Below are 54786 nucleotides of genomic sequence, written 5' to 3'. Positions count from 1 at the left end.
CGACGGGCCGCGGGCTTCTCGGATTGACCGGCGATCCTTCGGCGCCGACGCGCGCTACACTCACCGCAATGTCGAATCGCCGCCCTTCATGCTGACCGCCCTGTCCATCCGCGACATCGTGCTGGTCGATGCCTTGGACCTCGAGGTCGACGGCGGCCTGACCGTGCTGACCGGCGAGACCGGGGCCGGCAAGTCGATCATCCTCGACGCCCTCGGCCTGGCCCTGGGCGCCCGCGCCGACGCCGGCCTGGTGCGCAGCGGCGCCAAACAGGCCTCGGCCACCGCCGTCTTCACCGCCCCCGACGACCCCGCCCTGATCGCCCTGATCGGCGAGCGGGGTTTCGAGGTGGCGCCGGGCGAGGAGCTGATCCTGCGCCGCACCCTGGCCGCCGACGGCCGCAGCCGGGCGTTCGTCAACGACCAGCCGGCGGGGGTGACGGCCCTGCGCGAGATCGGCCAGGCCCTGGTCGAGGTGCATGGCCAGCATGAGACCGTCGGCCTGCTGGACTGGAAGACCCACCGCGCCCTGCTCGACGCCTACGGCGGCCTGCAGCCCCAGCTGGACGGCGTGGCCGGCGCGGCCGAGCGGCTGAAGACGGCCGAGCGGGCCGTCGCCGACCTGAAAGCCGCCGCCGCCGACGCCGCGGCCCACGCCGAGGAACTGACCCACAATCTGGCCGAACTCGACGCGCTGGACCCCCGCGCCGACGAGGAGACCGAGCTGGCGGGCGAACGCGCCATCCTCGGCGCGGCCGAGAAGGCCATCGCCGATCTGGCCGACGCGAAATCGTCGCTCGGCGGCGACAAGCTGTCCCAGAAACTGTCGGCGGCCCTGCGCGCGGTCGAGCATGCGCGCCAGCGGGCGGGGCAGGCGGGCACGGATCCCGAACACCCGCTGCTGCAGAAACTGACCGCCGCCGCCGAGGCCATCGACCGCACCATGGTCGAGGCGGAAGAGGCCATCGCCTGCGTCGACGCCGCCGCCAACGCCTTCGACTTCGAGCCCGGCCGGCTCGACAAGGCGGAAGAACGGCTGTTCGCCCTGCGCGCCGCCGCCCGCAAGCTGAATACGTCGGTCGACAGCCTTCCGGTCCTGCGCGTCCGCTTCCGCGAGCAGTTGCGGCTGATCGAGGACGGGGCCGAGGCCATCAGCGTCGCCGAACGCGCCGCCTCGGCCGCGCGCGAAGCCTATGACGTCGCCGCCATGCTGCTGACCTCGGCGCGCGAGGCCGCCGCCGAGCGGCTGACGGCGTCGGTCATGACCGAGCTGGGACCGCTGAAACTGGACCGCGCCCGCTTCCGCGTCGCCTTCGAGCCGGTGACCGAGGGCCGTCGCGGGCCGCTGGGCGTCGAGACCGTTCGCTTCGAGATCGCCACCAACGCCGGGACCGCCTTCGGCCCGCTGGACGCCATCGCCTCGGGCGGCGAACTGGCCCGCTTCGCCCTCGCCATGAAGGCGGCCCTGGCCGGCCGCGAGGACCAGCGCCAGCCGGTGATGATCTTCGACGAGGTCGACCAGGGCGTCGGCGGGGCCGTGGCCTCCGCCGTCGGCGCGCGTCTGCAACGGCTGTCGAACGGGGCCCAGGTTCTGGTCGTGACCCACAGCCCCCAGGTCGCGGCGCGGGGCCACGCCCACTGGAAGGTGCGCAAGGCCGACGCCGCCGGGATGACCACGACGACGGTGGATGCGCTGGACGACGGGGCGCGTCAGGAAGAGATCGCGCGGATGCTGTCGGGGGCCGTCGTCACCGACGAGGCGCGGGCGGCGGCGCGGTCGCTGATCGGGTGAGGGGCCGTCCTTCTTGACGAGGAGCGCCGCGCGATTAGTCCGGAGTGTTGAGGATCAGAGTGCCGACGCCGTTGCCTTGGGGATGGTAGCTTAAAATCGACTTGTCGCTCTCGTCGGCGCGGTCTCTGACCCACTGTACTTCGCTGGCCACCAAGGATTCGGTCGCCTCCGAGGCTCTGATGGCGGTACCTCGCAGAAGTTTTGGGGACACGGTTGTGAAATCACAGGATTGCTCTTGGCGAACAGACGACGTGACTGCGCGCTCGATTACGGAGACGATGAAGTAGTCCCCAACCTGGGACACCCATGGGAAGAGGATATGGGTCGCTCGTTCCATCCCGACCATCAACTCGGTCTCGTTGACGATGCGAATCGCCATCGCATCCGGCTTCAGTAGCGAAGCGAACCGGCTGTGCTTATCGAGCCCGCTGAAGAAGGTTTCCATCGATACTCTCAGGTCGGCAGGGCGACGCTCGGGTGAAACGGCCCGCGAGAGGGCGCGGATGGCTTCGACGGCCTCTGGCCATTTATCGTCGTCGGGGCGCTCGCCTTTGAAGACCATGTTCGAGGCTGGCAGGGAGCCCCGCTCCGTCCAGACTTCAAGGTCGAGCGTCGAGCCGTCCATCCAGGAGCGGAAGACGGCGTCACGCTCCAGATCGTCGAGCGATCGGGGCGCGGAGAGCGGGGCTGACCAGTCACCGCGGACTTCACCCGCACCGGAAACGACCAACTCCAGCGGTCCGGCGGCTACCCTAATCCGTCGGCTGGTGACCGGAAGCCAATCCATCGCAGTCGTGAACAGCCCGCCCGGCCAGTGAAGTTCTTCCCCTGTATCCCGGCGCCGGAGCGTGAGAACACAACGGGTGGACGGCTTGATATCCACGGACAAGCGGCCAGGTCCAGTCTTTCTGGTGGGGCCGTCGATCCCAAATCGTACCTCGGTGGTGGCAAAGGATTGAATCGGCAGATCGGACCGAAGCCCGAGCATCAAGTCCTCAAGGTCGGTTTCGCCATGGCCGTCGGCCAACACCAACTGCCCGCGCCCCCAGCCCGCCTCGTAACCGAGACTGTCGGCCAAGGTTTTCTTCTTTTGTGCGTAGTTCGATCCTTCCCGACCGATCACATCAAGGATTGCCTCCGCCAGCTGCTCATCCACCCGTTCCATTGCTTTGAAGATAATGGGTAGGTTCGTCCGGTGGAGGGGACGACCCTCACTCGCCGTCTCTCGGGCCGCCCGGAGTGCCTGCGCCATGTCCGTTGCCCAGATGTGACGGAGATAGAGTGCTTCGGGCTTCTTGGGTCCAGTGGGATAGGTCGCAAGTACGACGAAGCAGGGCGTCGTATCATTGGCGAACTTCAATGCATTCGAGAGTTTCACGCGGGTGGAAGTGCGCCGGGACTGGGTGGACTTCACTTGGATCAGGCAGCGAGTCAGGGGCGGATCGAGATCCGGGAAGGCCGTGTCGATTCTCGGGGGAAACTCGACCAACAAATCCCAGCCGTGATCATCTTCGGTGACATCCTGCACGCTCGCACCCAGCGCGCGGCAGAGCCTAGCGACCTCGCCTTGGGCGTTTCGGTCCGGGCGCGGACGGAGACTCATGACCGTGGGTTCGGACGCGGGAATCGTTGGTGCATGGGACCAGCCTAGACCTGACGGCCGTGCCTAAGAAGTAGCGCCCGGGCTCAACCGCTGCAGCGCGCGGTAACTTGAGGGAGTCAGGACCCGGTGAACGTCTGCGACGGATGGAGACTCTCGCCCCCTCCGACCCGCCCTTTTGGGGACAATAATCCGCTACTCCCGACCCTCCGACGCGCGCCGTCGTCGCTCCGGATTCGCCCTGCGACCGTTTCTGACGCGGGCCTGTGCATAATAGCCAAATGCCCGCCGGGCCTGGTCTTTGACACTGTCGAACCCGTCGCCGCCACCGCCCAGGGGCCGACGAACCGTCCTCAGCGGGCAATGCCTGTTCCGCAGGAAATGCCGTCCCACATTTTTTCGCGGGACTACGAGACTCTCTGCCCTCGAACGGCGCCCGCTGCTGCGCGTCCTTCTCCCCTTGCGGGAGAAGGTGGCCCGCGAAGCGGGTCGGATGAGGGGTCTCCCGGATCTGCGCTCATCGGCGGCTCGTTCACGGCATGGAGCGGCGTGACCCCTCATCCGTCAGCCTTCGGCCGCCACCTTCTCCCGCAAGGGGAGAAGGAAGAAATTAGCCCCGCAGCACCTTCAGCAACTGCGGATGCAGCTCCGAGTTCGTCGCCAGGATCTGCCCGCCCGTCTCCGGACGGCCTTCGCCGTCGATGGTGGTGACCACCCCGCCCGCCTCGGTGACGAACAGGATGCCCGCCGCCACGTCCCAGGGCTGGAGGTTGCGCTCGTAATAGGCGTCGTACCGCCCCGCCGCGACCCAGGCGAAGTCCAGCGCCGCCGAGCCGAGGCGGCGGATGCCGGCGACCCGCTGGCCGATGGCGTGAATGTCCTTGATGGCCTGGGCGTGGCCGGTCTTGCCGATGAAGGGCAGGCCGGTGGCGATCAGGCTTTCCGACAGGTCGCGGCGGCCGGCGACCCGGATGCGCTGGTCGTTCAGATAGCAGCCCTTGCCCTTCTCGGCCCAGAACAGCTCGTTCATGACGGGGTTGTAGGTCACCCCGGCCACGATCTCCGACGTCCCGTCCGGCGCGGTGCGCTGCAGGCCCACCGTGATGGCGAAATGCGGCATGGCGTGCATGAAGTTGGTGGTGCCGTCGATCGGGTCGACGATCCACAGGTGGGACTTGTCGGTCCCCTCCATCATGCCGCGCTCCTCGCCCAGGAAGCCGTAGCCGGGGCGGGCCTTCATCAGCAGTTCGTACAGGGTGTCCTCGGCCTTGATGTCGGCGGCGGTGACGAAGTCGCCCGGACCCTTGCGGGACACCTGCAGCTGGGCGACCTCGCCGAAGTCGCGCAGCATGGGCCGCGCGGTCTTGCGGACCGCGTCGATCATCACGGAAACGAGGGCTGAGGCGAGGGCCATGGGGGAAGCTCCTGGTCCGAAGGTCCTCAAAAGGCGGAAGCGCCCGGACAGTCGGAGAAGTTCAAGGGGGTAGGGCTTAGGGCTTAGGGCCTAGCAGTGAGGCGACTAAGCCCTAAGCCCTACTCACTAAGACCTCTATTCAGCGCGCCGGACGTATTCGCCGGTCGTGGTGTCGACGATGATGCGCTCGCCGACGCCCATGTAGGGCGGGATCATGATGCGGACGCCGTTGTTGGCGATGGCGGGCTTGTAGGACGACGAGGCGGTCTGGCCCTTCACCGTGGGCTCGGTCTCGACGACTTCCAGGGTGACCTGGTCGGGCAGGGTCAGGCCGATCGGACGGTCCTCGTGCATTTCGATGACGACCTTCATGCCGTCCTGGAGATAGGCGACGCGGTCCTCGCCGACCCAGTCCTTCTGCAGCTCGGTCTGCTCGTAGGTGGCGTCGTCCATGAACACCAGGGCGTCGCCCTGCTCGTACAGGAACGAGAAGTCCTTCTGCTCCAGCGTGACGCGCTCGACCTTGTCTTCCGAGCGGAAGCGTTCGTTGAGCTTGTTGCCCGTTTCGAGGTTCTTGGCCTCGACGTTAGCGAAGGCGCCGCCCTTGCCCGGCTTGACGTGGCTGGCCTTGGTCACGACCCACAGGCCCTTGTTGTGCTCAAGGACCATGCCGGGCTTGATGGTGTTGCCGTTGATTTTCATGGGGTCTCGGAAGGATGGAGGGCGCCGCATCGGATGCCGACGCGCGCGAGAACGGGCGCAGTCCCTAGAGGAAGCCGCGTCATCCGGCAAGGCGCGGGCTCGGGCGCGGGTCTGTCAGTGCACCGTCGGCCGGTGCTCCGCCCTGTCCTGGACTATGTTGGCCAGGTGCACCGAGCCGCCGGTCGGGGCGGCCAGCTTGCCGGCCCGGGCGTCCAGCTTGCGCGCCTCGTGGGCGAAGGCGGCGGCCAGCCCCGCCGAGGACATGGCGGCGGCGATCTGCAGGCTGCGGCTGGCGGGGCGCATGGCGATCCAGACGGCGTTCAGCGCCTGGGCCGCGGCCCACAGGCCCATGGCCGTGGTGCGCTCGCGTTGCGGCGGGGCGTTCCACACCCTGACCGCCGACAGGGTGGTGACCGAGAACACGGCCGGCAGGATCAGGCTCAGCGGCCCGCGCGGCCGCTCGGTGATCGGCGCGTCGTCGTCGGCCAGCATCCGCGGGCGGGGACGGATGGCGCCGCGGGCGAAGATCGTCGCCGCCAGGGCGAAGCCGACGGTCACGGCGACGCCCAGGACGACATGGCCGGGATGGCGGCCGTCGGCGTTGAGGAAATCGGTCGCCGCATCGCGCGCATCGTCGAGGGCGTCTTCGATCGTGGTCATTGCGGCTCCCTCCAGTAGCGGGAGCGGAATGAACGGGCCCGCCGGTCAGTTCCCCGTCGCGCTCCTGTCCGGGGCGATCTCGGTCATGGCGGACTGGAGATAGTTTTGCTCGCCCAGCTGCTCGATCAGCTTGTGCTGGGCCTCGAGGAAGTCGATGTGCTCCTCGGTGTCGTTCAGGATGCGCATCAGCAGGTCGCGGCTGACGTAGTCCCGGGCCGCCTCGCACTGGGCGACGCCCGCCAGCAGCGTATCCCGTCCCCCCAGCTCCAGCTGCAGGTCGGCGCCCAGGCATTCGAAGGCGTTCTCGCCGATCTTGAGCTTGTGCAGATCCTGCAGATTGGGCAGGCCGTCGAGGAACAGCACCCGCTTGATCAGCATGTCGGCGTGTTTCATCTCGCCGATCGATTCGTCGTAGATGATCTGGCCGAGATGCTTCAGGCCCCAGGCCTCGAACATCCGGGCATGCAGGAAATACTGGTTCACCGCCGTCAGTTCGTTGGTGAGCACCGCGTTGAGCGTGCGGATGATCGCGGGATCGCCCTTCATGGTTCAGCTCCTGCCGACGACCGGCGATGAGTCGCCGTTCCGGACAGTGCTCATAACACGGCGGGGGGGCTTGTGTTCATTTACGAACACCTATCGCGGACATTGAAATTGCGAGTAAAAATCGCCCGCAACTGGAGCGATGATTATTCGGCGGCCATGGCGAAGGTTTCGCGGCTGTCCTGGATCATCTCGCGCATTTCGCAAACGCACCGGGCGCACTGGACGGCGCACTGGTTGCGGGCGAAGACGTCGCGCGGTCGCGTCGCGCCCGCCTCGATGGCGGCGGCGACGTCACGCTTGCGAAGGCCATTGCAGTTGCAGACGTACACGAAGGCGGACCCGACTGGTTGCGAATGGTTCGCTATAGCAGAGCGGCCGTGGCGAATGCAAGTCGTTCGCATTCCGTATCATTCCGGTGTTGACGGCGGACGCCGGGCGCCCCAGGCCCGCCGGATGGCCAGAGAACCCGTCATCACCCCGCGCCCCCCCTGCCGGCTGTATCTGATCACCCCACCGACGATTTCCGATCCGGCGGCCTTCGCCCGCGATCTGGAGGCGGCGCTCGACGCTGGCGACGTGGCGGCGCTGCAGATCCGGCTCAAGGGCGCCGACGACGCGACGGTCCTGGCGACGGTCGCGGCGCTGAGGCCCGTGGCGCAGGCCCGGGGCGTGGCGGTCATTCTCAACGACCGGCCTGATCTGGCGGCCCCGTCGGGCTGCGACGGCGTGCATCTGGGGCAGTCCGACGCGTCCGTCGCCGAAGCGCGGAGCCTGATGGGCCGGGACGCCATGATCGGCGTCACCTGCCACGACAGCCGCGAACTGGCCATGGAAGCGGCCGAGGCCGGAGCCGACTATGTCGCCTTCGGCGCCTTCTTCCCGACCGCGACCAAGGCGACGGCCCACCGGCCCGATCCGGAGATCCTGACCATCTGGCAAGAGACGGTCGAAATCCCCTGCGTCGCCATCGGCGGGATCACGGCCGCGACGGCGGGCGGCCTCGCCCGCGCCGGAGCCGATTTCGTGGCCGTCAGCGCCGCCGTCTGGAATCATCCCGGCGGGCCGGGCGCGGCCGTGCGGGAACTGGCGGCCGCGCTCGCTCCCACGGCGTGACCTTCAGGGGATATTAGGAAGCGCGGGACTAGGTAACCGGAAGACAAACGCCCGTCCGGACCCGAAGATGACCATGAGCCGCGCGCTCGATCCCCTGGAGCCGACTTCTGGCGCTCTCAAGCCATCGAAGGCGGTCGCCAGGAAGTTGACGTCGGCCGGGCCGGCGCTGACGGGGCTCGGCCAGCCCATCGCGCCGGTCTTCGCCGCCATGGCGGTCATGGTGCTGGTGGTGCTGGCCATCACCTACGCCCGGTCCGCGGACGCCGTGGCCGCCCTGTGGGGAGCAGGCGGCCTGGCCGTCGCGGTCTGGCTCAGGACCTCTCGCGGCGCCCTCTACGATCTGTCTTTCGGCGGCCTGATCGCCACGGGTTTCGCGGCCGGCAATCTGCTGGCCGGGAATTCGCTCGAGCTGACGGCGATGTTCACCGTCGCCAACATGCTGGACGTGTTCGTCGCGGTCTTGCTGGCGCGACGGTTCGCGCCGACCCTGAACCTCGCCTCGGTCCAGGGCGCCTGCCGTTTTCTGTTGAGCGCGGCCGTCATCGCTCCCATTCCGGCCGCCGCCTTCGCTGGCGGAATGCTGTGGTGGATGAACGGAGCGGACTTTCTCGACACGGCCCGGACCTGGTGGTTCGGCCACACGCTCAGCGTGGCCGTGATCGGCAGTTTCGGCCTGGCGGTGACGCGGCGCGAAGTCGCGCGCCTTCGCGCCCCGGCCAGGACGGCCGAAGCCGTGGTCCTGCTCGGCGGACTGACCGCCTTGTCGGTCCTGGTCTTCACCCGGACCGCCATTCCGGCGGGGTTCCTCATCATCCCGGTCCTGCTGTTGATCGCCGTGCGGCTGCGCATGATCGGCGTCACGGCCGCGCTCGTGATCGTCACGATCCTCGCCGTGGGCGGAAGCATGGGCGGCTATGGCCCCTACGGCATGTTCGAAGGCCCGGACCGGGCCATGATGGCCCAGCTTCTGGTCCTGTTCGGCTACCTGCCCATGCTGCTGGTCGCCGCCCTCCTGGAGGAACGCGACCGGCTGTCGGACCGGGCCAAGGCGGGCCAGGTTCGCGCCGAGCGAGCCTCTGAGGCCAAGTCCCGCCTGCTCGCCAACGTCGCCCACGAGATCAAGAGCCCGGTCGGAGGCGTGATCGGCATCGGCGAACTGTGGAAGGCCGGGCAGCTTGGGCCGGTCTCGTCGACCCAGGCCGAAATGGCCGACATGCTGGTCAAGACCGCGCGTCAGGTCGAGGCGCTGGCGCATGACCTGCTGGACGTGGCCCGGGCCGAGTCCGGCGCGGTCAAGGTCGAGTTGCGCCCCACCGACGTCCCCGGCGTGCTGGAAGACGTCCGCCGGACCACCGCCCTTCGTCCCGACGCCCAGGGCATGCGGCTGGATGTGGTCGCCGAGGGCGACGGCCTGGTAGCATTGGCCGACTCCCAGCGCCTGACCCAGGTCATCGCCAACCTGGCTTCCAACGCCGTCAAATACGGCGGCGAAGGCGGGGTGGTCCTCTTCCGCGCGAGCAAGATTTACGACGGCGTGCGGATCGAGGTGATCGATCGGGGCGCGGGCCTGTCGCCCGAAAAGCAGACCCAGCTGTTCGAGCCCTTCAACCGGCTTGGCCTCGAGCGCTCGACCGTCGAGGGCCATGGCATCGGCCTGGCCCTGGCCAAGCGCCTGGTCGAGCTTCAGGGCGGCTCCATCGGCGTGATCTCCACGCCGGGCGAGGGCGCGACCTTCTGGATCGAACTGCCGGCGGCCTGATCGCGGCGTTCCGCCGCGCGGCGGATGGCGCATCGACACTCAACGAACCCGGGCGCATGTTTCAGCCGCCGGGATCAGTGAGGATGGAACGCCGTGGAATTCGACGCGCTTCTGCTGTCGCGACTGCAGTTCGCCTTCACCATCGCCTTTCACATCCTGTTTCCCGCCTTCACCATTGGCCTGGCGGCCTTTCTGGCCGTGCTCGAGGGCCTGTGGCTCTGGACCCGTCGCGACGCCTTCAAGGTGCTGTACCTGTTCTGGGTCAAGATCTTCGCCCTCAGCTTCGGCATGGGCGTCGTCTCCGGCGTGGTGCTCAGTTACCAGTTCGGCACCAACTGGTCGGAATTCATCCGCCTGACCGGGGGCGTCATCGGTCCGTTGCTGGCCTATGAGGTGCTGACCGCCTTCTTTCTCGAGGCGTCCTTCCTGGGCGTCATGCTGTTCGGCTGGAAAAAGGTCGGGCCGCGCCTGCATTTCCTCGCCACCGTGCTGGTGGCGGTCGGCACCACGGTGTCGGCCTTCTGGATCCTGTCGGCCAACAGCTGGATGCAGACGCCGCAAGGCTTCGAGATCATGGCCGACGGTACGCTCCGGGCGACCGACTACATGGCGGTCATCTTCAATCCCAGCCTGCCGACCCGGCTGGCGCACATGCTGCTGGCGGCCTTCCTGACGACCGGCCTGGTGGTCGGGGCGGCCTCGGCCTACCGGGTGCTGAAGGAACGGGCGAAGGGCGCCGTCGAGGGCTGGACCGAGAGCCGGATCGCCCTGGTCATGGCGGTGAGTCTGGTCGCCGTGCTCTCGCCCCTGCAACTCGTCGCCGGGCATCTGTCCGGCGAAGCGACCCATAAATACCAGCCTGCCAAGACCGCGGCGATCGAGGGCTATTGGGAAACCCGGGCTGACCAGCCTCTGCACCTGTTCGGCATCCCCGATCGGAAGGCGCAGAGAAACCATCTCCAGGTTTCCATTCCCGGGTTCGGCAACGTCGTTCAGAATCTGCCCCGGGACGAGGTCATCCAGGGTCTCGACGCCTGGCCCCGCGAAGACCAGCCGCCGCCCTTCATCCCCTTTTTCGGCTTCCGCATCATGGTCGGGCTGGGCCTGCTGATGATCGTCCTCGGGACGTCGGGCGCGGTCCTTGTCTGGCGGCGCAAACTGTTCGAGACGCCGTGGTTCCTCCGGTTCTGCGTGGTCATGGGGCCGTCCGGCTTTATCGCCGTGCTCGCCGGCTGGATGGTCACGGAGGTCGGACGCCAGCCGTGGGTGGTGCAGGGGGTGCTGAGGACGCGCGACGCGGTTTCTCCGGTCACCGCGAGCGAGGTGGCGACCAGCCTGATCGCCTATGTCGTGGTCTATGCCATCGTCTTCACGGCGGGGGCCCTGTTCATCCTGCGCCTCATGGCCGAGGGGCCCGCCGCCGCCGCGGCCGAGCCCGCGCCGCGTCAGGACCGGGCGCCCGGATCGCCACTAGCCAAGGCGCCCCGGGACACGACGCCGGAGGAGGGCGCGTGATGCTGGACCTGCCGCTGATCTGGGCCGGGCTGATCGCTACGGCCGTCCTGCTCTACGTCATGCTCGACGGTTTCGATCTGGGCGTCGGCATCCTGTTCCCCTTCGCCCGGTCGAAGGATGAGCGGGACGTGATGATGAACACCATCGCCCCCGTCTGGGACGGTAACGAAACCTGGCTGGTGCTGGGCGGCGGCGGCCTGCTGGCGGCGTTTCCGCTGGCCTATTCGGTGCTGATGCCGGCGCTCTATCTGCCGGTGCTGCTGATGCTGGCCGGGCTGATCCTGCGCGGTGTGGCGTTCGAGTTCCGCTTCCGCGCGCGCGACCGCGGCCGCAAATTCTGGACCCAGATGTTCGCCGGCGGCTCGATCCTGACGGCCGTGGCCCAGGGACTGATCCTCGGCGGCTTCATCCAGGGCGTGACCGTCGAGGACGGGCGTTTCGCCGGAGGGCCGTTCGACTGGCTGACGCCCTATACCCTGCTGGTCGCGGCGGGCATCGTGGCCGGATACGCCCTGCTGGGCGGGACGTGGTTGATGATGAAGACCCGCGACAACCTGCATGGGGACGCAAGGCGCTGGACGCTGGTCAGCGCGGCGGCCGTCGGAGCCCTGCTCGCCGGGGTCAGTCTGGCGACCCTGTTCGTTCATCCGCGCATCGCCCTGCGCTGGGGTTTCGACCTGTCGGACAGCTTCGTCCCGCACTGGCCGACGCTGGCGCCGCTTCTGGCCATTCCGGCGCTCGGCCTGGCCGGCCTTTGGCTGGTCGTCGGCATGGCCCGCCGGGGCTCGCACCGCTGGCCGTTCGCGGGAGCGCTTCTGCTGTTTCTGTCCGGCTATCTCGGGCTGGCGGCTAGCTTCATGCCCTATATCGTGCCCTACGCCATCGACTTCCGCCAAGCCGCCGCGCCGGACAACGCCCTTGGGCTGATGCTGGCCGGGACCGCCGTCATCCTGCCGGCGATCCTGGGTTATACGGCCTGGGTCTACTGGGTCTTCCGGGGCAAGATCGACGCGGAGGCGGGCTATCATCATTGAGCCGGTCCCGCCGCCCGGACCTGAAGAGCCTCGCGGTCCGCTCTGGAAGCGGCTGGCCTGGTTCGCGGGGTTGGCCGTCGCCGCGTCGGGGGTGACGGCGGCGGTCGCCTATGTCCTCAGGGCCTTGCCGTTCGCTGGCTGAAGGGGGAAAGTTCGGCCCATGAAAACCGCTGCCCCCTCCGCCCCCGCCGCCCTTGTGGCCCTGCTGCTCGCCGGAGCGGCCCAAGCCCAGAGCACCTCGCCCCAGACCCCGCCGGCCGCGCCCGCCTCGCCGGGCAGCGCCGTGACCTTCGACCTGAACAGCGGTCCGCCGGTTCCGGCATCCTATCTGGCGCCCGCGCCCGTTCCGGTCGAGGCCCCCCGACCCTCCGTCCCGACCGCGCCTCCGTCGGAGACGGTTCGCCCGGCGTCGACTGTCGCGCCAGCCCCGGTCCCGACGCCGGCTCCCGCCCCCCGAGCCGCCGCGCCGGCTCCCAGCTCCACCGCCCCGGCTCCGGTTGCACCGTCGGCCGCCCCGCCGTCCCGAGCCGTTCCGGCCGCGGCCGATCTCGCGCCCTTGCCGCGACCGAACCCGGTCGCCCCGCCTGCCGCGGCTCCCTCGCGCCCGACGGCGCCACCGGCCGCGGTTCCCGCCGTCGCCCGGCCCGTCGAGACGCCGGTCCCGGCTCCCGCTCCGGCCGCCGAAGCCGCGCCCCCGCCGGCCGCCCCGGGCGTCACCGTCCTCGACAGCGCCGCCCGCGCGGCCCTGCCGTTCACCGCCGACCTGCCGTCGGGCTTCGAGATTGTGACCGGTCGCCCCGGCCCCGACTTCCGCATCTATACGATCCGGGGCGGCGGCCGGTCGTTCGTCATGATCTATGCCGGACCGGCGTCGCAGTTTCCGATCTACAGCGGCCAGATGGTCGAGGCCGGCGGACGCGCCTCCGTCGTGTCCACCGAGGACGGCGTGCGCCACGCCATGGAGCACCTCTTCCAACGGCCCGACGCGCCGCGCGAGATCCACGTCTGGACCATGAGCCTGGACGGCGCCGACCGCGCCCTGGCCGAGCGAATCGCCCAGTCGGTGGACGTCCGCTGACCGCGCTTCAGGCCCGGCGCACCGCGGTGTCGGGATCGCCCAGCCGCACGCCCCGACGGCCGGCGAACACCAGAACCTCCTGTCCCGGCGCTGCCGCCCACCGCCGCAACGTCGCCTGATAGGGTTCACGTCGCCAGTCGTGCGGGCGCGCCGCGTCGCACTCTACCACCAGCCGGGCGCCGCCCTGTTCGCTGTGCAGCACGAAGCCCGCCGTGGTCGGCTTCCAGCTGTCGTCCAGCGCCTCGGTCAGCAGCCACAGGCAATTGAACACGCGGCAGTCGTCCGGACGGTCGTCATAGATGGCGCAGCCGCCCGTCCTGCCGAAATGCCGGCACCATTTGCCCGCCGGCTTGTCCAGCGCGGTCACGCCCATCAGCTTGCAGCACAGGCCGCAGTCGCCGCAGCTTTTGCCGATGACGGTCAGGTCTCGGACCAGACGGCCAGTTCGTTTCCGGCGGGATCGCGGAAATGGAACCGCCGGCCGCCGGGGAAGGCGAAGATCGGCTTGACGATCACGCCTCCGGCCGCCTCGACCTTTGCGGCCACGGCCTCGAGATCGCGGGCGAACAGGACGGGCAGGGGCTTGTCCGACACGGCGTCGCCGTCGAAGCCGCCACCGAGCCCCTCGTCGAAGGCCGCGTAGGTCGGTCCATAATCCTGGAAGGCCCAGCCGAACGCCGCGCCGTAGAAGGCCTTCACCGCGCCGAGGTCGCCGCCCGGTAGTTCGAGATAATCCAGCTTTCCGTCTTCACGCATGGGTGATGCTCCGTACGGATCGCCATCCGCAAACGGACTTGCCATGCGGTCGGGTTCCGCGCAAATCTGCAAACGATTCGCAATGTCAGGAGGTGACGATGATCGTGCTGACCGCCGGTCCGGCGTCTCTGGTCCGTCTCATGCGCCGCGACGGGGCCTCGCGAGCGCTGGCAACGTCGCGGCCGGACGATCCCCACGATGAGGGCGGCCAGACCCCCGGCGGGTTCCAGCCGGCCCGGGATGTTTGGCCGTCGCGCTGAGGCCATGGCGTTCCCGGGGGCTGTCCCCGGGATGGGCGTGAGGATCAGGTGGAGCCGATCCAGCCATGGCGCGCCGCCCAGGCCAGGACCAGTCGCGGCCAGGCGGCGGCTGGCCGGCCTTGGATCAGGCGGACCCCGAAGCCATGGCCGCCCTCCTGGAACAGATGTGCCTCGGCCGGGATTCCGGCCGCGCGCAGGGTCGCCAGCAGCAGCAGGCTGTTTTCGACCGGGACCGCCCCGTCGTCGATCGCATGCAGCAGGAAGGTCGGCGGCCGGCCGGTCCAGTCCATCCGCTCCAGCGAATAACGGTCGATCGCCTGCGGCGTGGGCGCCGGCCCCAGCAATTCGTGCCGCGATCCGGCATGGACATGGGGATCCGCCATGGTCGCCACCGGGTACATCAGAACGCTCAGGTCGGGGCGGTGGGAGGCGGCATCGGCTTCGTCAACGGCGGCGTAGGTCGCATCGGATCGCGCCGTCAGCATCCCCGCCAGATGGCCGCCCGCCGACGCACCGAGCACGGCGACGCGCATGGGGTCCAGCCCGTCGGCCGTCGCCCGCGACCGGATCAGCCGCAGCGCGCGTTGGGCGTCCTGCAGCGGCGTATCGGGTCCCGCGGCCCAGCCATCGCCGGGCAGGCGGTAGCGCAGCACGAAACAGGTGATCCCCGCCGCAGTGAACACCCGGGCGCAGTCCATCCCCTCCTTGTCGACCACCGCCCATTTGTATCCGCCGCCGGGTATCAGCAGCAGGGAGGCGCCATTCGGTCGATCAGGCCTCAGCACGGTCAGGATCGGGTCGGTGGTGTAGCGGGCGAAGCGGTCATGGAAGGCGGGGTCGGTCGATCGCTCGACGACCTGCGGCGTGACCGTGACACCCTCCCCGCCGGGCGCCGGGCCGGGCCACAGCCGGATCGTCTCGGCCGGGTCGGGCGGCGCGATCTGAGACACCGGTGTCATGGCGATAGCAGGGCGGGTCGTCACGGCCAGGGCGGCGAGGCCCAGGGCGGTTCGGCGATTGAGGGTCATGGGGCTCTCCTGAGGCCGAGGCTAGGCCATGGAAGCGGATTTCGACAAGCCGCTTCCCGGCCGACGGGCCGTCGCCGGCTGAACGGCCTCAGGCCAGTTCGACCGCCACGGCCACGGCCTCGCCGCCGCCGATGCACAGGCTGGCCACGCCCCTGGTCCCGCCGCGCGCCTGGAGCGCGGCCAGCAGGGTGGTCAGGATGCGCGCGCCCGAGGCGCCGATAGGGTGGCCGAGGGCGGTGGCGCCGCCGTTGACGTTCAGCTTCGCCCGATCGATGCCCATGTCGCGCATGGCGATCATGGCCACCACGGCGAAGGCCTCGTTGATCTCCCACAGGTCGACGTCCTCGACCGACCAGCCGGCCTTCTTCAGCGCCTTCTGCATGGCGGGGACCGGGGCGGTGGTGAACAGACCCGGCTCATGGGCATGGGCCGCGTGGCTGACGATGCGGGCGATGACCGGCAGGCCCAGCGCACGCGCCACGCTCTCGCGCGTCATCACCAGGGCCGCGGCGCCGTCCGAGATCGAGCTGGCGTTGGCGGCGGTGATGGTGCCGTCCTTCGAGAAGGCGGGCTTCAGGTGCGGTATCTTTTCCGGCATGGCGCGGCCGGGCTGTTCGTCCTCGCTGACGGTCTCGACGCCCTTGCGCGAGGTGACCTCGACCGGCGTGATCTCGGCCTTGAAGGCGCCCGAGGCGATGGCCTCGCGGGCCCGGTTCAGGCTCTCGATGGCGTATTCATCCTGCGCCTCGCGGGTGAACTGATAGGTGCGGGCCGAGTCCTCGGCGAACGCCCCCATCAGCTTGCCGGGCGTATAGGCGTCCTCCAGCCCGTCCATGTACATGCTGTCGACGATGATATCGTGGCCGATGCGGGCCCCGCCGCGGTGCTTGGTCATCAGATAGGGAGCGCCGGACATCGACTCCATGCCGCCCGCCACGATGACATCGGCGCTGCCGGCGGCCAACGAGTCCGAGGCCATCATCACCGCCTGCAGGCCCGAGCCGCACATCTTGTTGACCGTCGTCGCCTCCACATGCTGGCCGAGCCCGGCGCCGATCGCCGCCTGGCGCGCCGGCGCTTGACCGAGGCCGGCCGGCAGGACGCAGCCCATGTAGATCTGCTCGATCTTCGCCGGAGGCACGCCCGCCCGCTCGACCGCGGCCCTGACCGCCGTCGCGCCCAGCTCGGTCGCCTTGACGCCGGACAGGGCGCCCTGGAAGCCGCCCATCGGCGTGCGGGCGAAGGAGACGATGACGACGGGATCGGACATGAAGCGGAATCCAGGGGAACAGGGACGGCGGCTAGATCGGCGCAAACCGGCCAAAGCGCAAGATCACGCGGCCGCGTCCCAGGCGGCGGTGACGGTCAGACGGAACACCCGGCGCCAGGCCTCGAGCTCGCGCCGGGTCCGTTCCGGATCCGGGCGGCGCCCCCGGTCGGCGCGCAGGGAACGGCCTGCCGTCCGCAGCAGCGGCAAGGCCTCGTCGGGCTTCCGGTCGGCGGCGAGGGCGGCGCCCAGATTGGCCTGGCTTCCTATGCGCGCCAGGTGGTCCGGCGGCAGGGCGACGTCGGCGATCCGCGCCGCCTCGCGCAGGGCTGCGATAGCGGCCGCGCGATCGCCGGCCTCGCCCTCGGCGACGCCGAGCAGGAACAGGGGCTGCAGCCGCGCCGGATGATCCGGTCCCAGCGCCCTGGCCTGCAGCCGCAATGCCTCGACCAGCAGAGGCCGGGCCTCGACCGCCGCGCCGGTGGCCAGCAGGGAGTCCGCCAGTCCGATCATGGCGCCGAGCGTCTCCGGATGCCCGGTCCCCAGGGCCGTCCGCGTCAGGTCGAAGGCCGCGCGGTCGAGGGGCAGGGCCTCCTCGTTCCGGTCCAGCGACTTGAGGATGTCGGCCAGATTGGCCAGGGCGGCGGCCCGCTCGACCGGGTCCGCGTCGGGCCCGAAGGTGTCCAGCGCCCGGCGCTGCATCATCGCCGCGGCCTCGAACCGGCCCTGCGCCGCCAGGGCATCGGCCAGCAGGCTCAGCGTCTGGGCTGTCAGCGGATGACTGCCGCCCAGCCCGGCCTCGCGCAACGCCAGCGCCTCGCGCAGCGCCGTCTCCGCCTCGTCCGGCCGATCCATCATCAGCCGGTTGGCGCCCAGATTGTTCAGGGTCGTGGCCAGATCCAGCGGATCGCCGCCGCGCCGCCGCGCCGCCAGCACCCGTTCGTACAGGAGATCCGCCTCCTCGAACCGCCCCAGCGCCTTCAGCGCCACGGCCCGGTTGCTCATCGAGACCAAGGTTGCGCCGGCCTCGCCCTCGATCGCGGTCCGGATCGCCACCGCCCGCTCCAGAACCGCCAACGCCTCGGCGTAGCGGCCCTGTTCATGCAGGTTCAGGCCCAGATTATTGAGCGCCAGGCCGATCATCGGGTGGCCGGGCTCATTGACCCGCTCCAGCCGCGACAGGGACAGGCGATAGGCGGCCTCGGCCTCCTGCGTCCGGCCGGCCTCGTGCAGGGCATCGGCCCAGAGAATGGTCAGGGTTCCGGCGTCCGGCGAGGTCGCGCCCCACAGGCGTTCGGCGTCCTCGGCCGCGCGGCGGAGCAGGGGTTCGGCCTCGTTGGCCCGCCCGGACCGCATCAGTTGCTGGCCCTGGTTGACGGCCTGCTGGATGGCGGCGGGATTCTGGACGGAGGGATTCCGGGCGCCGGGTTTCTGAGCGGTGGCGGCCGCGGGCCAGCCGGCCAGCAGCAAGCCCAGCACGGCCGTGATGATCAGCCCTCGTCCCATGGATGCACAATCGCTCCAACGGGCGTTTGCGGGAAGGCGCCGTTACCTGACGGCTAGGCCGGCGTCATCGGCCCGCGGCGGTAGCCTTCGCCGGCCCAGCTGCGCGAGGCGGCGGCGAGGCCGAACTCGGGCAAGCGGTCGCGGTGGGCGTGGAGCGGCGTGCGCATCAGGGTGCGGGCCAGCTTGTTCAGCGGACCGAGCGGCGTCTCCGCCTCCATCCGTTCCAGCCAGGCGGCCAGCTTCCGCCAGCGGGAGGCGTCGACATCGACCTGCACTGCGCCGGCGTTGGCGAAGGCGGGCGCCAGGCTCAGGTCGGCCATGGTCAGTCCGCCGAACAGGAAGCCCCTCTCCGGCATCTGACCTTCCAGATAGTCGAGGATCTGGGGCAGTTCGACGTCGCGGGCCTTCTCCACGATCTCCGGGTCGGCCTCGGTTCCGAAAAAGCGGGGCTTGAGCGCGATCTGGAAGAACAGCCGCCAGCCGAGCACGTCAAACAGACGGGTGTCGGCGAATTCCTCCAGCCAGCGGGCCTTGGCCCGCTCGGCGGGATCGGCGGGCCACAACGACGGCCCGGGCCGGGTCTCTTCGATGTACTGGACGATGACGCTGGAGTCGCACAGGGTCAGGTCGCCCTCGATCCAGACCGGCACGCGCCGCAGCGGGCTCAGTCGTTCGAAATCGTCATTGCCCATCATCGGCGAAATCGGGTCGAGCTCGACCTCGACGCCCTTCATTGCGCAGACGGCCAGCACCTTGCGCACATAGGGCGAGACGGGACTGCCGATGACGGTGACGGGCGCGGCCATGGATCAGGCGGCCTCTTCGTCGGTCCGTTCCCGGGGCATCATCTCGCCGACCGTCGGACGGTTTTCGGCCATGGTCAGCAGGATGTCGCGCGGCTTGACGATCTCGTTGCAGTGGCCGCAGGCGATGCGGGGGGCGAGGTCATGGCCGCAGGTCCTGTGGATCATGGCGATGCCCGAGTCGGCCTCGCCATAGACGTGTTTGGCGCCCCAGCCGTGCAGGGTCACCAGCACTCCGTACAGGTCCTTGCCCTTGGCGGTCAGGACGTATTCGTTGCGGGGCGGCCGTTCGGAATACAGCCGAGGCTCCAGCACGCCGTGCTGGACCAGGCTCTTGAGGCGGGCCGCCAGAACATTCCGGGCCACGCCCAGACGCTCCTGCCACTGCTCGAAACGGCTGACGCCGTTGAAGGCGTCGCGGATCACCAGCAGCGTCCACGGATCGCCAATCACCTCGAGCGTGGCGGCGATCGAACAGCTCTGTCGAGAATAGTCTGCGGTGCGTCCCATACGGACGAAAGTGACCTCGCGTCAGTCTTTTGGCAAGAGGGTTGCCAATCCGAACGGACTGGGTCAGTCTTGTTTGGCTACGGACACGCGGCGAGCCCGCTTGCGGCGTTTCCGGATCCCTCGACTCGGGCGGAGGTCTTCGGTCTTCCGCCCGTCTTTCGCTCACGATATGGCGGACGCATGACCCAGCAGACGCTCGCCGAGGCCCTCGCCCTGACCGACGACGGAGCCGGAGGCCTGACCGCCCGCCTGACCGGCGGCTTCTCGAATGCGCCCCAGTCGGCCCCCCAGGAGCGCGGCGCGCCCTTCGGCGGCCTGATGGCGGCGCTGGCGGCCGGAGCGATGCGACAGGGGCTGGGCGTCCAGACGCCGCTGCAGTCGCTGACCATCCAGTATCTGGCGGCGGCCCGGTTCGAGGATGTGGTCTTCACCCCGGAGATGAACCGGGGCGGCCGCAACGTCGCCTATGCCGCCGTCACGGGCGGTCAGGCCGGCCGCCCCGCGATCCAGGCGTTGGGAACATTCGGACGCGACGTCGATGGCCCGGTGATCACGCCGTTGAGCATCCGTCCGACGCCGGTGGACGAGCTGGAGGCCACGCCGATGGACCCCCGGTTCGGTCCCTGGTTCACCCGCCACATCGAGCACCGCTTCGTCGCCGGACCGAAATTGTTTGGCGCGAACGCCGGACAGACGCCGGAACTGGGCTGCTGGATGCGGACGGCGGACGGCGCGCCGCTGGACGAGGCGCGGCTGCTGTTTCTGCTGGATGGCCTGTACCCGACGTATTTCACGGCCTTGCCGGCCCCGCCGATCATTTCCGCCAGCGTCGATCTGAGGGCCGACCTGCTGACGGCGATCACGCCGGAGACCTCGCCGGACGGCTGGGCCCATTTCCTCTTCACCAGCCGCGACGTCGGCGGCGGCTGGGCGGTCGAGGACGGGGTGGCGCACGCACCGGACGGGCGGCCCCTGGCCCTGGTCCGGCAGCGCAGGAAGCTGATGCCGACGCGGACGCCGGGCGAGGCCTGAACCCGCCGGCGTCCGCGTGCGACCTCAATGCCGGACGTATTCGTCCAGGAACTTCAGATACGCTTCCTGGGCCGTGATGCGGTTGTCGCGGCGCTGGAAGCCGTGACCCTCGTCGGGGAACAGGACGTATTCCACGGGCACGTCATTGGCCCGCACGGCGGCGACCAGTTCGTCACTCTCGACCTGCAGCACGCGCGGATCGTTGGCGCCCTGCACCACCAGCATGGGTCGCCGGATGTTGGCGGCGTGGAACAGCGGCGAGATGCGGCGGTGGCGTTCGGCGTCGACAGCCGGATCGCCCATCTCGTCGAACAGGGCCTCGCGCTGGGCCCCCCACCAGGCGGGGATGGACTCAAGCGTCCGCACCCAGTTGGTCACGCCGAAGATGTTGACGCCCGCCTCGAAGGCCTCGGGGTGGAAGGCCAGGGCCGCGGCGGTCATGTAGCCGCCATAGGACCCGCCCATCACCGCGACCTGGTCGTCGGCGACCCAGTCCTGCGCCCTCAACCAGTTCCCGGCGTCGACGATGTCCTGCAGATCGGCCTCGCCGTGGGCGCGGTCGTCCATGTGGAAGAAGGTCTTGCCGTAGCCGGAGGAGCCGCGGTTGTTGGCCGCTAGCACCGCGTAGCCGTGGTTCACCAGATGCTGGATCATCGGCGAATAGCCACGGGTGCTCTGGCCGCCCGGGCCCCCGTGGACGAAGACGATGGCCGGGACGGGATGGGCCGCCGAGGCGCCGCGCGGCCGGTACAGCACGCCCGGTATCATCGTTCCGTCCGAGGCTGTGTAGCGCACGACGCTGGACTCGACCAGGTCCGCCTCGCTGATGACCGGATTCAGCGCGGTCAGCAGCCGTCGTGTTTCTCCGGTTGCGAGGTCCGCCGTATAGACGTCATTGGGCGAAGTGTCGGATGAGATCGTGAAGGCGATCAGGGTTTCGTCTGCGTTGAAGCGCACCTGGCCGATGTCGCCGCCCGGCAGACCGGTCAGGCGGGCGGGTTGGCCCGTGGCGGTGTCGAGCAGGGTCAGCTCGGTTGAGGCGTCGGCGTTCAGGGCCGAGACGCGATAGCGGCCCGATGGCGAATAGCTGACGAACTGGACGTCCCAGTCGGCCTGGATCAGGGGCGCCTTCTCGCCGGTCGTCAGGTCATGGGTCCAAGCCTGGTTGAACTCGCCGTGCTGGTCGGTGCCGTAGACCAGTTGTCGGCTGTCGGGTGTGAAGGCGTAGGTCCCGTAGGAGACGGCGCCCTCATGAGCGGTGATCAGGCGCGGTTCCTTGTCGCCCTGGAGATCGACCAGATAGACATCGCTGTCGGCGCTGGTGTTCGGCTTGTCGATGGCCAGCCAGCGGCCGTCGGGCGAGATGTCGGCGATGAACATGCCCGGGTTCTGGAACACCAGCCGGCTCTCGTAGGTGGCGGGATCGTAGGCATAGAGATCGAAGACTTCCGGATCGCGGAGGTTGGACGTGACGAAGAACGTGTCCCGCGCGGCGTTCCAGCCCAGCAGGTCGGCCTTGACGTTCTCCCCGGGCGTCACGTCGCGGATCGTTCCGTCAAGTTCGCGGACATAGACATGGGTCAGTTCGCTGCCGCCGCCCCCGCTGTCGGCGGCCAGCAGGACCCGGCCGTCAGTGGGGAAATAGCTGAGGCCGCGGGTCGCGACGGTGGTCGAAGCGCTGAGCTGGACGGGCGCGCCGCCGGAGACGGGCAGGGCCCAGGCGTTGAAAACGCCGGTCTCGTCGCTGCTGATCAGGATCGACTGGCCGTCGGCCGAGAAGCCCAGGCCGGCGGGACTCGACATGCCGTAGCTGCGGGTCTGGAAGAATTCGGCGGCGGTATAGGTCTTCGGCGCTTCGGGGGATTGCCTGGCATGGGCGGCGGGCTCGGCGCGGACCGTCGTTGCCGCCAGCGGCGCAGCCATGATGAGCGCCAAAACGGACGCACTGCAGACGGTGGTGAATTTCATCGGAAGCCCCTGTTGATCGATGGTGGTGATCACCTGAGGGGGCAGGACATCATTTCAGATGCGACCTGTCGCCGATTTAATCCCCGGGCCGTGCCTGCGTCAGCCCAGCGGATCGCCACGCAGGGCGATCAGGGGGATCACGATATCCTCTTCATCGTCCAGGTGCCGGGCCAACTGCGGCGCTGCGAGATCGAGCACATCGGCCAGTCCATGAACATGATCCCCGGCATCCGCGGCCCCGGCGACGACCACCTCGTGCAGGGTGCGGCCCGTCTCCACCATGGCCTGGATATGGGCGTGGATGGCGTCGTGGTCGCGGTCCAGCAAATCTATGCCCGCGGCGATGCGCGGCTCCAGCTGCCGCAGGGCGGGAAAATAGTGTCCCGCTCTCGATCCGGTGGTGGCCGTCGAGATGCTGCAGGAACTGCTGGAGGGCCGGTATCAGGACGCGATGCAGCGCGCGTGCGTCGATCGTTCCGGCGCGCCATCTGTCAATCATCGCGCCCATCTCCACCTGCTGCGCACGAAAGCCCCCATGCATGTGAAGCCAGCGCCGCGCGGTGGGATGCAGCCCGTCCATGCTCCATCGCTGACGGGGGAAGGACCGGCACAGGTACAGGAATTCCGCAGGCAGGCCGGGGCGCAAGGAGAGCGCCAGCGCATCGTCGGATTCGTCAGACAACGGCGGCGGTCGTCTTGATGAAGCCGCCGCCGAGCAGGCGGTCGGGATCCGCGGGGTCGTAGAGGGCGCAGGCCTGACCCGGGGCCACGCCCTCCTCGCCCGTCGCAAAGGTCACGGCGACAGCACCGTCGATCAGCGAAAGTCGGGCCGGAGAGGGCGGGCGTGTCGAGCGGACGCGCGCCAGAACGGGGGCGCCGGCTTCGGCCGCCGCCTCGATCGAGGGCTCGTCCCCCAGCCAGTTGGTCTCGTCCAGCGTCAGGGAGGCGGTCAGCAGGGCCTCGCGCGGGCCGACGATGACGTGACGTTTGACCGGGTCCAGCCGGGTCACGAACAGAGGCTCGCCGACGGCGACGTTCAGGCCGCGGCGCTGGCCGATGGTGTAATCGGTTATGCCCGAATGGCCGCCCAGAACGCGACCGTCCATGTGGACGATCTCGCCAGCCTCGCGGCCCTGCGGACGCAGCTTGTCGATCAGGGTGCGATAGTCGCCGTTGGGCACGAAACAGATGTCCTGGCTGTCCGGCTTGGCGGCGATGCGCAGGCCCAGTTGAGCGGCGACGCCGCGCACCTGCGGCTTCTCCAGATCGGCCAGCGGGAAGCGCAGATAGTCCAGTTGCTGCGCCGTGGTGGCGAACAGGAAGTAGGACTGGTCGCGCGAATGGTCGATCGCCTTGCGCATCTGGGCGCGGTCGTTGACCACAGAGCGCCGGACATAGTGGCCGGTCGCCATGGCTTCCGCACCGAGGTCGCGGGCGACGTCCAGCAGGTCGCGGAATTTGACCGTCTGGTTGCAGCGGATGCAGGGCACGGGCGTCTGGCCGGCCAGGTAGCTGTCGGCGAACTGGTCGATGACGGCGTCCCGGAAACGGCTTTCGTAGTCGAGGACATAGTGGGGGATGCCCAGCGTCTCGGCCGCCAGCCGGGCGTCGTGAATGTCCTGACCGGCGCAGCAGGCGCCCTTCTTCTTCAGCGCCGCGCCGTGGTCGTAGAGCTGGAGCGTGACGCCCACGACGTCATAGCCCGCCTTGTGCAGCAGGGCCGCGACGACGGTGGAGTCCACCCCGCCCGACATGGCCGCCACGACGCGCGACCCGACCGGCAGGCCGACCGCCGCGCGCGCGGACTCGATCGCCCGGTCCATGTCGGCCTTGCCGGTCATGGGGGCGATATTCGGCACGGGGCAAAGGGGCTCGGCGAGCGTCATGGCGGGCTATCTAGTGCGAAAGCGGCGCTAATTCGAGGCCGGAACGACAACGGCCGCCCTCGTTTCCGGGAGCGGCCGTCAGGCCGGGGAGATGTTGTGTTTACGGGCGGCCGTAGTGCTGGATGCGCGTCGTGCGCAGGCCCTGCATGCCCCATTTGTCGATCGCCTTTTGCCAAGCGAGGAATTCCTCGGCCGTCAGCCGGTAGCGCGCAAGCGCATCATCCAGGCTGATCAGTCCGCCGCGAACCGCGGCCACGACCTCCGCCTTGCGACGGATCACCCACCGGTCCGTATTGGCCGGGGGAAGGTCGTGCAGCGTCAGGGGAGTGCCCGTCGGCCCGACCACGTACTGTTCGCCTCGATTGTTAAGGCGTCGCTCTTGCAACATGGGCTTATGCCTCATTGACCACCACCACTATGAGTGAACCGTAGCGGTCGGCGGCTAAGGGCCGTTTAAGCGTCGTGGTGAAGGAAAGGCTAAAATGCCCTCCGTCCACGGTCTCAATATTCAACGAAGGATTCATTGAGGTTTACGCCTTGTTACTCAAGTATCAGCGTTTGATGCTGATGAGCTCGGCCAGCATTTCGTCCGCAGTGGTGATGATCTTGGAGGAAGCCGAATAGGCGCGCTGGGTGGTGATCAGGCCCGTGAACTCCGCCGACAGGTCGACGGTCGAGGCCTCAAGTTGGGAGGAACCGATCAAACCCGCCCCGCCGGTGCCGGCGGCCTTGAGATTGTAGGTGCCGGATCCCTGGCTGACCCGATAGGCGTTGCCGGAGGTCTGGGTCAGGCTGTCCGGGCTTGGGAAGGTGGCGAGGGCGATCTGGGCGATCTGCCGGGTCACGCCATTGTCGAAGATGGCGGTAACGAAGCCGCTGTCGTCGATCTTGACCTCGGAGAGGTTGCCGAAGGCAGTGCCGTTGGTCAGCACGGCCTGGACCACCGAGGCGCTGTCGTACTGGGTCAGGCCGCCGGTGGCCGCCGTGAGGTCGAAGGTCAGGGACTGGTCGTCGATGCCCAGATCCGGGGCCCAGTTGAACGCCCCGGCCGCGGGGGCGCCGCCGTCCGACGCGCCGAAATTCAGGGCCGCGGTCGTCGGATCCGGGAACAGGGCCTGGGCCCCGAGGGCCGTCATGGCGTCCACGTCGAGCCGCCCGTCCTGGGTGAAGGCCACGAGACCGGTCTTGAGCTGGCCGTTGGCCAAGCCGGCACCGGTGACGACGTCGGAAGCGGGGATGGCGCGGATCTCGGCGTACCACTGGTTCGGCACGGTGCTCTTGAGGAAGGAAATCGCCACGGTGCGCTGGCCGCCCTTGGAGTCCGACACCGGAATGGTCAGTTCGAAGTCCGGTTTGACGCCTGCGCCGGTTTCCGCGTCCCACATGGCCATGGAGTTGGTCGCGGGATCGTAGGCGTTGGCTCCGACCGGAACCGCGGCGGCGTCGGTCGCCTCGGCTGAAACCAGCTGGCTGGACTTGATGTTGGCGTTCAGCTGGATGCGGGTGGTGGCCTCAGCGGTGCCGCCGACCGAGCCGACGTTGATGGTGCGCAGGCGGTTCAGGTCGGACGGATCGGTGGCGATGTTGCCTTCCGCATCGACCGGCCAGCCCTGCAGGTAAAGGCCGGCGGTGTTCTTCAGATAGCCGAGGTTGTCGACGCTGAAGGCGCCGGCGCGGGTGAACAGGCGGCTGTCGGTGACCTGCAGGTTCTCGGGTTGTTCGGTCACGACGAAGAAGCCCTGACCCGCAATGCCCAGATCGGTGTTCGAGGTCGTGCGCTGCAACTGGCCGTTCTGGCTGGTGAAGTGGCGCGCGGTGGCGAGGACGCCGCCGGCGGAATAGCCGGCGCCCTGCGACTGACTGTTGATCACGGTCTGGAACTCGCCGGCGGTGCGTTTGTAGCCGATGGTGTTCACATTCGCGATGTTCTGCGAGATGGCCGCCAGGGCGGCCGAGTTGGCGGTCAGGCCGGAAACGCCGGCCAGAAGGGCGCTGTTGATGCTCATGGCGCGAAGCTCCTTACGAGAACAGGTTCATGGGGTTGAGGGAATCCAGCAGGGTCTGGTCGTCGTCTTTGGCGGCCGTGCTCGCCTCTTCCAGCGCGATCACGGTGGAGAGAGGCAGAATGGAGTTGCCGACGGTCAGGTAGGGCTCGCCGTCGTACATCTCGACGCCAGTAATGCGGCCGCGCGTCAGGACCTGGCTGTCGATCGCGCCGCCGGCGGCGTCCCTGGCCACGATCTTCAGCGTGTAGACCTGACCCTCCTGGCCATCGTTGCCGGAGCTGGCGTCGCCGTCCCAGGTGAAATCATGGACGCCCGTGGTCTTGTCGGGCGCGTCGCCGGACCAGACCACATTGCCAGAGCCGTCCAGGACCTGCAGCGTCGTCGAAGCGGCGTTCGACGCCAGTTCGTAGCTCCAGGTCGCCTCGCCGTCGGTGAATTTCGTGGCCGACCAGGCGGCGGTGGCGTCCCTGCCGATATAGGTGGCAGCTCCAGCCAGGCCGCCGCCGCCCTGGGCCTCCAGGAGACCCTTCAACAGGTCGTTGGTCAGCAGCTGCTGCTCCACGCCGGCCATCTGGGTCAGTTGGGCGGTGAACTGGTTCGAATCGACTGGCGACAGGGGATCCTGGTTCTTCAACTGCGAGGTCAGCAGGGCCAGGAAGGTCTCGAAGTTCGAGGCCAGCATGGTCGAGCCGGCGCCGATCCGGTTGGTCGCATTCGCGGCTGTGTTGGTGATGGAGTCGACCATCGGTTTCAGACCTTCATGTCCACGCCCGAGGGCGAGAGGGAGAGCGTCAGCCAGCGTGGAGGCTGGGCGACGTCGATTTCGGCGTTGAGGCGCGAGGCGGCGGCGAAGGCCCGCGACTGACCGCTGCGATGGTCGTGACCCCGGTCGAAGGCGCTGGAGCCGCTGTCGCGTTCGGCGAATTCGAAGGCGTCGTCGGCGAGATGGAAGCCGGCGTCCTCCAGCTGGCGACGGAGTTCGTCGGCCCGCCCCCTCAGGTCGGTGGCGGCCGCCGGATTGTCGAAGGCGAGGCGGGCGTTCAGCCGACCTTCCGTGTCGATGTCCAGGCGGATGTCCACGCGTCCAAGGTCGTCGGGCGTCAACGCCATTTCAAACCGCGTCGACCGGCCTTCGAGTTTGCGCAGGATCTGGGCGGCGATCTGGGCCGTGGCGTCGATCGTGGCCCGCGACAGCTGGGACAGGCCTGTGTCGCGCGGGGCGGCCGGCGTCTGCGCTTCGGCGGCGACGCTCTCGCCGGCGGGCGCCAGATCGGCGGGCGGAGCCCCGCTCTCGACGTCGGGCGCGGCGTCCGCGATCGAGGCGGCTGCCGAGTCCGGAGGCCTGGCCGTCTGATCGGGACCGGAGCGCGAGGCGGGCGTCGCCGCGGCGGGCGTCGTGGGGTCCGTCGCGCGTGCGACGGCTCCGGATGTCTCCGCAGGACCGTCCGTCGGCCGGGAGGTCCGTTCGGCGAGCGGGCGCAACGGCGGGGCGGTTGTCGGCGGCGCGGAGGTGGAGACGGGAGCCGCGCCGACCTTGGCCTCGGCTCCCGTCCCGGCCTGCGGCGACGGCCCGCTCGCCGGCGGCTGCAAGGGAGATTTGGCGTCCGCGGCCGGGAGCGGGGCCTCGGGCGCGACGGCCGTCCGCGACGAGGCTCCGTCCAAGGGCAGAGGCAGGGCTGCGGCCGCCGGCGCCGCGCCGGAATCGGCGACGACCCCGGTGGCGGCGCGAGACTGGGCGTCAGCCGCCGAGGGCCCGTCGGGAACGATCGCCGGTCCGGTGGGAGGGCGCGTGTCTGCCGCGCCATCGCACACGGCTCCGCTGCCGGGATTCGCGGCTGCGGGATGGGCCGACGGGAGCGGCGGGATGATGAGAGTCGCCGGAAAGCCCCCGGCGTCCCGTGCGTCGAGGTCGGCTCCGTCTCCGGTGGACCCGGCGGCCTCAGCCGGTGGATGGGAGCCCTCGTCTGTCAGAGTCGCCAGGGCGCTCTCGAATCCGGTCGCGGCTTCATCAGCCGGTGCTTGCGGAGATATGGAGTCCGTGCCTGTCAGGCCCGCCAGGATGCCCTGGAATCCGGACGCGGCCTCGCCCGACGACCCTTGCGGGGCGCGGGGGCCGACTGGCGCGATGACGGACAACAGGGTGAGGGCGGACATGGTCCCGGAAAGGCGGTTCGCCGAGGGGGCGAGGGTGACGGGGGCGCCTGCTGCGCCGGACATTCCGACGGTCCGGCGCAAGTCGCGGGCCAGACAGGCCGCGCGGCCTAAGCTACGGAATACCCGGTCGAAATCCGATAGAGAGGAGCGCCGCCCCGGGCGATGCTCAGTCGAAACTTGCCGTGTGGCGACGATTCTTGCCCGGCGCCGCATCGGCCCGACGGACCCGGTCTATCCCGTTGGCGCGCGTGGCCCGCCGTTTGCGCGCCCAGTCGATCATGACCCAGGTACGAAACGCGATCGTGCGTATTTTCAGTAACTTGCCAAAAGCGCCAGCGAGCGAAGCCGGGCAAAAAACGCGCGTCGGCTGGCAGGCCTTGCCGGGCGCCGCGTTGATGGAGGGCCCGCAATGTCGCTGAGCGCCATCATGAACACGGCCAGCTCCGGCCTGGCCACGGCGCAGACCCAGTTGCGCGTCGTCTCGGACAACGTTTCCAACGTCAATACGCCCGGCTACGTCCGCAAGATCGCCGAGCAGCGGACCATGACCAGCCAGGGCGTGGGTTCGGGCGTGGAAGTGGCCCGTATCCGCCTGGCCACCGACCGGTTCCTGCAGGCCGCCAGTCTGAACGCGGGGGCCGAGGCCGCGCGCCAGGGCGTGCGGCACGAACTCTACGACCGCATCCAGTCGCTGTTCGGGGATCCGGGCGGCGAAACGGGCTTTTTCTCGCAGGTCGACGGCGTCTTCTCGGCCTTCGCCGCCAGCGGCGAGGATCCGACCTCCTCGCCGCGGCGTCAGGACGCTCTGTTTCGGACCCAGGCGCTGTTCGACGAGGCCGGGCGCATCGCCAGGCAGATTCAGGCCGTGCGCGAGGACGCGGACAGCCGCATCCAGAGCGCGGTCGAGCGAACCAACAGCCTGCTGGAGCAGATCGAGGGCCTGAACCTCGAGATCGCCCGCGCCACCGCCGTGGACGGCGATGCGTCGGGCGCGGAGACGGCCCAGTCGGCCCTGATCGGTCAACTCGCGGAATTGATGGACGTCCGCGTCTCGGTTCGGCCGGTCGGGGGCGTGTCGATCCGCACCGGCGCGGGCACATTGCTGGCTGGCGAGGGCGCGGCCACGCTCAGCTACAACCGCGCCGGCACGATCACCGGCGAAACCGCCTTCAACGAAATATGGGTCACCGAGCCCGGGGGGCAGAAGCGTTCGCTGCTGGACAGCGTCGTCTCGGGCGAGATCAAGGGGCTGGTCGAACTGCGCGATGTCGAGGCGCCCGCCGCGGCCGAGCGGCTGGCCGAACTGGTCGCCCATGTCGCGGACGAGCTGAACCGCGCGCACAACGCCAATTCGGCGGTGCCGGCGCCGGCCAGCCTGACGGGCCGCAACGTCGGCCAGACCTTCGAGAGCGCCATCGCGGGCTTCTCGGGCCAGACCACGATCGCGATCACCAACGCCGCCGGGATCGTCCAGACCCGGGTGGATGTCGTCTTCTCGGGCGCGACCATGACGGTGAATGGCGTGGCGGCGACTCCGGCGAGCTTCCTGGGCGTGCTCAACACGCAACTCGGAGGGGCGGCGACGGCCAGTTTCGTCGATGGCCATCTGACCCTCGCGGCGAGCGGCTCGAACGGCGTCGCCATCGCCGACGACGCGGCCAGCCCGTCGGACAAGGCAGGCCGAGGCTTCTCGCACTATTTCGGCCTGAACGACCTGGTCTCGACCGATCGTCCCACCTTCTATGACAACGGCCTGACGGCGGCCTCGCCGCACGGGTTCACGGCCGGCGAAACCCTGACCTTCCGCTTCACCGGTGAAAACGGCTCACGCCTGCGCGATCTGCAGGTCGCCGTGCCGGCCGGCGGGTCCGTGGGCGACCTGATGGCGGCGCTGAATGACTCCGCCACCGGGATCGGGCGGTTCGGGGCCTTCTCGCTGGCCGCCGACGGGTCGCTCGCCTTCACGGGCTACGGCAATCCCGCCCCGACCCTGAGCGTACTGGAAGACCGGACGACCCAAGTCCCGTCCGGCGTTTCGGTGACCGAACTGTTCGGCATCGGCGGCGGCGTACGTTCATCCCGGGCCGACGGCTTCTCCCTGCGCGCCGACATCCGGCAGAGTCCGTCCCGGTTGGCCCTGGCCCAGTTGAACCTGTCGGCGGCGACCGGAACCCAGGCGCTCAGCACCGGCGACGGCCGCGGCGCCCTGTTGCTGGCTGACGCGGGCGAGCGTTCAGCGAATTTCCAGGCCGCGGGCGATTCCTCGGGCGGCTCGATCTCGGTGTCTCGGTACGCATCCGAGTTGGCCGGAGAAATCGGCGGCAAGGCGGCCGCCGCGAGGAACCAGAAAGAGACCGCGGACGCCCTCTATACCGAGGCGAGCGCGCGCCAGACCGCCCACGAGGGGGTCAATCTGGACGAGGAGCTGGTGCTGATGACCACCTATCAGCAGGCATTCAACGCTTCGGCCCGGCTGATCCAGGCGGCCAAGGACATGTACGATACGCTGATGGGGATGGTCTGATGACCCGCGTCGCCACCTTCGGGAACTACCAGTCGGCCCTGCTTGACCTGATGCGGGCCCAGACCCGGGCCGCCGACGCCCAGGAGCGGGTCTCGACCCAGAAAAACGCGACCGACCTGACCGGCTTCGGCCGCCAGTCGGAGACCCTGACAGCCTTGAAAGGCTCACAGAGCCGGATACAGGGTTTCATTGACACGGCTGACGCGGTGTCCGCCCGCCTGACCACGCAGGATCTGGCCATGAACCAGATCAACGACGGCATTTCGGGCGTTCGCGAGGCTCTCGCCGGCGCGATATCGACAGACTCCGGCGGCTCGCTGATGCTGGAGCTGGAGGGTCAGTTCCAGTCGATCCGCGGCGGCCTGAACATGCGCCACCACGGCGGCTATCTGTTCGCCGGCGCCTCGACCTCCACGGCGCCGCTCGACGCCGCCAACCTGTCGGAGGTGCTGGCGGCGCCCGACGTGGCTTCGCTGTTCAGCAACGACACTCTGAAGACGGCCAGCCGCGTCGCCGAAGGTACGACGCTGGAGACGGGGTTCCTCGCGGACGAACTGGGCACGGACGTCCTGGCCATCCTGCGCGAGATACAAGCCTATCACACCACGCCCGGATCCGGACCGTTGACCGGCAGGCTGACCGAGGATCAGAAGACCTTTCTCGCCGCGCGGCTGAGCGAACTCGAACAGGCCGGAACCGCAGTGGTCGACAAGATCGCCAAGACGGGCTCGCTGGCCAAACAGGTCGAGAGCGTGACCGCGGGGCACGAGGCCCAGAAGAGCGCGCTGGACGAACTGGTCGCGGGACGGACCGACGCCGATATGGCCGCGGCCATTACTGACCTGCAGCTGTCGCAGGTCGCCATCCAGGCTTCGGCGCAGGTGATCAGCCAATTGCGACAGGTCTCCCTGCTCAACTATCTGAGCTGACGTCGCCCCTCCGAAGCGCACATCCGTCCGCCCTGGTCTGAAAGCCCCCCGGAACCGTGGCTGAACGATTACGGTCGCGTCGCGTTGTCATCCCCGGCGCGAGCTTTGCCGTATGACGGCCATAGGCAAGGCGAACGGCGCAATCTAGGTAGGGGCATGGCCGCAGCGGATTTCCAGATCGACGACGGCGGGTCGGCCCTGACCCTGCGTCTGACCGGCGACTGGACCGCGACCGAACTGGGTCGCATCTCCCGCCGGCTCGACGAGGCGCTGCACGAACGTTGCGTCGATGCGGTCGACCTGACGGATCTTGGCCGGTTCGACACCGCCGGGGCCCTTGCCATCGTTCAGGCCTCCAACTGCGTTCTGCCGCAATCCGCCTGGGTCCAGCGTCCCGAGGCCGGGCGCACCTACGCCATGGTCGAGAAGCTGGAGCGCGAAAGCGCCGGCCCGCCGCAGAGATCGCCGGTCTGGGTGCGCAGTTTCGCCAAGGTCGGGCGCGGCATTCACGACATCATGGACGAGGCGACCCTATCGATGGCCTTCCTCGGCCGCCTGATCGTCGCCGTCGGGGCGGCCTTGCGGCATCCGGGCGGAATTCGATGGGCGGCCTGGTTCAGCCAGGGCGAGCGATCGGGGCTGGACGCCATACCGATCATCGCCACCACGAACTTCTTCATCGGGGCGGTCATCGCCTTCCTGGGAGCGAATCTGCTGACCCAGTTCGGCGCCGGCGTGTTCACGGTTCAACTGGTGGCGGTGTCGGTGCTGCGCGAGTTCGCCGTGGTCATCACCTCGGTTCTGCTGGCGGGCCGGTCCTCCTCGTCTTTTGCGGCCGAGATCGGCTCCATGCGGATGAACCAGGAGGTCGACGCCATGCAGGTAATGGGGGTCAACCCCTTCCAGGCGCTGGTGATTCCGCGCCTCGCCGCCATGCTCACCATGCTGCCCTTGCTGACCTTCATCGGGATGATCGCCGGTCTGTTCGGGGGCCTTATCGTCACCTGGGGCGAACTGGGCTACGGACCGGCCTTCTTCATCCAGCGCATGACTGAGGACCCCAAGATGAGCACCCACCTGGGGGTCGGCCTGCTCAAGGCGCCGGTCTTCGCCGTGGTCATCGCGGCGATCGGCTGCCGCCAGGGCATGGCCGTGGCGGGCGACGTCGAGAGCCTGGGACGCCGGGTCACGGCCGCCGTGGTCCAGGCCATCTTCGCCATCATCTTCCTGGACGCCGTGTTCGCGATGATCTTCCTGGAACTGAACTGGTGACCGCCCCGACCGCGAGCCCGGCGACCGCGCCCGAGCATCTGATCGAGGTGCGCGGTCTGCTGAGCCAGTTCGGAGAGCGGGTCATCCACGAGAACCTCGATCTGGTCCTCGATCGCGGCGAGGTGCTGGGCGTCGTCGGCGGCTCCGGTTCCGGCAAGACGGTGTTGCTCAACTCGATCATCGGCCTCAAGGAGCCCGAGGGCGGTTCGGTCAGCATCCTCGGCTACGACCGCGCGACCATGACCGAGGAACAGGAAGCCGATGTCGAACGGCGAACCGGAATCCTGTTCCAGCAGGGCGCCCTGTTCTCCGCGCTCAGCGTCATCGAGAATGTCGCATCGCCGCTGGTCGAGCACACCCGGCTGCCGAGGGATGTGATCCGGGAGCTGGCCGAGATGAAGATCGCCATGGTCGGATTGAAGCCGGACTCGCATCATCTGAAGCCGGCCGAACTGTCCGGCGGCATGCGCAAGCGCGTCGGCCTGGCCCGCGCCCTGGCGCTGGATCCGGAACTGCTGTTCCTCGACGAACCGACCGCCGGCCTCGACCCGATCGGGGCGGCGGCCTTCGACGACCTGATCCGGCGGCTGTCAGACGATCTGGGCCTGACCGTCTTCATGATCACCCACGACCTCGACAGCCTTTACGCCATCACCGACAAGGTGGCGGTGGTCGCCGACAAACGCATCGTGGCCAAGGCGACGGTTCAGGAACTCGAGCGTTCCGATCATCCCTGGATCAAGGAATACTTCCTGGGGCCGCGCGGTCGCGCCGCCGACAGAGCCGCCTGAGGAGAGCGGAGCAGATGGAACGAGACGCCCATTACGCCGCCGTCGGCATCGCCACCATCGCCCTGATGGCGGCGCTGGCCGTGTTCGCCATCTGGCTGGCGCGGCTGCAGTTCAACAGCGACTACGACGTCTATGACATCGTCTTCTATGGCCCGGTGCGGGGCTTGTCGGAGGGCGGCGAGGTGCATTTCAACGGCATCCGGGTCGGCGAGGTCACTGACCTGAACCTTGACCCGGAAAAGGGCGACCAGGTCATCGCCCGCATCCGGGTGGACGGCACCACGCCGGTGCGCGTGACCTCGCGGGCCCAGCTGGAGCCGCAGGGCATCACGGGCCTGAACTACATCCAGATCACGGCCGGCAATCCGCAGAGCGCCATCCTCAAGACCCAGTACCCGGCCAACGTCGTACCGGTCATCCAGAGCCAGCCGTCGCCCATCGCCGAGCTGCTCAGCGGATCGGGGACGGTGCTGGCCCAGACCGTCGATGCCCTGAACCGGATCAACCGGGTGCTGTCAGACGACAACGTCCGGTCCTTCTCGACCAGCCTGAAGAACATCGAGAGCCTGTCCACCGAACTGGAAGCGCGCAAGGGCATGCTCGAACAGCTGGAGCAGGCGCTGACCCGGGCCAATTCCGCTGTCGCCGAATACGAGGCGCTGGCGATCAGCACCCGCGGCATCGTCGAGGGCGACGGGCGCGCGGCGGTGGCCAACATCAATGCGGCGGCCGAAGAGGCGCGGGCGGCCGTGGCCTCGATCAACCGCACCGCGACCGGCGCCGAGGGGCCGATCAACGAGTTCGTCACCCACGGTCTGCCGCAACTGCAACAGTCGATCCAGGGTCTGGATGACGCGACCCGGTCGCTGGAGGGGCTGATCGACGAGGTCCGCTCCAGTCCCCGCGACTTCATCGGCCGTCCGCCGACCAAGGAAATGGAGGTCCAGCCGTGATCCGCCTTCCCCTGATCCGCCTCGCCGTCGCGGCGACGGGCGCCCTGGCCGTGTCGGCCTGCGCCCTGCTGTCGACGCCCGACCCGGTGCAGACCTATCGCTTCGGATCGGCGCCGGTCGCCGGGATCGAGGCCATGGCCTCTCCAGTCCAGGTCAGCCTGCGGCGGGTTGAATTTCCCGAGGCGGTCGAGGGCGACAAGCTGCTGGGCGTCACCGGGACCGAGACCGCCTACATCAAGGGCGCGCGCTGGGTTTCGCCGGCGGCCGACCTTTACATGGAGAGCCTCGAGAACGCCTTCGCCGCCCAGGCGACGCGGGTGCGCCTGATCGGGCCGCGCGAGCTGACCCGGGGCGAGCGGACCCTGGACGTCGACGTCCGGTCGTTCGAGGCCCGCTACGAGGCGCCGGGCGCGGCGCCGACCATCGTGGTGACGGCCCGGGCCCGCCTGCTGGCCATGCCGGACCGGACGGTGGCGGCCGAGCGGCTGTTCACCGTCGAACAGCCGGCGGGGGCCAACCGGGTGTCGGCCATCGTCGAGGCGTTCAACACGGCGACACGCGACCTGAACACCCAGATCGTCGGCTGGACGGACGCCAACGCGGGCTGAGCTAGAGCGCCCGCCGCAGCGCCGCCATCCGGCCCTCGATGTCGGCGCGGCGGGCGAGGGCGGCGGTCAGTTCGGCGCGGGCGCCGTCGATCCGCGTCATGAGGTCGTCGCGGACGCGGGCCATGCGCTCGCGGTCGGGCCGGACCTTTTTCGGCCGCTTGCCGGCCAGGCCGAGCGCGTCCTTCCAGTCGTCGCGCCAGGCGGCCACGCCATCGGCGCAGGCCTTGAGCGCCCCGACCGCCCGGGCGTCGGCGTTCTGGGCCCCCCGGATCAGCGGCAGGGTCCGCAGGGCGGCGGCGCGGCAGGCGTCCAGCGCGGCCTTGCGGCCTTCCAGCGGGTGCGGCGCGGCGTCCTCGGCCGCTGACCCGGTCAGACGGCGGGCCGCGACGACGAGATGGGCGTCGAGGTCGACGACGGCGTCGCGGATTTCGGTCCAGAGTCCGTCGAGCGCCCCCGAGCGGCGGCCGGCCCCGTCGATGCGCCCGGACAGGTCCGCGGCGGTTTCGGCCAGTCCCGCGGCCGCGCGGCTCCAGGCCTCGCGAAAGCGTTTCAGGCGGGCGTTTCGGCCGTCGAACAGGCCCGCCAGCCCGCGGCGCGGCTCCAAGGCGGACGGATCCAGCCCGTCCAGCACCGACCGGGCGTGGGTCAGCTGGGCCGAGGCCTCGGTCAGGTCGCCGGTGCGGGTGGCGGCGAGGGCGCGTTCGATCCGTTCGATGGCGGCGGCGCGGGCGGGCTCGGCGAAGGCGTGGACCTGGGCCTCGTCGAAGGCGGCGTCGATCCCGGCGATCCGCGCGGCGTCCGGCTCGGGCGCATTGCCCTGCCAACGATAGGACCCGTCCGCCATCGCCCCACTCCCCACCACGCGCCGCGACACGGCGCGGCAGACCTGAGCGCGGGTCTGCGCCCGCTGCGGGTCAACTATGCCTACGAGTTCAGGTCGGGGGCAACGGTGTAGGTCGCCTCGGTCTTGCTCGCGACCTCGTCGAGGGTCACGCCGTCGGCCAGTTCGATCAGCTCCAGGCCCGAGCCGTCCGGCTTGACGTCGAAGACGCACAGGTCGGTGATGATGCGGCTGACCACGCCCGTGCCGGTCAGGGGAAGGGTGCAGGATTTCAGCACTTTGGACTGACCGTGCTTGTTGGCGTGGTCCATGACCACGACCACGCGCTTGACGCCGGCGACGAGGTCCATGGCGCCGCCCATGCCCTTCACCAGCTTGCCCGGGATCATCCAGTTGGCGATGTCGCCGTTCTGAGCCACTTCCATGGCGCCGAGGATGGACAGGTTGATGTGGCCGCCGCGGATCATGGCGAAGCTGTCAGCCGAGCTGAAATAGCTGCTCTCGGGGATTTCCGTGATCGTCTGTTTGCCGGCGTTGATCAGGTCGGCGTCGACCTCGTCCTCATAGGGGAAGGGGCCCATGCCGAGCATGCCGTTCTCGGACTGGAGGGTGACCTCCATGCCGTGCGGAATGTAGTTGGCGACCAGGGTCGGGATGCCGATGCCCAGGTTGACGTAGAAGCCGTCCTGAAGCTCGCGGGCGGCGCGGGCGGCGAGCTGTTCGCGGGTGCGGGGCATGGTCAGCCTTCCTGTGCGGCCGGAGCCGGTTGGGCCGGCGCGGCGGCGGGCGTCTGCGAGGGGCCGCGATCACGGATCGCATCCTCGATGTCGTCGTTGAGCGAGCAGGTGTTGAGCATGATGATGAACAGGAAGATCACGATCCACGTGAGCTTGCTTTCGATCTTCTTCAGCAGATCATGACGATCCGTCGGGGGGGCAGGGGTGTCTGACATCAGGCCGTCTCCCTCTGGCGGACGGTCCGCTGTTCGATGCGCTTTTCGGACCGGGTCAGGACGATGCGGTCGACGTAGACGCCGGGGGTGTGGATGCAATCGGGGTCGAGCGAGCCGGTCGGGACGATGTGTTCGACCTCGACGACGGTGACCTTCCCGGCCGTGGCCATCATCGGGTTGAAGTTGCGGGCGGTCTTGCGGAACTGGAGATTGCCGCGGCCGTCGGCCTTCCACGCCTTGACGATCGACAGGTCGGCGACGAGGCCGGTCTCCATGATGTAGCGCTCGCCGTCGAAGGTGCGCTCCTCCTTGCCCTCGGCGACGAGGGTGCCGACGCCGGTCTTGACGAAGAAGGCCGGGATGCCCGCGCCCCCGGCGCGGATGCGCTCGGCCAGGGTGCCCTGGGGGTTGAACTCCAGCTGGAGCTCGCCGGCCAGATACTGGCGCTCGAACTCCTTGTTCTCGCCGACGTAGGACGAGATCATCTTTGCGATCTGGCGGGTCTCCAGCAGCTGGCCGAGGCCGAAGCCGTCGACGCCGGCGTTGTTGGAGATGACCGTCAGCCCCTTCGTCCCGCTGTCGCGCAGGGCGGCGATCAGGTGCTCGGGAATGCCGCACAGGCCGAAGCCGCCGGACATGACGGTCATGCCGTCGAAAGTCAGGCCCTCAAGCGCGGATTTCGCGTCGGGGAAGATCTTCCGCATCGCTTCCTCATATTTTCACCGCCTGATGAATATCGGCGGCCTTGTTCGGTCTCTACGGCGACGGGGCGGGCGGGGCAAGTCCGGCAAGACAAGCGTCGGCGCCGCCCGCGTTGACGGTCGGTGATGGGAGGCGTGGGCGGAGCGTCCGGGCTTCCGCCCGGAGACCGTGGGGTAGAGATGCGTTTCGGCAGAAGACAGACGCTCCGCGTGGACGGTTTTCGACTGCGCACGGGCCGTGGGACTCGCTCTTATCGAGCGGCCCTTCTGCGCGCCGCGGGCGGGGATGGCGACGACCATCTCCCGGACCGGACGGGTACTCCTCCCCGCCCCTGAGTCGTCCGGCCTTGCATCCGGCTCGACTTCCGCTCCCGATCCGAAGACCGGTGCGGCCCGCTCCATCCACTCCCGCCGCCGCTTCGGTTCGCCGGCCGAGCGAGCCTCCCTTGCGACGGGACGGGCACAGTCTCGCACGGACCCCACATGCGGCGCGCAAATGACGCTGCATTTCCGGAAAGGCATGGAAAAACAATGGGAGGATCGCGAAAATTGCTATGTCTGGAGATTTTTACCCAGCATTCCAAACCGTGTGGGAAGGGCGGGCTGGCGTCGACCCTTCCTCGCTCAGGGCCCGGACAGCCGACTGCTCCCCGTTAACCTTTTTCTTCCCGTGACGCGGGCGCGAGGTGGCCAGTGGCCGGCGATAGGGTAAAAGGCTGACCGAGTGGAGTTCAGTCGGGGGACGAGTTGCGCGCTGGCATCAACGCTTTGACGGCGATCTTCGTGGTCGGCGTGCTGGCCGGGCTGGCGCTGACGCCGGACGGCCGGGCGTGGCTGCGCAATCCGACCGTCATGCTGGGCGACCGGGCCGCGGCCTCCGCCCCGCCCGCGCCGACGTCCGCACCTGCCGTCGCCGCGCCCCCCGCCGTTCCGGCCGTCGCGCCGACGACGCCGCTGTCCGCGCGGCTGGTGCAGGGGCCGCTGCGGATCGGGGTGTTCGGAGACTCGATGGCCGACGGCCTGTACGCGGGCCTGTACCGCGACCTGCAGGATCAGCCGAACGTCACGGTGAGCAAATTCTCGCAGGTTTCGACCGGGCTGAGCCGCTACGACTATGTGAACATCCAGGCCAAGACCAGGGCCCAGCTGGACGAACGGCCGGTGGACGTCGCGGTCATGCTGTTCGGCACCAACGACGCCCAGGGCATCGACACCGGCGGCGTCGTGCACATGTTCGGGACGGACGGCTGGAAGGCCGCCTATGGCCAGCGGATCGACGATCTGGTCGCCCTGTTGCGCAGCCGCGACGTGGCAGTCTACTGGGTCGGCCTTCCACGCATGAAGCGGGACAGTTTCGACGGCCGGATGATGCTGATCAACGGGGTGGTCGAGGCGCGGATGCGGGCTCTCGGGGTGCCCTATATCGAGACCGTCGGCCTGACTTCGAACGCCGAGGGCGGCTACGAGGCCTATCTGCCGAACGGGGCGGGACGCCGCGTGCTGATGCGGGCCAACGACGGCATCCACATGTCGATGGCGGGCTATCTGCGCATGAGCGCCCCGGTCGCGGCGCGGCTGAAACGCGACGCGGGACTGGATCGGCCGGCGGCGGCCGCGGCCCCGACCGCTACGTCCGCCCCCTGAGAATGCGCCGGTTCGGGGCGGTCCTGCTGGGGGGACTGTGGGGGCTGGCCGCGTCCGCGACAGCCCAGGAGATCGCCTACGCGCCCACGCCGCCGCCTCCGCCCGGTTCGTCGACATGTCCCGGCGGCATCTGCCAGCCCGAGGCGCTGTCGGGCCTGTTCGAGGCGCTGGCCGCGGCCGGGGCGGGCGGGCGTGAACACCCCGTGCATGTCCTCCAGATCGGCGACAGCCACACGGCGGGAGACGGCCTGACCGGCAAGCTCAGGGCCGACCTGCAGGCGCGGTTCGGATCGGGGGGACGCGGCGCGCTGCCGGCCGGCCCGCCCTATCCGGGCTATGCGCCGTTCCATGTCGAACTGGCGGCGGAAGGCTGGTCGACGGAGGTGGCGCCGCTTCACGCGTTGCGGCGACGGAACGCCGGATTCGGGCTGGCGTCCGTTCGTGGGCGCGCCGGCCCGGGCCAATTGGAGTTCCGCCTCGAGCCAGGCTCGGAGGTGCGGCAGGTCGGGGTGTGCGGCTGGCCCCGGGGCGGCGGAGACGGCGTGATCATCGATCCCGGCAACGACGAGCCGTGGCCGATCAACCTGAACCCGACCTCGGACGACGGCTCGGCCTGCATCACCTTTCCGCTGGCCCGGCCGGCCTCGAGCATTCGCATCAGCGGGGTCGGGAGCGGCGCGACGATCGCGTCGGTCTGGCTGGAGGGCGACCCTTCCGGCGTGGTCGTGTCGGGTCTGGGCCTCACCGGCGCGACCCTCCGGGACCTGGCGAGCCGCTCGGACGATCTGGTCAGCGGCGAACTGGCCATCTGGAAGACAACGCTGCTGGTGCTGGCGTTCGGCACCAATGAAGGGTTCGACCCGGACCTGGACCCGGTCGCCTACGAACGGCTGTTGCGGGACCAGATCGAACGGATGCGCCGGCTGGGCCCGTTCGACATGTCGCTGATGATCCTCGGCGCGCCGGACGCCTTGCGAAACGGCGCCGTCGACGGGTGCAGCGTCGACGGGCAGCGGGCGCCGCCGCCGTCCCTGGCCCTGGTCCGCGACGTGCAACGAAGGGTCGCCGCCGACATGGGTGTGGCGTTCTGGGACTGGCATGGGCGGATGGGGGGCGACTGTTCCGCGGACCGGCTGGCGTCGATGGCCGATCCCCTGATGCGTCCGGACCGGGTGCATTTCACCGGCGCCGGGGCCGGCTGGATCGGCGGCGTGCTGAGCGCCGACCTGCTGGCCGCCTACGATGCGTGGAAGGCGGACGCCGGTCCCGCGACGGGAGGCGTCGACTAGATGCTGTTCCCCACGCTGGCGTTCGGGATCTTCTTTCTGATCGTCTATTTCACCGCCTGGTCGCTGGATCGTGAGAACGGACGGCGCAAGCTGTTCCTGCTGCTGGCCAGCTGGTTCTTCTACGCCCAGTGGGACTGGCGGTTCGTCGGTCTGCTGATCGGCTCGGCGATCCTGAACTGGGGCGTGGCGGCGCTGATCGCGCGGGATCGCGAGCGCCGGGGCGAGGCCAAGGGCGGCGGCTGGCTGGTCGGACTGGGCGTCGCGGCCAATCTGCTGATCCTCGGCTTCTTCAAATACTACGGCTTCTTCGTCGAGGAGGCGGGCGAGCTGCTGGCGCGGTTCGGCTGGGAGCGGGACCTGCCGCTGCTGCAGATCGTGCTGCCAGTGGGGATTTCCTTCTTCACCTTCCAGGGCATCAGCTACGTCGTCGACGTGCAGCGCGGGAAGACGCCGCCGGCGAAGTCGCTACTGGACGTCATGCTGCTGATGAGCTTCTTCCCGCATCTGGTGGCGGGGCCGATCGTGCGGGCCTCGGACCTGTTGCCGCAGTTCGACCGGACGCCGCGGCTGACGCGGGAGATGGCGACCCACGGCCTGCTGCTGATCGTCTGGGGCCTGTTCAAGAAGACGGTGATCGCCTCGGAGCTGTCGGCCAATCTGGTCGACCCGGTGTTCTTCGATCCGACGGCGTTCGGGGCGGTCGACATCGCGGCGGCGGTCTATGGCTATGCGGTCCAGATCTACTGCGACTTCTCGGCCTATTCGGACATGGCGATCGGGATCGCGGCCCTGCTGGGCTATTCCTTCCCGCGCAATTTCGACCAGCCGTACCGGGCCGCGTCGATGCAGAGCTTCTGGCGGCGCTGGCACATCAGCCTGTCGAGCTGGTTGAGGGACTATCTGTATGTGCCGCTGGGCGGGGGGCGGAAGGGGCTGTTCGCCAGCTGCATCAACGTCTTCATCACCATGGTGCTGGGCGGGCTGTGGCACGGGGCGGCGCTGACCTTCCTGGCGTGGGGCGCGCTGCATGGCGGGGTGCAGGTGATCGAACGATTGTTCCGGGCGGGGTTCGGGGACCGAAAGGTCATTCCGACGGTGGTCGGGGTGCTGGTGACCTTCCACATCGTCTGCCTGGGCTGGATCCTGTTCCGGGCCGAGAATTTCGACCTGGCGATGCAGATGCTGCAGGGGCTGGGGCGGATGGGACGGGCGGTCATGCTGACGCCGCTGCTGCTGACCCTGATCGTCGGCGGCCTGGCCATGCACTGGCTGCCGCCGCGCGCCATAGAGGGCGTGGCCGAGCGGCTGAAGGCGGCGCCGTCGATCACCCTTGGCCTGCTGATCGGGGCGGCCTTCCTGCTGATCGAGGCGGTCCGCCCCGAGGGCGTGGCCCCCTTCATCTATTTCCAGTTCTGAGGCGTTGGACCCGCGATGACCGACGAGCGCGATCCTCCCGACATTCCGCTGGAGCCGTTTCCGGTTCACCGGCCGGAGTCGCCGTTTCCGCCGCTGTACGAGAGCCTGCCGCCGCCGCCGGCCGATCCGCCCAGCGACTGGATCCGGAACGCCGACGCCCACGACCTGCCGACGCGCGAGAACCGGCTGGCGGCGCTGGGGCGGTTCGCCTTTCCGCCGGCGCCGCCGCTCGACGACGAGGGGGTGGCGGCGCGGGACCGGCGCTGGAGCAGCCGGGCGATCCTGGTGATCGCCGCCTTCCTGCTGGTGTTCAACGCCGTCTCGCCTCTGAACTGGTCGCGGCAGCAGGCGCCGGGCTGGGTGCAGGGCACCGTGCAACAGCTGTCCGAGGTGTGGGTCGCGCAGCTGGCGGTGTTCGGCGTGGACATGCCGCGCCAGGGCGTCCGCGAGGCCTGGACGGCGGCGCGCGACGCGCGATTCATCGGGCAGGAGCCTGTGACGGGAGCGGGCTCGACAGCGACCGGGGTTTCGTGAAACGTGCGCCGGCGCCGGAGGCAGTGACGACGGCGGGTTGAGAAGCGGGGGCTTCGTGAGAATCGACAGACGCAGGGCGCTGGCCGGCGCCGCCATGCTGGGCCTGTGGGCCGGCCCGGCCCTCGGCCAGACGTCGCGGCGGGTGCGGCGCGGGGCGTCCAGCCTGTCGGCGACCAGCGACGACGTCGTCGCCTTCGGCGAGGGGATGGCGCTGATGAAGCGACGCCGCGACGCCCGCTCGTGGTCGCGCCAGAACACGATCCACGCCCGCAACGGCCAGCACAACAACGGACTGTTTCTGCCCTGGCACCGGCTGCAGCTGGCCCATCTGGAGCGGATCATCTCCGGGCTGACCGGACACCAGACCTTCGCCATGCCCTACTGGGACGCGCAGGAGCACCAGATCCTGCCCGACTGGGTGACGGACCCGCGCGCGCGTCTGTACGAGCGCCAGCGGGCGCGGGGGGTCGACACCCTGGACTTCAACGCCGCCCGCTGGGCCCGGTCGCCCTATATGGCGCGGCTGACCTCGGACGGGTTCGAGACCTTCGCCGGCCGGCTGCCGACGGGGGCGGGCATGGTCGAGGGCTACGGCCACAACTACATCCACGAGCTGGTCGGCGGGCTGATGAAGCGGCTGTCGACGGCGGCGACCGATCCGATCTTCTGGATGCACCACGCCAATGTGGACCGTGTCTGGGCGACCTGGCACGCGACGCAGGCGCGCGGCGTCTATCCGGCGGACTGGACGGGGCGGACCCTGAACGGCTTCGTTGGGGCGCAGGGCGAGGACACCGGCGACTGGAGGGTCGGCGACATCCTCGAGACCCGGTCGCTGGGCTATGGCTACGACCGCCTGTATCCCTTCCCGGTGTTCAGCGTTCCCGAGGCCGGACCGCCCGGAGCCACCCGCCGCGAGCCCCTGGGCGGGGTCGTCTACAAGGTGCAGGGCGAGTGCGCGCCCGGGCGGGACCGCATGACCCTGATCCTGCCGGCCGAGGCGGTGGCGCGGATGCGGGCGGCGGATGACACGCTGATGATCGCCGGGGCGGGATCGGCCTCCTATGGCGCGAGCGAGGCGCTGCTGGACCGGTCGATCGAGATTCGCATGGCCTGCGCCGGGCGGACGATCTCGCTGGGGTCGTCGCCGACCTTCCTGCATCTCAGGGAAGGGGAACATGACGGTCACGCCGGCGACTATGTGCTGCCGTTCCGGTTCGGCGAGGAGGTGCTCAACCTGCTGGGCGACGGCGACGAGGCCGTCACCATCACCGCGGAGGCCGAGGATCTGGTCCCGGAACTGAACCGCCCGCCGGCGCAGGGCGTGGCGCTGGACCTGTCGCTGACCCTGACCGAAAGCCGCTGGGCATGAGACTTTTCAGGATCGCTCTGGCGGCCCTGCTGCTGGGAACGGCCGTCCTGCCCATGGCCGGCTGCGAGACGGTGCAGGACCCGGAGCCGGCGTACGTTCCGCCCCCACCGCCGCCACCGCCGCCCCCGCCGCCCCCGCCACCGCCGCCGCCGCCGGTCATGGCGCCGCCGCCGGCCGAGGCCGACGTCTGGCCGGACGGGCGCGTGCCGATGTGCTTCCAGGCGCCCGCCGGGGCCGACGCCTGGGCGCGAGAGAAGGTCATGGACGCCGCCGCGGCCTGGGAGGCCGTGGCGCGGGTGGAGTTCGACATCGTCGCCGACTGCGCCGGGTCGCCGGCGACCGGGCCGGACCGACGGATTCCGATCCGCGTCGACCACGATCCGGACCTGTTCGCCTCGGCCAGCCATCTGGGCGTCAACCTGGTGCGTGGCGGGACGATTTCGCTGAACGCCGACTATCTGAGGACCAACCGCATCTGCGGCCGCAACGGAACGGTCGGTCGCGAGGGCTGCTTCTACGCTGACGCCCTGCACGAGCTGGGTCACGCCCTGGGCTTTTCCCATGACCACGTCAGCCCCCGCGCGCCGGATTGCGTGGCGCGGATGCGCACCCCCGAGGCCGAGGTCGCCGACGAGACCTATTACGACCCCGCCTCGATCATGAACTACTGCAACGCCGACCGATGGCTGGGGCGACTGAGCCCGGCTGATCTCTGCTCGATCCGCGCCGCCTACGGCGCCCCCGACGGCACGCGGCCCACGCGAGCCGCCTGTTATGCGATGACGGGCGCACCCGTCGCCCGGCGCGGCGGCGCGGGACGGCCCTGAACCGCGTTTCCCCGCGAAGTCAGGAATCGAAAGGGGTGGCCGGACGGGCCCCATGATCCTCTTCGCGCGGAACCGGAGGGGACATCCATGAAAGCGATATTTCGCGCCGCCGCGGCGGCGACCATCATCGGCCTGGGCGCGAGCCTCGGCGGCTGCGCCTCGCTGATCACCGGCGGCGAACTGATCCGGCCGGGCGAGCCGACGGGGACGATCCGCGTCAGCAACCAGAGCTCCGGCGCGGTCAATGTCGTGCTGATTTCCGACTGCAACGCCTCGACCTACGGCCTGAACCGGCTGCCGTCGGGGTATGCGATCCCGCGCGGCGGCAGCTATGATTTCACCGTCTCGGCCGGCTGCTGGGACGTGGCGGCGGGCATCGTCGGCTATGGCGACACGCGCCGGCGGATGCAGATCGCGCCCGGCGGCGGGGTCGACTGGACCGTCACGGGCTGATCGAGGCCCGTTGAACCTTTGCCGCAGCGCAACATTCCAGTTGCGCAAGCGGCGCCTGTCGGGCCACGCTGCGATCAGTTTGCAGCGGGAGCGGCATGGCCTTCGACGAAATGTCAGGTGACGGCGGCGGAGTCCGCGACAGCTATCGCGGCCTCGCCCGGTGGCTGGCGGACGCCCCCGAGGGTCTGCTGCAGGCGCGTTCGCGTCAGGCGGAGCTGTTCTTCCGCCGCATGGGCATCACCTTCGCCGTGTATGGGGACGCGGAATCCAGCGAGCGGCTGATCCCGTTCGACGTGGTGCCGCGCATCATCGGGGCGGCCGAATGGTCGGGCCTCGAGGCCGGCCTGGTGCAGCGGGTCAAGGCGATCAACCTGTTCCTCGCCGACGTCTACGGACCGCAGGAGTGCCTGAAGGCGGGGGTGATCCCGGCCGAGCTGGTGCTGACCAATCCCCACTATGTGCCCGAGATGCAGGGCCGCCGGCCGCCGCGCGGGGTGTGGGTGCAGATCGCCGGCGTCGATCTGGTGCGAACGGGCGAGGACGGCTTCTACGTGCTGGAGGACAATTGCCGCACGCCCAGCGGGGTCTCCTACATGCTGGAGAACCGCGAGATGATGATGCGGTTGTTCCCCGACCTGTTCGCCGACTATCCGGTGCGGCCGGTCGAGACCTATACGGACATGCTGCTGGCGTCGCTCAGGGCCTGCGCACCCGAGGCGGCGGGGGCCGATCCGACCATCGTGGTGCTGACGCCGGGGCCGTTCAACTCGGCCTATTACGAACACTCCTTCCTGGCGGACAAGCTGGGTGTTGAGCTGGTCGAGGGGCGGGATCTGTTCGTCGACGATGGCAAGGTCTTCATGCGCACGACCCAGGGCCGCCAGCAGGTCGACGTCGTCTATCGCCGCATCGACGACGACTTCCTGGATCCCCTGACCTTCCGGCCGGACTCCACCCTCGGCGTGCCCGGGCTGATGACGGCCTACCAGGAGGGGACGGTGACCCTGGCCAACGCCGTCGGCACCGGCGTGGCCGACGACAAGGCGGTCTATACCTACATGCCGGAGATCATCCGCTTCTTCACCGGCGAAGAGGCGATCCTGAAGAACGTCCCGACCTGGCGCTGCCGCGAGCCGGAGGCGCTGAAGGAGGTGCTTTCGAAACTGGACCAGCTGGTGGTCAAGGAGGTCGGGGGCTCGGGCGGCTACGGCATGCTGGTCGGCCCGGCGGCGACCAAGGCCGAACTCGAGGCGTTCCGGAAGAAGCTGATCAACGATCCCGACGACTTCATCGCCCAGCCGACCCTGGCGCTGTCGACCGCGCCGACGCTGGACAAGGGAGAGCTGTGCGGCCGCCACGTCGACCTGCGGCCGTTCGTGCTGTCGAGCCCCGACGGGATCAGGGTCGCACCGGGCGGGCTGACCCGGGTGGCGCTGAAGCCCGGCTCGCTGGTGGTCAACTCCAGCCAGGGCGGCGGGACCAAGGACACCTGGGTGCTGGATGTTTGAGGCTGTGCGCAGATATGTCCTTCTCCTCTCGGGGGAGAAGGTGGGCGGCGGAGCCGTCCGGATGAGGGGGCTGTGCCGGTTTGCACACTCTCCCAAAATCCAGATCGAAGCGGGCGGCCCCCTCATCCGTCTCGCTGCGCGAGCCACCTTCTCCCCCGAGGGGAGAAGGGAGTGGGTGCTTTCATGCTGAGCCGCACCGCAGACAGTCTGTACTGGACCGGCCGCTATATCGAGCGGGCGGACTTTCTCGCGCGCATCCTCGAGGCGACGCTGCGGCTGGCGGCCATTCCGACGCGAGGCGACGGCGACGCCGAGACGGTCTGGGCCAGCGCCCTGGCTTCGGCCGGAGCGCCCAGGGCGCTGGGACGGTCGCCGACCGAGAAGTCGGTGCGCGAATTCCTGGCCTTCGCCCCGAACAACGCCTCGTCGATCACGGCCTGCATCACCCGCGCCCGGACGAATGCGCGCTCAGTCCGGACGGCCCTGACGGTCGAGCTGTGGGAGGCGATCAACGGCGCCTGGAACGGGCTGGAGGAACAGGGCCAGCCGACCCGGCGCGACGAGTTCGCCCGCTTCCTGGAATGGGTGAAGACCGTCACCCTGTCGGTGGAGGGCGCGACCAGCCGGACCATGCTGCGCAACGACGGCTACTATTTCCTGAGGCTGGGCGCGGCCATCGAGCGGGCCGACAACACCGCCCGGCTGCTGGACGTGAAATATCATCTGCTGCTGCCCGAGGGGGAGCGGGTCGGGGGCCAGCTGGACTATTTCCAGTGGACCACACTGTTGCGCGAGGTCTCGGCCCTGACGGCCTATCGCTGGGTCTATCGCGACTCGGTCAAACCATGGCTGGTGGCCGATCTGCTGGTGCTGAACCGCCAGATGCCACGCTCGCTGGCCAGCTGCCAGGCGTCGATCGTGCGCTATCTGGAGCGGCTGGCCAACGACTACGGCCGACGCGGCCCGGCCCAGAGGCTGGCGGCGGACCGGATGCGGGCGTTCGACAATTCGCGCATGGACGACATCTTCCAGTCGGGTCTGCATGAGTACATCCAGGCCTTCCTCGGCGAGAACGGCCGGCTGGGACAGGCCATTCATGACCAGTATCTGAGCTGACGCGTGCGCATCCGTATCGATCACGCGACCACCTACGCCTACGACCGGGCGGCGCGATTCATCATCCAGACCCTGCGTCTGACGCCGCGCTCCAGCGAGGCGCAGCAGGTGCGCAACTGGCGGGTCGAAACCGACGTCGACGCCCGGCTGCGGCGAACCGAGGACGCCTTCGGCAACATCGTCCACACCCTCTATACCGAACAGCCGACGCAGAGCCTGACCGTTCGGGTGTCGGGCGAGGTGGTCACCGCCGAGACCGCCGGCGTCGTGCCGGCCGGACAGGAGACGCTGTCGCCGCTGGTGTTTTTGCGGGATACGGCGCTGACCCGGCGGGACAAGCTGATCGCGGTGTTCGCCTCGGAATTTTCGGCCCATCCGCCGCTGGAGGCCCTGCACCGGCTGATGGCCGCGATCCACGGGTCGGTGGCCTTCGAGGTCGGGGTGACCACGCCGACCCATACGGCGGCCGAGATCCTGGCGCTCGGGCGGGGGGTCTGTCAGGACCATGCCCACGTCTTCATCGCCTGCGCCCGCCACATGGGCATGCCCGCGCGCTACGTGTCGGGTCACCTGCTGCGCCGCGACGGCCTTGACGACCAGGAGGCGGCCCACGCCTGGGCCGAGGCCTGGATCGAGGGTCTGGGCTGGGTCGGGTTCGACGCCGCCAACGGCATCTGCGCCACCGACCGCTATGTGCGGGTGGCCACGGGTCTGGACTATCTGGGCGCGGCGCCGGTGCGCGGGGCCAGCTATGGCGGCGGCGGCGAACGGCTGGCGGTGCGGCTGAGCGTGCGTGATGCGGACATGCAACAGGGCCAGCAACAGGCGTGACATTCGCCGCGTTGCGGGCGCCGCCGCGCGGAGAATCTGTTACCGTTCGCGGATGACTGCCGTTCGGGGATGGCGCACCGCATGACCTATTGCGTGGGCATGCTGGTCGAGGAAGGGTTGGCGATGATCGCCGACACCCGCACGAATGCGGGCGTCGACAGCATTTCGACCTATCGCAAGCTGCACGTCGTCGACCGTCCGGGCGAGCGGGTGCTGGGCGTCTGCACCGCCGGCAATCTGTCGGTGACCCAGACCGCCCTGGCCATGGCCCGCGAGGGCGTCCATCTGCACGTCGGCGAGGAGCCCGAGACGCTGGAAACGGCGCCGACCCTGTTCCGCTGCGCCCAGTTGCTGGGCCACGCCCTGAGGGAGACGCGGCTGTCGATCGCCCCGGCCATGGAGGCCGACAGCCTCAGTACGTCGGCGTCGATGTTGCTGGGCGGCCAGATCGCCGGCGGCCAGATGGGACTGTACCTGATCTACAGCCAGGGCAATTTCATCGAATGCGGGCGCGACACCCCCTATCTGCAGATCGGCGAGCTGAAATACGGCAAGCCGATCCTCGAGAGCGGCCTGGCGTATGACACGCCGCTGGCCGAGGCCGTGAAGCTGGGGCTGATCTCCTTCTCGACGACCATGCGCAGCAATGTGGGGGTGGGGGCGCCGTTCGACCTTTTGACCCTGCGGCGGGACTTCCTCAGCGGAGACCAGCGGCGGATCGAGCAGGACGATCCCTATTTCACCGATCTTCACGACCAGTGGACGCGGGCCCAGGCCACCGCCCGGCGCTCGATGCCCGCCCCCCCCTGGATGATGGGCGGACCGAGACTGGCGGCCAGCCGCAGCTGATCCCGGCTTTCGCCGGGACGCGCGAGTTGTGTGATGGAGCGCGCGCGATAGGGTGGGGCATGATCCGGTCGAACCTGCACCGCCGCTCCGCCCTCGCCCTGATCGGCGGCTCCGCTCTCGCCGGGATGACCGGCCTGCCCGCATGGGCGCGGTCCGAAGACTGGGCCGCGCTCGGCGCGGATGTGAAGGCCGAATTCAAATGGGCCTGGGACCACTATGTCGCCCGGGCCTGGGGCAGGGACGAGATCAATCCGGTTTCTGGGACCTCGCAGTCCTTCTTCATCGACGGCCATGATCTCGGCCTGTCGCTGGTCGAGGCGCTCGACACCCTGTGGATCATGGAGCTGGACGACGAGTTCCAGGCCGGGGTCGACTGGGTGAAGGCCAGTCTGGATTTCGACATCGACGGCTTCGCCCAGGTGTTCGAGACCAATATCCGGCTGGTCGGCGGTCTGCTGTCGGCGCATCTGGCCAGCGGCGACGCGACGCTGCTGACGAAGGCCGACGACCTGGGCAACCGGCTGCTCAAGGCGTTCGAGGCCTCGCCGCACGGCCTGCCGTACCGCTATGTGAACCTGAAGACCGGGGCGGTGCGCGACCCCGAAACCAATCTGGCGGAGATCGGCACCTATGCCGCCGAGTTCGGCGTGCTGGGCGAACTGACCGGCGACGAGCGCTACTATGCGGCGGCCAAGCGGGCGATGAAGCACGCGCTCGACATACGGTCGGACAAGGGGCTGATGGCGGCCAACATCCATGCGGAGACCGGGCGGTTCACCAGCCGAAACGCCTCGATCGACGTCTATGCCGACAGCTTTTACGAATACCTCTGGGATGCCTGGGAGCTGTTCGGCGACGCCGAGATGAAGCTCTGGGCCGAGGAATGCATCGGCGCGATGATCGCCCATCAGGGCCGGCGCTACGACGGGCGGCTGTGGTTCCCGATGGTGGACTATGAGACCGCCGAGGTGACGGGCACGTCGCAGACGGTGCTGGGCGGCTATCTGGCCGGGCTGCTGGGGCAGGTGGGACGCAAGGCCGAGGGCGACGACTTCCTGGCCAGCTATACGGAGATGCAGGCGACGTTCGGGATCATTCCGGAGTCGATCGATGTGACGACGCGCCAGCCGCGGACGAAGCGCACCGGCCTGCGGCCGGAGTTCGCCGACGCCTGCCTGAACCTGTGGCTGGGCGACCGGGATGAGCGCTACCGCGCGCTGACGGCGGCGCACTACCGGGCGATGAAGGAGAGCTCGAAGGCGGCGTACGGCTATACGTCGCTGGCCGACATCACGACCCGGCCGATGACCCGGGGCGACAACTGTCCGGGCTACTGGTGGTCCGAGCAGATGAAATACTACTACCTGATGTTCGCCGAGCCGAAGCGGGTGGACCTGGGCCGGCTGGTGCTGAGCACGGAGGCGAACGTGCTGCAGGGGTTTGTGCGGTGAACCTCAGTTGGCGGGATAGGCCGTCATCGAATACGGCCGCGCCTCCGCGCTGACCCCCCAGGTCAGGTTCGGCTCCGCGCCCATGACGAAGCGCAGTTCGCCGCCGGCCGTGATCTCCTCATGCCCGATCCAGGTCCGCGCCAGCGGCTGGCCGTTCAGGGTGACCGACTGGATCCAGGGGTGGTCGTCGGCGAGCCCCTCGGCAGCGATGACGAAGCGCTTGCCGCCCGGCAGGTTCAGGACCGTGCGGTCGGTGAACGGGCGGCCGATGACGTACTGGTTCGAGCCGGGGGTGACCGGATAGAAGCCCATGGCCGTGAACACCAGCCAGGCCGACATCTGGCCGACGTCGTCGTTGCCGGCGAGGCCGTCGGGGCGGGCGTGGTACTGGCTGGTCACGATCTGCGTCAGCCGCGCCTGGGTGCGCCACGGGGCGCCGGCGTGGACATAGGCGTAAGCCGAGTGGTGGCTGGGCTCGTTGCCGTGGATGTACTGGCCGATCAGGCCGGCGATGTCCTCAGCGTGGGAATAGTCCAGGCCCGTGTTGTCGTAGTCGAACATGGCGTCGAGTTTGGCCACCGCCGCCGCGTCGCCGCCCATGGCCGCGATCAGGCCCGCCATGTCCTGCGGGACGAACCACGAATACTGCCAGGCGTTGCCCTCGGTGTAGTCGCTTCCGTAGTTGATGGCGGTGGGATCGAAGGGGGTGCGGTAGCTACCGTCGGCCAGACGGGCGCGGACGAAGCCGGTCTGGACGTCGAAGGTGTTGCGCCAATTGCCGGCGCGGTGGTCGAACCGGGCGGCGACGTCGGCCCGGCCCAGTCGCTCGGCCATGCGGGCGATGGTCCAGTCGTCATAGGCGTATTCGACGGTCTTGGACGCCGCCTCGGGCTCGCGGTCGATGGGGACGTAGCCGAGGTCCATATAGTCGCCGAGGCCGCCCCAGGGCCGGTAGGTCGCGCTGGCGGTCATGGCGTTCAGGGCCGCCGCGCCGTCGATGCCGGGGACGCCCTTGAGGTAGGCGTCGGCGATGACCGGGACGGCGTGATAGCCGATCATGGTCCAGGTCTCCTGACCCTGGAACGACCAGACCGGCAGGATGCCGTAGGGGCTGACCTGCTGCGCGGCGATCAGCGAGTTGACGATGTCGGTGTTGCGTTCGGCCGGGGCGACCAGGGTCAGCAGCGGATGCTCGGCGCGGAAGGTGTCCCACAGCGAGAACGTCGAGTGGACCGTGAAGTCCGACTGGTGCACGGCATTGTCCGGCCCCCGCCAGCGGCCGTCGGCGTCGCCGTGAACGGAGGGCGCGATCAGGGCGTGATAGAGGGCGGTGTAGAGGGTGGTGCGCATCTCGGGCGCGGCCTCGATCTGGACCACGTCGAGCGCCTCTTCCCATGCGCGGCGGGTGGCGGCGCGGGTTCCGTCGAAGTCGAAATCGCCGCCCTCTGAGTCCAGATTGCGGATGGCCCCGGCCTCGTCGACCGACGAAACGGCGACCTTGACCAGCAGCGGCCCGGCGATCTCGCCGAAGTCGAAGGCGGCCTGGAGCGCCCGCCCCTGGACCTGGTCGCGGTCGGCCGGCGCGCGGCCGGGCTGGCGGAAGCCGTTGTAGGGGATGGCCTCGTCCCGGTCCTGCAACTGATGGCCGACCATGGGGCGCGAGAAGCGCATGGCGAAATAGAGCTGGCGGCCGGGAGCCCAGCCGCGCGTCTCGCGGAAACCGGTGACCGTGCCGTCGGGGTGCAGGCGGATGCGCGACCACAGCACCTTGCCGGGGTAGTCGTAGATGGAGTTGCGGAAGTCGAGCAGGACGCGGGCCGGGGCGCCGCGCGGGAAGCTGTAGCGGTGCAGGCCGACGCGGACGCCGGCGGTCAGTTCGGCGCGCACGGCCGAGTCGGTCAGGCTAACCGCGTAATAGCCGGGCTCGGCGGTCTCGGAGGCCTTGTTGTAGCGCGAGCGGTAGCCCGATCCGGGCTGGTCGGCCGCGCCCGGATCCCATTTCAGCTCGCCCGAGATCGGGGTAATGAGCACGTCGCCCAGGTCGGAATGGCCGGTGCCCGAGAAATGGGTGTGCGAGAACCCGAGGATGGTCGGGTCGTCGTAGCGGTAGCCCGAGGCCCAGTCGTAGGACTGGCGGAAGGGCCGGTAGTCGGTGTCGGGGCTGAGCTGCACCATGCCGAAGGGTGCGACGGCGCCGGGGAAGGTGTGGCCCTTGCCCGCCGTGCCGATGAAGGGATCGACGGCCTCGAAGGGGGTCGGGGGAGGGGGCGGCGCCTCCTGGGCGGTGGCGCAGCCCGCCAGCGCCATGGCCAGAACTGCCGCCACCATCGTCCCCTGGCCGATCCGCCGCATGAAAAAGCCCCTCCGCGAAGAAGCGGGGAGCCTATTCAGGATGGGAGAGGGAGGGAAGCGAAGACAGCGGGGTTCGACGGTTCTTCCGACAGGGCTGTTCCGCTGTCGCCGATGGTGGTCCGCACGCCGCGCGGCCGACCACCACCCGCGAACTCGGGATGTTCGTCAGAACGTCCGGCCGATGCCGATCGACACGACCCACGGATCAAGGTCGACGTCGCTCTTGAGCGTGCCGCCGTTGATCTGCGCGTCGGTGTTGAACCACACCTTCTTGACGTCGACGTTCAGGCTCCACGGTCCGTGCAGGCCGATGTCCGCGCCGACCTGGGCGGCGTAGCCGAGGCCGTCGTCGAGATCGACGGTGAAGCCGTTCTTGTCGTCCCCGCCGTAGAACAGCATGGCGTTGACGCCGGCGCCGACATAGGGGCTGAACGAGCCGCCGGTCAGCGGGCGGTACTGGACCGTGACCACGGGCGGCAGGACCCAGGTCTCGTGCACCGCAACGTCGGTTGCGCCGCCCTGGGCGCGGATCTCGTGCCGGGTCGTGCCCAGGATGGCCTCGACCGCCCAGTGGTCGGTGAGGAAGTAGGTGAAGCCCAGCGTCGGCATGATGTCGTCGTCGACGTCGACGGCGAGGCCGGTCGCCGCGCCCGCGGCGGTGACGATGGCGTCGTCGGTGGTCGGCGCGACGTCGGTGACGCGGCCGGTGACCAGCCAGTCGCCGGCGCGCGGCGCTTGCCAGGCCTGCTCCTGGGCCTGGGCCGTTCCCGCCAGCGCGAGGACGCCCAGGGCGGCGAGGGAGGCGATCTTGAGAGTCATGGTTCTTTCCCCGACGCTCCCCGACCGCGAATTCGGCGCTGAAGCGTCGGACGTCGTTTGTGGCTTCGCCGGTTCGCCGGCTTTGATCCGAAGCAAAACCGGCGACGCTGCGACATCATGTCAGTGTCGGTGTCAGTGGGGGCGGCGGTCGAGACGGCGCCCACGGCCATTCCGCTCAGCCGTGCAAGTCCGCGATCCTGACCTGAAGGAACGGCTCACGCCGCCAGGGGCATGCGCGCCACGTTGCAGCGGGTCCACAGCTTGTCCATGGCGGCGACGAGGTCGTCCATCATGGCGTCGTCGTGGTTGGGCGACGGGGTGAAGCGCAGCCGCTCGGTGCCCTTGGGCACGGTGGGATAGTTGATCGG

General features: G+C 69.2%; 55 protein-coding genes and 1 pseudogene (1 of these 56 only partly in view). 29 read left to right on the top strand and 27 right to left on the bottom strand.

The annotated features are described in order from the left end of the window. Together Q8Q71_RS03235 and recN are read left to right on the top strand one after the other, a co-directional pair. Positions 1 to 27 carry the 3' portion of a BrnA antitoxin family protein gene (locus Q8Q71_RS03235; RefSeq protein WP_305758202.1) on the top strand. 270 nt of this gene lie to the left of the window's left edge, so 27 of the gene's 297 nt are visible here — the last part of the coding sequence; the start codon falls outside the window, past its left edge; its stop codon occupies positions 25 to 27. Between the two features lie 61 nt (positions 28 to 88). Continuing rightward, a complete protein-coding gene (gene recN, locus Q8Q71_RS03230) occupies positions 89 to 1789 on the top strand; it encodes a DNA repair protein RecN (RefSeq protein ID WP_305758201.1) in 1701 nt (566 codons plus the stop codon). A 34-nt stretch (positions 1790 to 1823) separates the two neighbouring features. On the opposite strand, the gene Q8Q71_RS03225 is transcribed toward recN, so the two are convergent. The 6 genes from Q8Q71_RS03225 to Q8Q71_RS03200 form a co-directional block, all read right to left on the bottom strand. Continuing rightward, positions 1824 to 3317 (bottom strand): hypothetical protein, encoded by a 1494-nt coding sequence (locus Q8Q71_RS03225; RefSeq protein WP_305758200.1) that lies wholly within the window; start codon positions 3315 to 3317, stop codon positions 1824 to 1826. A 682-nt stretch (positions 3318 to 3999) separates the two neighbouring features. Continuing rightward, on the bottom strand, positions 4000 to 4803 hold the full coding sequence (locus Q8Q71_RS03220) for an inositol monophosphatase family protein (RefSeq protein ID WP_305758199.1): 804 nt from the start codon (positions 4801 to 4803) through the stop codon (positions 4000 to 4002). Between the two features lie 135 nt (positions 4804 to 4938). Further along, positions 4939 to 5505 carry an elongation factor P gene (gene efp / locus Q8Q71_RS03215; protein WP_305758198.1) on the bottom strand — a complete coding sequence of 189 codons (567 nt, stop codon included), beginning with the start codon at positions 5503 to 5505 and terminating at the stop codon, positions 4939 to 4941. A gap of 114 nt (positions 5506 to 5619) precedes the next feature. After that, positions 5620 to 6165 carry a tryptophan-rich sensory protein gene (locus tag Q8Q71_RS03210; RefSeq protein WP_305758197.1) on the bottom strand — a complete coding sequence of 182 codons (546 nt, stop codon included), beginning with the start codon at positions 6163 to 6165 and terminating at the stop codon, positions 5620 to 5622. 45 nt (positions 6166 to 6210) lie between these two features. Then, positions 6211 to 6711, bottom strand: coding sequence for a bacterioferritin (gene bfr, locus Q8Q71_RS03205; RefSeq protein ID WP_305758196.1), 501 nt, complete (start codon positions 6709 to 6711; stop codon positions 6211 to 6213). Positions 6712 to 6854: 143 nt separating this feature from the next. Next, complete coding sequence (locus Q8Q71_RS03200) at positions 6855 to 7040, bottom strand: bacterioferritin-associated ferredoxin (RefSeq protein ID WP_055831534.1); 186 nt, start codon at positions 7038 to 7040, stop codon at positions 6855 to 6857. Between the two features lie 124 nt (positions 7041 to 7164). On the opposite strand from Q8Q71_RS03200, the gene thiE reads away from it, so the two are divergent. The 5 genes from thiE to Q8Q71_RS03175 all read left to right on the top strand — a co-directional run bounded on the left by thiE (position 7165) and on the right by Q8Q71_RS03175 (position 13210). Continuing rightward, positions 7165 to 7824 (top strand): thiamine phosphate synthase, encoded by a 660-nt coding sequence (gene thiE / locus Q8Q71_RS03195; protein WP_305758195.1) that lies wholly within the window; start codon positions 7165 to 7167, stop codon positions 7822 to 7824. Positions 7825 to 7897: 73 nt separating this feature from the next. After that, entirely contained in the window at positions 7898 to 9583 is a 1686-nt protein-coding gene (locus tag Q8Q71_RS03190; RefSeq protein WP_305758194.1) for a sensor histidine kinase, read from the top strand. A 93-nt stretch (positions 9584 to 9676) separates the two neighbouring features. After that, positions 9677 to 11098: a cytochrome ubiquinol oxidase subunit I gene (locus tag Q8Q71_RS03185; protein ID WP_305758193.1), complete on the top strand. Its 1422-nt coding sequence runs from the start codon at positions 9677 to 9679 to the stop codon at positions 11096 to 11098. Next, entirely contained in the window at positions 11098 to 12132 is a 1035-nt protein-coding gene (gene cydB / locus Q8Q71_RS03180; RefSeq protein WP_305758192.1) for a cytochrome d ubiquinol oxidase subunit II, read from the top strand. The genes Q8Q71_RS03185 and cydB overlap by 1 nt, the downstream gene beginning before the upstream one ends. A gap of 160 nt (positions 12133 to 12292) precedes the next feature. After that, a complete protein-coding gene (locus tag Q8Q71_RS03175; RefSeq protein ID WP_305758191.1) occupies positions 12293 to 13210 on the top strand; it encodes a hypothetical protein in 918 nt (305 codons plus the stop codon). Between the two features lie 7 nt (positions 13211 to 13217). On the opposite strand, the gene Q8Q71_RS03170 is transcribed toward Q8Q71_RS03175, so the two are convergent. Further along, positions 13218 to 13583, bottom strand: a complete 366-nt coding sequence (locus tag Q8Q71_RS03170) for a YkgJ family cysteine cluster protein (protein WP_305758190.1) — start codon at positions 13581 to 13583, stop codon at positions 13218 to 13220. Between the two features lie 47 nt (positions 13584 to 13630). Further along, entirely contained in the window at positions 13631 to 13966 is a 336-nt protein-coding gene (locus Q8Q71_RS03165) for a VOC family protein (protein ID WP_305758189.1), read from the bottom strand. 98 nt (positions 13967 to 14064) lie between these two features. Between Q8Q71_RS03165 and Q8Q71_RS03160 the strand changes: the two genes are divergently transcribed. Continuing rightward, a complete protein-coding gene (locus Q8Q71_RS03160) occupies positions 14065 to 14226 on the top strand; it encodes a hypothetical protein (RefSeq protein ID WP_305758188.1) in 162 nt (53 codons plus the stop codon). Between the two features lie 44 nt (positions 14227 to 14270). Here the strand turns inward: Q8Q71_RS03160 and Q8Q71_RS03155 are convergent, their stop codons facing one another. The 5 genes from Q8Q71_RS03155 to Q8Q71_RS03135 all read right to left on the bottom strand — a co-directional run bounded on the left by Q8Q71_RS03155 (position 14271) and on the right by Q8Q71_RS03135 (position 19340). Continuing rightward, positions 14271 to 15254: an alpha/beta hydrolase gene (locus tag Q8Q71_RS03155; RefSeq protein ID WP_305758187.1), complete on the bottom strand. Its 984-nt coding sequence runs from the start codon at positions 15252 to 15254 to the stop codon at positions 14271 to 14273. Between the two features lie 88 nt (positions 15255 to 15342). Continuing rightward, a complete protein-coding gene (locus tag Q8Q71_RS03150; RefSeq protein WP_305758186.1) occupies positions 15343 to 16524 on the bottom strand; it encodes a thiolase family protein in 1182 nt (393 codons plus the stop codon). A 63-nt stretch (positions 16525 to 16587) separates the two neighbouring features. After that, a complete protein-coding gene (locus Q8Q71_RS03145; RefSeq protein ID WP_305758185.1) occupies positions 16588 to 18027 on the bottom strand; it encodes a tetratricopeptide repeat protein in 1440 nt (479 codons plus the stop codon). A 53-nt stretch (positions 18028 to 18080) separates the two neighbouring features. Beyond that, positions 18081 to 18833 carry a glutathione S-transferase family protein gene (locus Q8Q71_RS03140; protein WP_305758184.1) on the bottom strand — a complete coding sequence of 251 codons (753 nt, stop codon included), beginning with the start codon at positions 18831 to 18833 and terminating at the stop codon, positions 18081 to 18083. 3 nt (positions 18834 to 18836) lie between these two features. Further along, on the bottom strand, positions 18837 to 19340 hold the full coding sequence (locus Q8Q71_RS03135; protein WP_305758183.1) for a helix-turn-helix domain-containing protein: 504 nt from the start codon (positions 19338 to 19340) through the stop codon (positions 18837 to 18839). Between the two features lie 180 nt (positions 19341 to 19520). On the opposite strand from Q8Q71_RS03135, the gene Q8Q71_RS03130 reads away from it, so the two are divergent. Further along, positions 19521 to 20372, top strand: a complete 852-nt coding sequence (locus Q8Q71_RS03130) for an acyl-CoA thioesterase II (RefSeq protein WP_305758182.1) — start codon at positions 19521 to 19523, stop codon at positions 20370 to 20372. Positions 20373 to 20396: 24 nt separating this feature from the next. Here Q8Q71_RS03130 and Q8Q71_RS03125 read toward each other — a convergent pair whose 3' ends face one another. Together Q8Q71_RS03125 and Q8Q71_RS03120 are read right to left on the bottom strand one after the other, a co-directional pair. Then, positions 20397 to 22340, bottom strand: coding sequence for a S9 family peptidase (locus Q8Q71_RS03125; RefSeq protein ID WP_305758181.1), 1944 nt, complete (start codon positions 22338 to 22340; stop codon positions 20397 to 20399). Positions 22341 to 22439: 99 nt separating this feature from the next. Continuing rightward, on the bottom strand, positions 22440 to 22754 hold the full coding sequence (locus Q8Q71_RS03120) for a hemerythrin domain-containing protein (protein ID WP_305758222.1): 315 nt from the start codon (positions 22752 to 22754) through the stop codon (positions 22440 to 22442). Here Q8Q71_RS03120 and Q8Q71_RS03115 point away from each other — a divergent pair. Continuing rightward, positions 22741 to 23040, top strand: coding sequence for a hypothetical protein (locus Q8Q71_RS03115; RefSeq protein WP_305758180.1), 300 nt, complete (start codon positions 22741 to 22743; stop codon positions 23038 to 23040). The two genes, Q8Q71_RS03120 and Q8Q71_RS03115, sit on opposite strands and share 14 nt — an antisense overlap. Here the strand turns inward: Q8Q71_RS03115 and mnmA are convergent. The 5 genes from mnmA to Q8Q71_RS03090 all read right to left on the bottom strand — a co-directional run bounded on the left by mnmA (position 23015) and on the right by Q8Q71_RS03090 (position 27822). Beyond that, complete coding sequence (gene mnmA, locus Q8Q71_RS03110) at positions 23015 to 24226, bottom strand: tRNA 2-thiouridine(34) synthase MnmA (RefSeq protein WP_305758179.1); 1212 nt, start codon at positions 24224 to 24226, stop codon at positions 23015 to 23017. The genes Q8Q71_RS03115 and mnmA overlap by 26 nt on opposite strands. A gap of 100 nt (positions 24227 to 24326) precedes the next feature. Next, a complete protein-coding gene (locus Q8Q71_RS03105) occupies positions 24327 to 24614 on the bottom strand; it encodes a DUF1153 domain-containing protein (protein WP_305758178.1) in 288 nt (95 codons plus the stop codon). A 163-nt stretch (positions 24615 to 24777) separates the two neighbouring features. Beyond that, entirely contained in the window at positions 24778 to 26232 is a 1455-nt protein-coding gene (gene flgE, locus Q8Q71_RS03100) for a flagellar hook protein FlgE (RefSeq protein WP_305758177.1), read from the bottom strand. Between the two features lie 13 nt (positions 26233 to 26245). Beyond that, a complete protein-coding gene (locus tag Q8Q71_RS03095; RefSeq protein ID WP_305758176.1) occupies positions 26246 to 26977 on the bottom strand; it encodes a flagellar hook assembly protein FlgD in 732 nt (243 codons plus the stop codon). A 5-nt stretch (positions 26978 to 26982) separates the two neighbouring features. After that, positions 26983 to 27822 carry a flagellar hook-length control protein FliK gene (locus Q8Q71_RS03090; protein ID WP_305758175.1) on the bottom strand — a complete coding sequence of 280 codons (840 nt, stop codon included), beginning with the start codon at positions 27820 to 27822 and terminating at the stop codon, positions 26983 to 26985. An 812-nt stretch (positions 27823 to 28634) separates the two neighbouring features. Here Q8Q71_RS03090 and Q8Q71_RS03085 point away from each other — a divergent pair. The 7 genes from Q8Q71_RS03085 to Q8Q71_RS03055 all read left to right on the top strand — a co-directional run bounded on the left by Q8Q71_RS03085 (position 28635) and on the right by Q8Q71_RS03055 (position 35463). Next, the gene (locus Q8Q71_RS03085; protein WP_305758174.1) at positions 28635 to 28805 is read left to right on the top strand and encodes a hypothetical protein; all 171 of its coding nucleotides are present in this window, start codon (positions 28635 to 28637) and stop codon (positions 28803 to 28805) included. After that, complete coding sequence (gene flgK, locus Q8Q71_RS03080) at positions 28796 to 30910, top strand: flagellar hook-associated protein FlgK (RefSeq protein ID WP_305758173.1); 2115 nt, start codon at positions 28796 to 28798, stop codon at positions 30908 to 30910. The genes Q8Q71_RS03085 and flgK overlap by 10 nt, the downstream gene beginning before the upstream one ends. Beyond that, complete coding sequence (locus tag Q8Q71_RS03075; protein ID WP_305758172.1) at positions 30910 to 31839, top strand: flagellin; 930 nt, start codon at positions 30910 to 30912, stop codon at positions 31837 to 31839. The genes flgK and Q8Q71_RS03075 overlap by 1 nt, the downstream gene beginning before the upstream one ends. A 156-nt stretch (positions 31840 to 31995) precedes the next feature. Then, complete coding sequence (locus tag Q8Q71_RS03070) at positions 31996 to 33111, top strand: ABC transporter permease (protein WP_305758171.1); 1116 nt, start codon at positions 31996 to 31998, stop codon at positions 33109 to 33111. Further along, the gene (locus Q8Q71_RS03065; protein ID WP_305758170.1) at positions 33108 to 33902 is read left to right on the top strand and encodes an ABC transporter ATP-binding protein; all 795 of its coding nucleotides are present in this window, start codon (positions 33108 to 33110) and stop codon (positions 33900 to 33902) included. Before Q8Q71_RS03070 ends, Q8Q71_RS03065 begins: the two co-directional genes overlap by 4 nt. Before the next feature lie 14 nt (positions 33903 to 33916). Beyond that, complete coding sequence (locus Q8Q71_RS03060; RefSeq protein ID WP_305758169.1) at positions 33917 to 34855, top strand: MlaD family protein; 939 nt, start codon at positions 33917 to 33919, stop codon at positions 34853 to 34855. After that, positions 34852 to 35463, top strand: a complete 612-nt coding sequence (locus Q8Q71_RS03055) for an ABC-type transport auxiliary lipoprotein family protein (RefSeq protein ID WP_305758168.1) — start codon at positions 34852 to 34854, stop codon at positions 35461 to 35463. Before Q8Q71_RS03060 ends, Q8Q71_RS03055 begins: the two co-directional genes overlap by 4 nt. A gap of 1 nt (position 35464) precedes the next feature. Here the strand turns inward: Q8Q71_RS03055 and Q8Q71_RS03050 are convergent, their stop codons facing one another. From Q8Q71_RS03050 to Q8Q71_RS03035, 4 genes are all read right to left on the bottom strand, one after another. Further along, a complete protein-coding gene (locus Q8Q71_RS03050) occupies positions 35465 to 36307 on the bottom strand; it encodes a hypothetical protein (protein ID WP_305758167.1) in 843 nt (280 codons plus the stop codon). 80 nt (positions 36308 to 36387) lie between these two features. Next, positions 36388 to 37041 (bottom strand): 3-oxoacid CoA-transferase subunit B, encoded by a 654-nt coding sequence (locus Q8Q71_RS03045; protein ID WP_305758166.1) that lies wholly within the window; start codon positions 37039 to 37041, stop codon positions 36388 to 36390. A 2-nt stretch (positions 37042 to 37043) separates the two neighbouring features. Next, positions 37044 to 37256: a hypothetical protein gene (locus Q8Q71_RS03040; protein WP_305758165.1), complete on the bottom strand. Its 213-nt coding sequence runs from the start codon at positions 37254 to 37256 to the stop codon at positions 37044 to 37046. After that, the gene (locus Q8Q71_RS03035; RefSeq protein WP_305758164.1) at positions 37256 to 37960 is read right to left on the bottom strand and encodes a CoA transferase subunit A; all 705 of its coding nucleotides are present in this window, start codon (positions 37958 to 37960) and stop codon (positions 37256 to 37258) included. The genes Q8Q71_RS03040 and Q8Q71_RS03035 overlap by 1 nt, the downstream gene beginning before the upstream one ends. A gap of 744 nt (positions 37961 to 38704) precedes the next feature. On the opposite strand from Q8Q71_RS03035, the gene Q8Q71_RS03030 reads away from it, so the two are divergent. The 12 genes from Q8Q71_RS03030 to Q8Q71_RS02975 all read left to right on the top strand — a co-directional run bounded on the left by Q8Q71_RS03030 (position 38705) and on the right by Q8Q71_RS02975 (position 51247). Then, positions 38705 to 39601 carry a DUF459 domain-containing protein gene (locus tag Q8Q71_RS03030; protein WP_305758163.1) on the top strand — a complete coding sequence of 299 codons (897 nt, stop codon included), beginning with the start codon at positions 38705 to 38707 and terminating at the stop codon, positions 39599 to 39601. A 2-nt stretch (positions 39602 to 39603) separates the two neighbouring features. Beyond that, positions 39604 to 40890, top strand: a complete 1287-nt coding sequence (locus tag Q8Q71_RS03025; RefSeq protein ID WP_305758162.1) for a hypothetical protein — start codon at positions 39604 to 39606, stop codon at positions 40888 to 40890. Beyond that, the gene (locus Q8Q71_RS03020) at positions 40891 to 42306 is read left to right on the top strand and encodes an MBOAT family protein (protein ID WP_305758161.1); all 1416 of its coding nucleotides are present in this window, start codon (positions 40891 to 40893) and stop codon (positions 42304 to 42306) included. A gap of 15 nt (positions 42307 to 42321) precedes the next feature. Then, positions 42322 to 42840 (top strand): hypothetical protein, encoded by a 519-nt coding sequence (locus Q8Q71_RS03015; RefSeq protein ID WP_305758160.1) that lies wholly within the window; start codon positions 42322 to 42324, stop codon positions 42838 to 42840. A 55-nt stretch (positions 42841 to 42895) separates the two neighbouring features. After that, on the top strand, positions 42896 to 44212 hold the full coding sequence (locus Q8Q71_RS03010; protein ID WP_305758159.1) for a tyrosinase family protein: 1317 nt from the start codon (positions 42896 to 42898) through the stop codon (positions 44210 to 44212). Continuing rightward, positions 44209 to 45039 carry a hypothetical protein gene (locus Q8Q71_RS03005; RefSeq protein WP_305758158.1) on the top strand — a complete coding sequence of 277 codons (831 nt, stop codon included), beginning with the start codon at positions 44209 to 44211 and terminating at the stop codon, positions 45037 to 45039. The genes Q8Q71_RS03010 and Q8Q71_RS03005 overlap by 4 nt, the downstream gene beginning before the upstream one ends. Before the next feature lie 87 nt (positions 45040 to 45126). Next, positions 45127 to 45492 carry a hypothetical protein gene (locus Q8Q71_RS03000; RefSeq protein ID WP_305758157.1) on the top strand — a complete coding sequence of 122 codons (366 nt, stop codon included), beginning with the start codon at positions 45127 to 45129 and terminating at the stop codon, positions 45490 to 45492. A 95-nt stretch (positions 45493 to 45587) separates the two neighbouring features. Next, the gene (locus Q8Q71_RS02995) at positions 45588 to 47000 is read left to right on the top strand and encodes a circularly permuted type 2 ATP-grasp protein (RefSeq protein WP_305758156.1); all 1413 of its coding nucleotides are present in this window, start codon (positions 45588 to 45590) and stop codon (positions 46998 to 47000) included. A gap of 183 nt (positions 47001 to 47183) precedes the next feature. Continuing rightward, on the top strand, positions 47184 to 48116 hold the full coding sequence (locus tag Q8Q71_RS02990) for an alpha-E domain-containing protein (protein WP_305758155.1): 933 nt from the start codon (positions 47184 to 47186) through the stop codon (positions 48114 to 48116). 3 nt (positions 48117 to 48119) lie between these two features. Beyond that, complete coding sequence (locus Q8Q71_RS02985) at positions 48120 to 48947, top strand: transglutaminase family protein (RefSeq protein WP_305758154.1); 828 nt, start codon at positions 48120 to 48122, stop codon at positions 48945 to 48947. 69 nt (positions 48948 to 49016) lie between these two features. Continuing rightward, positions 49017 to 49796, top strand: coding sequence for a peptidase (locus tag Q8Q71_RS02980; protein WP_305758153.1), 780 nt, complete (start codon positions 49017 to 49019; stop codon positions 49794 to 49796). Positions 49797 to 49855: 59 nt separating this feature from the next. Next, positions 49856 to 51247, top strand: a complete 1392-nt coding sequence (locus tag Q8Q71_RS02975; RefSeq protein WP_305758152.1) for a glycoside hydrolase family 47 protein — start codon at positions 49856 to 49858, stop codon at positions 51245 to 51247. 3 nt (positions 51248 to 51250) lie between these two features. On the opposite strand, the gene Q8Q71_RS02970 is transcribed toward Q8Q71_RS02975, so the two are convergent. The 3 genes and pseudogenes from Q8Q71_RS02970 to Q8Q71_RS02960 all read right to left on the bottom strand — a co-directional run. After that, on the bottom strand, positions 51251 to 53599 hold the full coding sequence (locus Q8Q71_RS02970) for a GH92 family glycosyl hydrolase (RefSeq protein WP_305758151.1): 2349 nt from the start codon (positions 53597 to 53599) through the stop codon (positions 51251 to 51253). Positions 53600 to 53764: 165 nt separating this feature from the next. Beyond that, a complete protein-coding gene (locus Q8Q71_RS02965) occupies positions 53765 to 54418 on the bottom strand; it encodes an OmpW family protein (protein ID WP_305758150.1) in 654 nt (217 codons plus the stop codon). Positions 54419 to 54633: 215 nt separating this feature from the next. Continuing rightward, positions 54634 to 54786 (bottom strand): annotated as a pseudogene (locus tag Q8Q71_RS02960) (5-aminolevulinate synthase); the annotation flags it as partial.

This window comes from Brevundimonas sp., from assembly GCF_030704825.1.
Classification (GTDB): domain Bacteria; phylum Pseudomonadota; class Alphaproteobacteria; order Caulobacterales; family Caulobacteraceae; genus Brevundimonas.
This window is presented reverse-complemented; position numbering and strand designations above follow the sequence as displayed.

What these genes read in the sequence shown, in the direction of transcription:
- recN (WP_305758201.1), top strand. Translation starts at nt 89, where the DNA reads ATGCTGACCGCCCTGTCCATCCGCGACATCGTGCTGGTCGATGCCTTG.
- Q8Q71_RS03220 (WP_305758199.1), bottom strand. Translation starts at nt 4,803, where the DNA reads ATGGCCCTCGCCTCAGCCCTCGTTTCCGTGATGATCGACGCGGTCCGC.
- efp (WP_305758198.1), bottom strand. Translation starts at nt 5,505, where the DNA reads ATGAAAATCAACGGCAACACCATCAAGCCCGGCATGGTCCTTGAGCAC.
- Q8Q71_RS03210 (WP_305758197.1), bottom strand. Translation starts at nt 6,165, where the DNA reads ATGACCACGATCGAAGACGCCCTCGACGATGCGCGCGATGCGGCGACC.
- bfr (WP_305758196.1), bottom strand. Translation starts at nt 6,711, where the DNA reads ATGAAGGGCGATCCCGCGATCATCCGCACGCTCAACGCGGTGCTCACC.
- thiE (WP_305758195.1), top strand. Translation starts at nt 7,165, where the DNA reads ATGGCCAGAGAACCCGTCATCACCCCGCGCCCCCCCTGCCGGCTGTAT.
- Q8Q71_RS03190 (WP_305758194.1), top strand. Translation starts at nt 7,898, where the DNA reads ATGAGCCGCGCGCTCGATCCCCTGGAGCCGACTTCTGGCGCTCTCAAG.
- cydB (WP_305758192.1), top strand. Translation starts at nt 11,098, where the DNA reads ATGCTGGACCTGCCGCTGATCTGGGCCGGGCTGATCGCTACGGCCGTC.
- Q8Q71_RS03175 (WP_305758191.1), top strand. Translation starts at nt 12,293, where the DNA reads ATGAAAACCGCTGCCCCCTCCGCCCCCGCCGCCCTTGTGGCCCTGCTG.
- Q8Q71_RS03170 (WP_305758190.1), bottom strand. Translation starts at nt 13,583, where the DNA reads ATGGGCGTGACCGCGCTGGACAAGCCGGCGGGCAAATGGTGCCGGCAT.
- Q8Q71_RS03165 (WP_305758189.1), bottom strand. Translation starts at nt 13,966, where the DNA reads ATGCGTGAAGACGGAAAGCTGGATTATCTCGAACTACCGGGCGGCGAC.
- Q8Q71_RS03160 (WP_305758188.1), top strand. Translation starts at nt 14,065, where the DNA reads ATGATCGTGCTGACCGCCGGTCCGGCGTCTCTGGTCCGTCTCATGCGC.
- Q8Q71_RS03155 (WP_305758187.1), bottom strand. Translation starts at nt 15,254, where the DNA reads ATGACCCTCAATCGCCGAACCGCCCTGGGCCTCGCCGCCCTGGCCGTG.
- Q8Q71_RS03150 (WP_305758186.1), bottom strand. Translation starts at nt 16,524, where the DNA reads ATGTCCGATCCCGTCGTCATCGTCTCCTTCGCCCGCACGCCGATGGGC.
- Q8Q71_RS03145 (WP_305758185.1), bottom strand. Translation starts at nt 18,027, where the DNA reads ATGGGACGAGGGCTGATCATCACGGCCGTGCTGGGCTTGCTGCTGGCC.
- Q8Q71_RS03140 (WP_305758184.1), bottom strand. Translation starts at nt 18,833, where the DNA reads ATGGCCGCGCCCGTCACCGTCATCGGCAGTCCCGTCTCGCCCTATGTG.
- Q8Q71_RS03135 (WP_305758183.1), bottom strand. Translation starts at nt 19,340, where the DNA reads ATGGGACGCACCGCAGACTATTCTCGACAGAGCTGTTCGATCGCCGCC.
- Q8Q71_RS03130 (WP_305758182.1), top strand. Translation starts at nt 19,521, where the DNA reads ATGACCCAGCAGACGCTCGCCGAGGCCCTCGCCCTGACCGACGACGGA.
- Q8Q71_RS03125 (WP_305758181.1), bottom strand. Translation starts at nt 22,340, where the DNA reads ATGAAATTCACCACCGTCTGCAGTGCGTCCGTTTTGGCGCTCATCATG.
- mnmA (WP_305758179.1), bottom strand. Translation starts at nt 24,226, where the DNA reads ATGACGCTCGCCGAGCCCCTTTGCCCCGTGCCGAATATCGCCCCCATG.
- Q8Q71_RS03105 (WP_305758178.1), bottom strand. Translation starts at nt 24,614, where the DNA reads ATGTTGCAAGAGCGACGCCTTAACAATCGAGGCGAACAGTACGTGGTC.
- flgE (WP_305758177.1), bottom strand. Translation starts at nt 26,232, where the DNA reads ATGAGCATCAACAGCGCCCTTCTGGCCGGCGTTTCCGGCCTGACCGCC.
- Q8Q71_RS03095 (WP_305758176.1), bottom strand. Translation starts at nt 26,977, where the DNA reads ATGGTCGACTCCATCACCAACACAGCCGCGAATGCGACCAACCGGATC.
- flgK (WP_305758173.1), top strand. Translation starts at nt 28,796, where the DNA reads ATGTCGCTGAGCGCCATCATGAACACGGCCAGCTCCGGCCTGGCCACG.
- Q8Q71_RS03075 (WP_305758172.1), top strand. Translation starts at nt 30,910, where the DNA reads ATGACCCGCGTCGCCACCTTCGGGAACTACCAGTCGGCCCTGCTTGAC.
- Q8Q71_RS03070 (WP_305758171.1), top strand. Translation starts at nt 31,996, where the DNA reads ATGGCCGCAGCGGATTTCCAGATCGACGACGGCGGGTCGGCCCTGACC.
- Q8Q71_RS03060 (WP_305758169.1), top strand. Translation starts at nt 33,917, where the DNA reads ATGGAACGAGACGCCCATTACGCCGCCGTCGGCATCGCCACCATCGCC.
- Q8Q71_RS03050 (WP_305758167.1), bottom strand. Translation starts at nt 36,307, where the DNA reads ATGGCGGACGGGTCCTATCGTTGGCAGGGCAATGCGCCCGAGCCGGAC.
- Q8Q71_RS03045 (WP_305758166.1), bottom strand. Translation starts at nt 37,041, where the DNA reads ATGCCCCGCACCCGCGAACAGCTCGCCGCCCGCGCCGCCCGCGAGCTT.
- Q8Q71_RS03040 (WP_305758165.1), bottom strand. Translation starts at nt 37,256, where the DNA reads ATGTCAGACACCCCTGCCCCCCCGACGGATCGTCATGATCTGCTGAAG.
- Q8Q71_RS03035 (WP_305758164.1), bottom strand. Translation starts at nt 37,960, where the DNA reads ATGCGGAAGATCTTCCCCGACGCGAAATCCGCGCTTGAGGGCCTGACT.
- Q8Q71_RS03025 (WP_305758162.1), top strand. Translation starts at nt 39,604, where the DNA reads ATGCGCCGGTTCGGGGCGGTCCTGCTGGGGGGACTGTGGGGGCTGGCC.
- Q8Q71_RS03020 (WP_305758161.1), top strand. Translation starts at nt 40,891, where the DNA reads ATGCTGTTCCCCACGCTGGCGTTCGGGATCTTCTTTCTGATCGTCTAT.
- Q8Q71_RS03015 (WP_305758160.1), top strand. Translation starts at nt 42,322, where the DNA reads ATGACCGACGAGCGCGATCCTCCCGACATTCCGCTGGAGCCGTTTCCG.
- Q8Q71_RS03005 (WP_305758158.1), top strand. Translation starts at nt 44,209, where the DNA reads ATGAGACTTTTCAGGATCGCTCTGGCGGCCCTGCTGCTGGGAACGGCC.
- Q8Q71_RS03000 (WP_305758157.1), top strand. Translation starts at nt 45,127, where the DNA reads ATGAAAGCGATATTTCGCGCCGCCGCGGCGGCGACCATCATCGGCCTG.
- Q8Q71_RS02995 (WP_305758156.1), top strand. Translation starts at nt 45,588, where the DNA reads ATGGCCTTCGACGAAATGTCAGGTGACGGCGGCGGAGTCCGCGACAGC.
- Q8Q71_RS02990 (WP_305758155.1), top strand. Translation starts at nt 47,184, where the DNA reads ATGCTGAGCCGCACCGCAGACAGTCTGTACTGGACCGGCCGCTATATC.
- Q8Q71_RS02980 (WP_305758153.1), top strand. Translation starts at nt 49,017, where the DNA reads ATGGCGCACCGCATGACCTATTGCGTGGGCATGCTGGTCGAGGAAGGG.
- Q8Q71_RS02975 (WP_305758152.1), top strand. Translation starts at nt 49,856, where the DNA reads ATGATCCGGTCGAACCTGCACCGCCGCTCCGCCCTCGCCCTGATCGGC.
- Q8Q71_RS02970 (WP_305758151.1), bottom strand. Translation starts at nt 53,599, where the DNA reads ATGCGGCGGATCGGCCAGGGGACGATGGTGGCGGCAGTTCTGGCCATG.
- Q8Q71_RS02965 (WP_305758150.1), bottom strand. Translation starts at nt 54,418, where the DNA reads ATGACTCTCAAGATCGCCTCCCTCGCCGCCCTGGGCGTCCTCGCGCTG.